A 57,671-nucleotide genomic window follows, 5' to 3' on the forward strand; every position below is an offset into this window, starting at 1 on the left:
ACGACGCGACCGACGAGCAGGCCCGCGCGAGCGGCCGAGTGGTGACGATGGTCGATGAGGCAACCGAGATCAGCGAGGAGACGAACGCGGAGACCGAAACCGTCGCTGCCGCGGCCGAAGAACAGACGGCGACGGTCTCGGAGGTCGCCACCGGCGCGCAGTCGCTGACCGAAATGGCCGACGACCTCCGAAACTCGCTCGACGCGTTCGACGTGACCGAGGAGATGCACGCGTCCGACGACACCTGGAGTGCCGATCGCGAGGCGACCGACGATCTCGGAGTCAGCGAGTCGCTGAACGAGTTCGAAGAGGCCGAGCCGACGGACTCGAGTGCCGGTGATCGTCCGTCCGAATCCGCGAAATCAGCGGACGACATCTCGAGCGAAGCGGAAGAAGACGCCTCGAGCGACGAACGGGACACCGACGGACCCGATATCGTTCTCAAACACGACGAGACCGACCTCGAGACCAGCGATTCGGCGGAGTAACCGGACCGCGGACGAATCGTCCGGCGGACGGACCACCATCCTTTTCTCGCTGTACTGGCATCGTTGCGACGATGGAGCGACCGGTGACCGAGGCCGACCTCACGTTCGAACACGTTCCCGAGACGGATCAGTCGTTCGAGAACGCACTGGCGAAAGCGCGCGGCCGCGACCGACTGACGGTCGACGACGCCATCGAGTTGTTGACCACGGGAACCGACATCCCGGGCATCGACCGACGGCGAAAAGAACAGGTGCTCGAGGCCGCCGATCGCCGCCGCGCGGACGTCGTTGGCGAGGAGGTCACGTTCGTCGCGAACCTGAACAACAACGTCACGACGGCCTGCAACGTCGGTTGTCTGTTCTGTAACTTCAAAGACGCAGCGCACACGTTCGAGACGGAGTACGCAGAGGAGAGCGGCCCCGAGACGGCGGGGTTTACCAAGACGCCCGAAGAGTCCCGTGAGATCGTCGAAGACGCCGTCTCACGCGGTATCTACGAGGTCACTTCGGTCTCCGGTCTCCACCCCGCGTTCGCACTGGACGAGGAGCACCTCGAGATTCTCGAGACACATCCGGAGCGAAAAGCGGTCAACTACAAGCCACCGGAACGGTACGTGACCGACCCCGGAACCTACGCCGAACAGCTGACCGCGATGAGCGTCGACGACGTTCACGTCCACTCGATGACGCCCGAGGAGGCCTACCACGCCCGACGCGGAACCGAGTGGTCCTACGAGGAGGTCTATGCGCGTCTCAGCGAAGCCGGCCTCGACACCGTCCCCGGAACCGCCGCCGAAATTCTTGTCGACGAGGTTCGAGACGTCATCTGTCCCGGAAAGATCGACACGGCCGGATGGCTCGAGGCGATGGAGGCCGCCGCAACCGTCGGACTCGGGTTGACCGCGACGATCATGTACGGTCACGTCGAGAACGAAGCCCACCGCGCGTTACACCTAAAGCGCGTCCGTGATCTCCAAGAGCGCGTCGGCGGAGCGATCACGGAGTTCGTTCCGCTCTCGTTCGTCCACCAGAACACGCCGCTTTACGAACACGACGTCGTCTCCGGCGGCGCGAGCACGGACGAAGACGAACTGCTGATCGCCGTCTCGAGGCTCTTTCTCGACAACGTCGACCACATCCAGTCGTCGTGGGTCAAATACGGCAACGAACAGGGACTGAAGATGCTGTCCTGTGGCGCGGACGACTTCATGGGAACGATCCTCTCGGAGGAGATCACCAAGCGTGCAGGCGGCGAGTACGGCGAGTTCCGTTCGGTAACGGACTACGTCGAGTTGATCTCTTCGATCGGACGCGTGCCGGTCGAACGCTCGACCGACTACGAGACGAGACGCGTCCTCGATCCGGAGGAGCCGCCGTTCGGTCCCGAACTCGGGCCACAGGCGAACGGAACACCCCTCTTGACGCGGGCAGAGCGGTCGGAGCGGGACGTCCTCGCGGACGACTAACCGTTCCGGCACACCGACGTCGCCACCGTCGCGGTCAGATCCCATACACCGTCGCGCTCAGGGCACATACACTGCCGCTACGAGGTGATTTCTTTCCGCGAATATAAATAATCGAGACCGTGTTCTCGACCAGAAAGTGCGGACCAACTACTTTTACCAGGCGTTCGAACGTCCGAACACATGACGCAGTATCCCCGCAGAACCCTCCTCGGTGGTATCGGCATGACGATCGCGGCGTCGGTTACGGCCGGTGTCGCTACCGCCGACGAGACGACGGCAGCCTCCACCGGACCCGAGTTCGATTCGGTGCTGTCGTTCCTTCCGGGAACCGTTGCGAGCGAGTCGATGATGCTTACGGTCACCGATCTCGAGCGACAGCTCGAGGCCAACGAACCCCACGATCCGGCTTCGCTCGGTGGCGGGTTCCAGATCCAACCGGATGACGTCTCGAAGACCGCGCTGGTCTACTCCCTCGGTGAAGACCTCTCTCGCCCGATCAAGGTCCTCACCGGCGATATCGACCTCGAGGGCGACGTCGAGGCGGAAGACAGTCACGCAGGTATCGACTACGAACGCTACGAAACCGACGAGGTAGTCGCCGCCGTTACCGACGACGTCGTCATCATCGCACCGGACACCCCAACCGTCGAGGACGCTCTCGAGGCGAACGCGGGCGAGACCGACCGACTTCTCGAGGCCGACTCCCGTCTCGAGGAAGGCCTCGAGACCTACGACGCTGCCGACGGTCTGACGGTCAGTCTCACGGACGAGTACTATCTTCCCGATAAGTACGACGACGTCGCCATCGAGTACGTCGTTCAGGCCATGACCGTCATCGATCCCGACACGATCGAGATGCGGTTTGGAATCCGATTCGAAGACGAAGACGACGTCACCGACGCGCTCATCGAATCGCTCACAGGCGAATACGCCTACGTCTCGACGAGAGAGGATCCCGAAGTCGAGGTCGACGGCTCGCTCGCGACGGTCACCGTCGAACGGGACCTCGAGGCCGAGCGAGCCATTCAGGAACACGACAGCCCGGGGTTCCTCCGCGTGGACCGCGATATCGACCTCGACGACGACTACCTCGAGATCGAGGTCGGTCGCGGCGATCCGACGCCGATCGAGGACCTCACGCTCGAGGTCGGTGACGAGGAGTACGACCGCGAAATCTGGGCCGACGGCCACGGAACGCTCGAGGAGGGCGATACGATCCGGATCGAGATGGACGACGTCGAGCCGAATCTCTCGCTTCACCTCTCACACGACCACGAACTCGGCTCGAGCGGAAGCGGGACGACGATCCTCGGAAACCTCCGGTTCGCGTTCGAGTACGACCACGACGAGGAGACGCTCTCGGTCGAGTACGAAGACGACTTCCCGCTCGACGGCGACGGCGTCTCGCTTGCGGTCTACGACCACGGCGACGCCGATTGGGTCAGGCCAGACGAGGACGAACCCGAACCCCGAACGACCGTCCAGCCGTGGGAGGACCAGACGGTGAGCCAGGGCGACGCACACACGCTCGAGGACGTCCATCCGGGCGACGAGATCGTCGTCGGCTGGAACGGCATCAGTCGTCGAGACGGGCTCCGTCAGTATCAGGTCAATCCCCCGGGTGTCGTCTCGTTCGAGTACGACTACGCGGCGAAGACCCTCTCGGCGACGCTCGAGCCGTCCGCCGAAGACGAAGGCGACGACCTGCAACCGGCGGCCGCGTACGAACTCCGAATCGACGAGGAGCCGACCGCGAGCCAGTGGGCCGACGAGGCCGAGTCCGTTCCTGCGGAGGGGACGACCGTCACGGTCGACGACGTCGAGATTGGAGTGCGCGCCACTGCGGTGTGGGGCGACGACGAGCTTCGCGTCGGCTCGACCCGGACGATGCCGTCGGTTCTGCTCGAGGCCACCGACGGCACGATCGAACACGTCGGCGGAGACGTTCTCGCTGGCTCCGATCTCGAGGCCGAGGTCTGGACGGAGTCCGATCGCGAGACGATCGATCTCGAAGACGAGATCGACGGCGAGTTCACGGAGGGCGACACGCTCGAGGTCGACGACGACGTCCAGAACCTGACGCTGGTCTACGACGACGAACACCGAATCGGCTGGGTGGACACGACGCGGGAGTGAGACGGTAGTCGCCGAATCGATTGTAGTCGTTGAAACTCCTCTCACCTCCGCTCCGTCGCTCGCGCCCGGTCGGACCGTTCGCTCTTGTTATATATTTCGACGTGAATATGGATGGATATAAATAGTGATATCCGATACGTGAACTTCGCGTGTGAAAACCCGGACGGAGAACGTTCTCTCGATGGAAGAGTGAGCGAAAAGCAAAAGAATACCGGACTGGGACCTCGCGCCCTTTACTTCGAAAGTCGAAGTGACGTCGATTAGTGTCGATTCGATCAGAACTCGCCTAACGCCGGCGATCAGATGTAGTCGATCGACGGCGGCAGCTCGAGTTTCATGCCTTTTCGCTCGCGAATCTCCATGATCTCTTCGCGCTGGAGCGAGTCGGCCATGACCTCGAAGCCGGCGTTTTCGGTGTTCCAGGAGGCCCGACCCTCGGTTGCAGAGCGGATATCGCTTGCGAAGCCGATCATCTCGCCGACGGGTGCGATACCCTCGACGACCATGAGGTCACCCTCCTGGTACATGTCGTCGACGCGGCCACGGCGGCCCTGAACCTCGCCGGATGCGGCACCCATGTGATCGTTGGGAACGTCGATCCGGACGTCCTGCATCGGCTCGAGCAACTTGATCCGTCCGTCGATCAGCGCCTTGTGGAGGGCGTTGCGGGTTGCCGGAATCACCTGTGCGGGACCGCGGTGGATCGTGTCCTCGTGGAGCCTCGCGTCGTGCAGGCGGATGAGGGTCCCCTGGACGGGCTCGTTCGCGAGCGGGCCGTTGTCGAGGGCGTCCTCGAAGCCCTCGATCACGAGTTCCATCGTCTCGTTTAAGTGCTGAATCCCCTTCGTATCGTCGATGAGGATGTTCGTCCCGTGAATGTGCTCGACTTCCTGGGAGTCGTCTTTGTCCATGCCGGCCTCCTGTAAGGCCTCACGACGTTCCTGCTCGGGCATGTCCATCGAGGCCTCGCCCATCTGGATCGTCTCGACGAGTTCGTTCGACATCGGCTCGATGGAGACGTAAAAGCGGTTGTGGCGGTTCGGCGAGATGCCCTCGATCTCGTCGCTCGGCCGCTGGGGCTGTTCGCGGAAGACGACGATCGGCTCGCCGGTGTTGACCGGAATGCCCTGGTTGGACTCGATACGCTGGGTGATGACCTCGAGGTGAAGCTCACCCTGTCCCGAGATGAGGTGCTCGCCGGTGTCCTCGTTGATCTCGATCTGGATCGTCGGATCCTCCTTTGAGACCTGTCGGAGCGTCTCGATGAGCTTCGGCAGATCGTCCATCGTCTGGGCTTCAACTGCCTTCGTGATGACCGGCTCGGAGATGTGTTCGATCGACTCGAACGGCGTCATCTCGACGCTCGAGACGGTCGAACCGGCGATGGCGTCGCGCAGACCGGTGACGGCCGCGATGTTCCCCGCGGGAACCTCGTCGACTTCCTCGCGCTCGCCGCCCATGTAGATCCCGACGGACTGGACGCGGTTCTTGCCCGCGGTCCCGGAGACGTACAGCTCCTGCCCCTTCTCGAGGGAGCCCGAGAAGACGCGGCCGGAGGCGATTTCGCCGGCGTGGGGGTCCATCGAGATGTCGGTGACCATGAAGACGACTTCGCCGTCCTCGTCGACGAGACGCATTCCTTTCGCGAGGTCGGACTCGGCGTCGCCGCGCCAGACCCGTGGAATACGTCGGGGCTGGGCGTCGACAGGGTTCGGGAAGTGCTCACAGACCATGTCGAGAACGACGTCCGAAAGCGGCGTCTTCTCGTGGAGCTCCTGGCGCTTGTCCGAACGCTCGAGCTCCATGATCTCTGCGAAGTCCATACCGGTGCGCTGCATCGACGGCATCGAGACGCCCCACTTGTACAGCGCGGAGCCGAAGCCGACGGTACCTTCCTCGACGGAGACGGTCCAGTCCTCGACGTCGTCCATGTCCTGGGTCATGCCACGAATGAGTTCGTTGACGTCGTGGATGACCGAGAGCAGCCGTTCCTGCATCTCCTCGGGACCCTCCTGAAGCTCGGAGATAAGGCGGTCGACCTTGTTGATGAACAGCGTCGGCTTGACGCCCTCTCGAAGCGCCTGTCGGAGCACCGTCTCCGTCTGGGGCATCGCCCCTTCGACGGCGTCGACGACGACAAGTGCACCGTCGACTGCACGCATCGCACGCGTCACGTCGCCACCGAAGTCGACGTGGCCGGGCGTGTCGATGAGGTTGATGAGGTGATTGGTGTCCTCGTACTCGTGAGTCATCGACACGTTCGCCGCGTCGATGGTGATTCCGCGTTCCTGTTCGTCCTCTTCCGTGTCCATTGCGAGCTGTTCGCCGGCAGTCTCATCGGAGATCATGCCTGCACCAGCCAACAGATTGTCAGAAAGCGTCGTTTTTCCGTGATCGACGTGAGCGGCGATGGCGATGTTCCGGATGTTCTCCGGTTCGTCCATCAGCCGTTCACACTCCTGGACGATCTTCTTGCGTCGGCCCATATACACCCAGTTACCGCCAGCGGGGTCAAAAGGGTAGTGTTTCGTCTTCGGCAGAATCCGACGCGTATCCCGGCCTGTGTGCGCGAATCTCAAGTTTACGTGAGTGAATACCACGCAACAAGTGGAAAAACGACCCCGTTACCGCCCCGATCTCTCGCACGGAAACCGGGCGTAAAAGACATACAGCAACAGCCCTTGGGACGTATACGCATGGATATACGAGTACAGGGCCCCGGTCCGACCGCCCCCTTCCTCAGCGCCCGAGACCTCTTCGAAACCGAACACGATCTCTCATTACCGGTCTACGTCCAGCTGCAAGACGACCCCGACGAGCGTACCTGGGCCGCCCACGACGACGATCGTCACGTCCTGAACATCTCGAGGCAGGCCGCCTCGAGTGCGATGGCTCGCGAACTCGCCCTCCACGAGTTCTCCCACATGGCCAGACACGAACAGGATCACCCGTCGCACACCCAGTCTCTCGAGGAAGTGCTCTACCTCGCGTTGGCTGGCAGGCGCGTCGAGCGGCGCAAGCTTTCACACTGTTACCAGATCGCAAATCACATGAAAGACATCTACGCCGACGATATCACGCTCTCGGTCGGCCCCGGCGAGAAACTCCTCGCGTTTCTCGAGTCGCGTCTCGCGATGGCGGTCGCAGACCGCCCCGAGACGCCGACTCGAGCGGGCCTCGAGCGACTCTCACCGAGCGCTGATCCCGAGATCACGGTCGTCAACGCGGCGTTCGCGCTCGCACTCGCTGAACGTCACGATCTCGTCGGTGACGATCATCGACTCTACGATCTCGCGCACGCGGCCGCGATGGATGCCCCCGACGTCGACTTCGAGGGGTTCAAACATCGATTCCGTGAACTCGGGCGCGAAACCGACTCGAGTACGTACCGACAGGTGCTCGTCGACGCGACTCGCGCGTACGTCGGCGGTGAGGGACTGGCCGCGGAGTGACGCCGTCGTGGCGTCGACTGGTGCGTTTCCCGTCCGGAGACGAACCGATCTCGTCCGAACGACGAGAGAAAAATCGACTCGAGCTAGCGTGCGGCCGCCGCAACGCGCTCTTTTTCTTCTTTCTGGCTGATCGCGTAGGTCTGGACGTCGTAGTTGGCCGCGCCCGTAAGCTGGGAGGCGATCGCCTCAGGAACGGAGGTCACGGACTTGAACGAGGCGTTCTGGACGCCTTCTGCGATGAATTTCAGCGACTGGTCGACTCGTCGCTGTGGAGCAACGTCGACGGCCTTCGGGACGGAGATGCCACCGTACTTCAGGCGGACGGTCTCCTCGCGCGGGGCCGCGTTCTCGACGGCGGTCACGAGCACCTGCACGGGGTTCTCCTCGGTGCGCTCGTGGATGATCTCGAACGACTCGCGGACGTTGTTGAGCGTCATCTGCTTTTTGCCCGTGTTCTCTTCGGTCTGCATGAGCCGGTTGATGAGCCGCTCGACGATGGAGATCTGGGACTTCTGGAACTGCTTGCTCGCGTGACGCCCGGCCGTGTGAGCGACCGGCGTCACCGAGATGTAGCGCTCCGTCGAGGGATCGTCGTATGCGATCTCGTCGATCTCCCAGGTGCCAAAGAGCTTCGCGCCGACGTCCGCGCCACCTGCGGGCGCGTCCGGGTCGGGTTGATCTTCTGCCGCCATGATTATCGCACCGGTTTCTCTGCGTTTCCGCGGACCAGTTCGAGCAGTGCAACGCCGTTGACTTTGTCGACCTTGTAGTTGACTCCGGAGAGGTCACCCATCGCACGACCCTTCGCCCCACCGATACCGGCGATGGTGACTTCGTCGTGTTCGTCGATGAACGAAATCGCGCCGTCGCCGGGACAGAACGCCGTCACCTGCTTGCCGTTTTTGATCAGCTGTACCCGAACACACTTTCGGATCGCTGAGTTGGGCTGTTTCGCCTCGATGCCGACCTTTTCCAGTACGATACCTCGAGCCTGTGGGGCTCCCTCGAGTGGATCGGACTTCTCGCGAAGACCCCGTGCGCGTCGCGCGTAGTCAGAGTCGGACCACCGCTGGTTCTGGCGGTCCTTCTTGAGCTTGCGCGCGGCGTATTTGCCGTTTGCCATGCAGGTCGCTATCCGGCGGAACCACTTAAGCGACCCGTTTCGGATCGCAACGTTACGCCTCGAGAGGACTCGACGTACCCCGCTCGAGGTATCTGAGCGTGTTTCGCTGACTCGGGTTATCGCCAGAGCGCGGGTTAGCGTCCCTCGGCGGGCGAGAGGTTTCCGTACGCCGGCCAACGGCTGCGCTGAACTGATCGACCGTCGTCTTCCTGCTGCTTCGAAAGCGCGTCGCGTGTGTGCGAACGAAAAATAGCCCCGTCAGATCAACTGCACGTCGTCGATCCCGAAGTGGCGCTCTGCGAGCGTGCGTGCAGCGTCGATCGTCCAGCCGTTGGAGCCGATCGCCACTCCTCGATCTTCCTCCGCCACCTCGACGTAGGCGACGATATCGTCGTTCTCGCTCAGGGTGACGTTGTAGACCGCCGCCGGTGCCAGCGCGTTCGCGACGAACTCCGACGCGTTGTCGGCGTCTTCGACCAGCCGGACCGGTGCATCGACTTGCTCTTCGTAGCGTTGAATCGTCCGTCCGCCGGGACCGATCGCCTCGCCCATCTGTCCGCTCGAGACCACGACGATCAGCCGGTCGCCGCCGTCCTCACGGCGTTCCTCGAGCAGGCAGTCGACACCGTTCGCGCCGGTGACGTCCTCGAACAGCGCGAGGTGCCGGCGCGCGTCGTCGTCGAGGGTAACGCCCATCGATCAGTCTGCCTGTCGCCCGCCGGTCGTCGACCCCATCCGGAGTTCGACATCGCCGGTGCCGAGCTTGATCGGCTTGCCGACGATGACGTTCTCGGTGACGCCGTGCAGTTCGTCGATTTCGCCGTGGATCGCGGCGTTGAGCAGGTGGTTGACCGTCACCTCGAACGCCGCACGCGCGAGGACGGACTCCTTCGAACCCGAAATGCCGTGGCGGCCGATCGATTCGATTTCGCCGCGGTTGGTCATGATGTCCGCGACCAGCATCAGGTGACGAACGTTGACGTCGTCGAGACCCTGCTCTGCGAGCGTGTTGTTCGTCTCCTCGATGATCGCCTCGCGGGCGGCCTCGATGCCGAGATTGCGGTGGATCTCGTGGATGTTGTTACACGTCGTTCGTGAGGCGTCGACGCCCTCGATCTCGAGGACGTCTCCAAACGCCGATCCCTCGGTGTAGAGGACGAACTCCTCGCTTCCGTCGTCTCCGTCCGAAGGGGTACCCGCCTCGCGCTCCTCGCGGCGGATAACGACTCGAGAAACCTCTTCGATCCCTTTGAACGTGATGTCGCGAAGCTCCTCGACTAACTGGAGCAGGTCGCGATAGGAGGGTTCTTCGGGGCCGAACTGAACTTCGGTTCCGTTCTGGACCGTACTGACGCCGAGGTTGTCCTCGATGATCTCAGCGACCTCCTCGGGCGTGATCATTCGCTCTTCGAGGGTGTCCTGGTTGAGCGAGATCTGGACGCGCATGTCCGCGACGTTCGTCGAGACGTCACCCAGCGCGAGGATTTTGGTCGCCTCGATGTTCCAGACGACCTCGTGTGCGTTCTCGCGTTCGGTCGCGTACTCGTCCTCGAGGTGGACGGTCATCATCGGCGTATCAGGGGTTTTCCGGGCGTCGACCAGCTCGATCAACCGGGGCAGCCCCTGGGTTACGTCGATCTCCGCGACTCCCGCGTAGTGGAACGTGTTCATCGTCAGCTGCGTCCCGGGCTCACCGATCGACTGTGCCGAGACCGTCCCGACGGGGTCGAGGGGTTCGACTCGGGTATCGACGTAGCGGTCTTCGACCGCATTCGCCAGGTTATCGGCGTCCTCGACGGTGGCTTCGGGACGGCTCTCGAGTTCCGCGTAGACCTCGTCTTTGAGGCGTCGAGGGAGGTCGGCGTTCTCGACGATAGCGATCGTGTCGTCGTCGACATCGAAGTCGACCTCAGTCATCCGAGGTCACCTCCATTTCCTCGGTAAGGCGATTGTCGGCGTGCTCCGAGAGGTTCGTCACCTGCCGTTTTCTGCCGGTGAACTCGCGTTTCTCATCCTCGGAGTCGAACTCCGAATCGAGAACGCGGTCAGCGATCGTCGCGACGTCGATCGTGTTGTCGTCGCCCGACGAGACTTTGACCGGAGAGGTCCCGTCTTCACCGAACTCGAACTGAACGATGGTATCGCTCGTGTCCCGAACGGTGCCGTCGTACTGGGCTTCGAGTTCGGACAGCGCGTTGATCAACCGTCGCTGGAGGTAACCCGACTTCGACGTTCGGACTGCCGTATCGACCAGCCCCTCACGGCCACCCATCGCGTGGAAGAAGAACTCCCGCGGAGTGAGACCGCTGGTGTAGGAGTTCTCGACGAAGCCGTGTGCTTCCGCCGAGAGATCGTTGGGCTGGTAGTGTGACAGCGTCCGGTCCTCGTAGCCGCGGTTGATGCGTTCGCCCCGCACTGCCTGCTGGCCGACACAGCCGGCCATCTGGGTCAGGTTTAGCATCGAGCCACGAGCACCTGAGGAGGCCATGACTACCGCCGGGTTGTCCTCGGTGAAGTGCTCGTCGGCGATGTTCCCCGCGTTATCACGCGCACGCGAGAGCGTTTGCATGATCTTCATCTCGAGCGTTTCGTCGACCGTTCGCCCGGGCAGGGATTCGAGTTCGCCCCGTTCGTAGGCCTCGATCAGCTCTTCGACGCGATCGTTTGCGTCCTCGATCGTCTCGTTGATCCGATCCTGGGCTTCCCCCGGAATCGTCTCGTCGTCGATTCCGATCGAGAATCCGAAGTGCATGATCGCCCGCATCGCGAGCGTCGAGATTTCGTTGATGAAGATCCGCGATCGCGTGTTACCGTATTGTTTGGTGATCCGGTCGACGATCTCGCCGCCGAACTCACCGACTTCGTCCTCCGCGATAGTTCCCTCGAGGAGCTGTCCGTCCTCGATGACAACCTCGTCGCCAACGGTTCCGGTGAACTCGAGATCGAGGTCGTCGGGTAGCAACTCGGAGAAGACGTCGTAGCCGGTCCAGAACGGTACATCCTCGTCGTCGATACCGCTCGGTTCGGGCAACTCGTCGATCCGGGTCGCACGCAAGAGGTCGAGCGCCTGCGTCTCGTTGAATCGCGGGTTGTCGTGGGTGAGCAGGTAGGTTCCGGAGATGTGGTCCTGAATCGCGCCGATAATATTCTCACCGAAACGCGGACTCAGGATCTGTTCTTGGACCCGCATGAGCACGCGTGCTTCGGCACGAGCCTCCTCGTTCTGGAGGGCGTGCATGTTCATCTCGTCGCCGTCGAAGTCGGCGTTGTACGGGGGACAGACGACGGTGTTCAGCCGGAACGTCTTGTACGGCATGACGACCACTTCGTGGGCCATGATCGACATCCGGTGAAGCGACGGCTGCCGGTTGAAGATGACGATGTCACCGTCGACGAGGTGGCGATTAACCTCCCAGCCGGCTTCGACTTTCTCTGCGAGCTGTTCGCAGTTCTTTTCGGTCACCTTCAGTCGGCGGCCATCGGGTCTCCGGACGTAGTTCGCACCGGGATGTCCCTCCGGACCGTTCGAGACGTAGCGCTGGGCTTCTTCGACGTTTCGTTCGGTGACGTTCATCGTCTGCGTCATCTCCGTGGCGACGCGATCCGGGACGCCGACTTCGTTCAGCGAGAGCGTCGGGTCCGGCGAGATGACGGTCCGGGCCGAGAAGTTGACACGCTTTCCGGACAGCGAGCCTCGGAATCGACCCTCTTTGCCCTTGAGCCGCTGAGAGAGCGTCTTGAGGGGGCGGCCCGATCGGTGACGAGCCGGTGGGGTTCCCGAAATCTCGTTGTCCATGAACGTGGTGACGTGGTACTGGAGCAACTCCCAGAGGTCCTCGATGATCAGCTGGGGCGCACCAGCCTCACGGTTCTCCATGAACCGCTGGTTGATCCGGATGATGTCGACGAGTTTGTGGGTGAGATCGTCCTCGGATCGCTGGCCGTTGTCGAGCGTGATCGACGGTCGCGCGGTGACCGGCGGAACCGGCAAGACGGTCAGGATCATCCACTCCGGTCGAGAGCGTTCGGGATTGATACCAAGCACTTCGATGTCCTCGTCCGGAATCGCCTCGAACCAGTCCCGGATGTCCGAGGGCATCAGCTTGTTCGTGTCCTCTTCGGTGAGATCGATACCGAGCGCCTTCTCGATGGCCGACCGTTGGCTCTCGCGGGGCCGGAACGATCCCGAGAGGATCTCGTTGACCCGGGTGAGGTCGATATCGGTTTTCTCAGCGAGTTCGTCCGGTGAAGTTGGCTCGCCGTCCTCGCCGCCCTGCATCGCACCCGCGATTCGCTGGGAGTACTCGCTCGTCAGTACCTGCTGAACCTCGTAGTACGTCGTTGGCTTCTCGTGATCGATGTCGTACTGAATCTCGCCACAGAACGGACAGCGATCTTTCTTTCGAGCCTGCCGGATCGCGGCCTTCGTCACGTCGTTCAGATCGCGACCGAGCTTTCGAGACTCGTCGATGTCGTGGCGGAACTCCTCGCGTTCGTCCTCGGTAAGCAGCAGTTTCGAACACTCGCGACAGGTCCCCCGAAGGAGCCGGCGAATCAGTTTCGTAAAGCCGACGTGGATGACCGGTGCGGCGAGTTCGATGTGACCGAAGTGGCCGTTACACGAACCCGAATGTTTCCCGCAGGTTTTGCACTCGAGACCGGGGTCGATGACCCCGAGACGGGGATCCATCAGTCCCATGTCGATGGGGAACCCGTCGTCGTCGTAGGTGTCTGCGGTGATGATCTTCGTCGCGCTCATCTCCCGGTACTCCTCGGGCTCCATGAGCCCGAAGTTGATCGATCCGATGTCTTTTGGTGTACTGTTTTGCATGGTGGCTTAGACGGCGTCCTCCAGCTCCAGTCGCGGCGCGATACCGAGCGCTTTCATCTCGTCGAGCAAGAGTTTGAACGCGTAACTCATCTCGATTTCGTGAATGTCGGTCTCCTCTTCACAGTTCGGACAGTAGACGCGCCGTTGTTCGACGTTCTCGACCGCGCTCATTCCACACTGGCCACAGACGTGGATGAACTCGCGGTCGGATTCATCGAGCAGTCGTTCTTTCAGCGTCATCGCGGCCCCGTGGCCGATGAACACGTCCCGTTCCATCTCCCCGATACGAAGGCCACCCTCGCGGGCGCGTCCTTCCGTCGGCTGTCGGGTGAGCACCTGCACCGGCCCGCGCGAACGGGCGTGCAGTTTGTTCGAGACCATGTGATAGAGCTTCTGATAGAAGATGATCCCGACGAAGATCTCGGCCTCGATCTTCTCTCCCGTGACGCCCGAGTACATCGTCTCCTTGCCGGCCGAGTCGAACCCGTTGTCCTCGAGACCGTCGCGAAGTTCGTCTTCGTCCTCGCCCAAAAACGGCGTTCCGTCGACGCGGCGTCCCTCCATCGCGCCGAGTTTGCCGCCGATCATCTCGAGGATGTGCCCGACGGTCATCCGCGAGGGAAGCGCGTGTGGGTTGAGCACGAGGTCCGGCACCACGCCCTCCTCGGTAAACGGCATGTCCTCCTGTGGCGCGAGGTGACCGATGACCCCCTTCTGACCGTGTCGCGATGCGAACTTGTCCCCGAGTTCGGGGATCCGCTCGTCGCGCACCGAGACCTTCGAGAGCTTCGAGCCGTCCTCGCCTTCCATCAACGTGACGGTGTCGACGACGCCGGACTCGCCGGAGCGCATGGTGACGGAGGTCTCGCGTCGCTTCTGCGGTGAGAGACCGCCCATATCGTCGGGTTCCTCGAGGAACCGCGGCGGACTCGTCTTCCCGAGCAACACGGAGTTCTCGTCGACCGTCGTCTCCGGGTTGACGAGGCCGTCCTCGTCGAGGTGGCTGTACGCTTCCTCACCGCGTGCGCCGCGAACGTCCTGGGAGGGGATCTCGAAGCGATCTTCCTGTCCACCCGGATACCGGCGCTCTTCGCCTTCGTAGGTTCGGAAGAAGTGCGAACGAGCGAGCGCGCGCTCGACGGACGCCTTGTTCATGACGAGGGCGTCCTCGATGTTGAACCCTTCGTAGCTCATCACGGCGACGACGAAGTTCTGTGCAGCGGGCCGGTCGTCGAAGCCGATCTGCTCGGTCGTCTGGGTCTTGACCATCGAAAGCTGCGGGTAGTGCAACAGGTGCTGGCGCGTATCCGGCCGAATGCGGTAGTTGGCCGAGGGAAGTCCAAGCGACTGTTTGACCATCCCCGCCCCCATCGTAATTCGGGGGCTCGCGTTGTGCTCGGGGTACGGAATCATCCCCGCACCGATGCCGAAGATGAGCTGTGGATCGATCTCGAGGTGAGTGTGCTCGTCGGTGAGGTCGTCCTCGTCGACGGCCACGTAGATGTCCTCTTCTTCCTCGGCATCGATGAACTCGATGTACCCGTGAGAGACGAGGTCCTCGAACTCGAGGTCGTCGTTCCGGAGCGCTTCGATCTCGCCCTCGGTGATCCGTGGCTCCCCGTCCTCGACGACGAGCAGCGGCCGCCGTGCGCGGCCCGCATCGGCGTTGACGATCACTTCGCGAGTGCGGTCTTTCACGGAGACGTTGACCATCTCGGAGATGTCCCCGATGCGTCGCGCTTCGCGGATCTGTTCTGCGAGTTCGTTCGGATCGGGATGGGTCCCCACCAGCGACCCGTTGACGTAGACTTTGGCTTCTCGTTGTTGGCTGCTCATGGTTGATTAGTCGTCCGCCGGCGACGTCGATCGCTCGATACCTTCGAGGCCAGGAATGCCCTGGACACCCATCGACGCCAGTTCGCGTTTGAGTTGCTGTTCGTCCTCGACGTTCTGTGAGAGCTCCATCGCCTGGGCGAAATTCTTCACCAGCCCACAGTTCGGCCCCTCGGGCGTCTCCGACGGACAGATACGTCCCCACTGCGTCGCGTGAAGGTCCCGCGCCTCGAAGTGGGGCTGCGAGCGCGACAGCGGACTCCTGAGACGACGGAGGTGTGAAAGCACCCCCATGAAGTCGGTTCGGTCGACCAGTTGGGAGACGCCCGAACGACCGCCGACCCAGTTCCCCGTCGCGATCGGATGCTCGAGGCGTTCGGTCAGGACGTCGGAACGAACGACCGTCGAGACCGACAGCGTTCGATTTCGCATGTTCGCTCGCTCGAGTTGATACTTCACGTCGCGTGCGAGCTTGTTCAGCGCCGTTCGGAAGAGGTCTTTCATCAGGTCGCCGGAGACCTTCAGGCGCTTGTTGGCGTAGTGGTCCTTGTCGTCGGACTCGCGACGCTCGAGTGCGAGTTCGAAACAGGCCTCCGCCATCCGACAGAGGTAGTGTGCCTTGTTGATTCGGACATCCTCCTCCTCGACGCCGTCCTCGTGAAGGTGCGGAAGGAGATAGCGGTCGATGACGTAGTTCGCCCGCTTGAGCTGGTAGTTTTTCCCCTGCCCGGAGGCGACGCGCTTGCCGAGCGTTTCGATCGCTTCCTCTTCGGTTTGAACCTCGGCCTCCTCGAGATTCTCGAGCATGTACTTGACGACCTCGGGATCGTTCGAGACCTTGTGGACGATCTCCTCGTCGGACTCGAGACCGAGCGCGCGCACGAGCGTCACGAAATTGATGCTTCCGGAGACGGAGGGGAACGAAACCTCGAGCAGGCCGTCGCGGGTTCGTTCACAGAGAACGAGTGCGCGATAGCCGCGACGCTGCGAGAAGGTCTTTGCGACCTGAATCTCGTCGCCGTATTTCGTGTCGTACTCCGCGAGGATCTTGTTCGGTGCGAGATCCTCGGAGGTCATCAATACTCGCTCGGAGCCGTTGACGATGAAGTAGCCCCCGGGATCGGCGGGATCCTCTCCGATTTCGATCAGTTCTTCGTCCGAAAAGCCGGCGATGTTACACTTCTCCGAGCCGACCATGACCGGCATCCGGCCGATCTTCGTCTCCGTGGAGTCGACGACCCGCTGGTCGCCCTCTTCACCCTTGACGATGGACATCTCCATGAACACGGGTGCGGAGTAGGTGATGTTTCGCAGTCGGGCTTCCTGTGGATACAACAGCTCTTCTGAGCCGTCCGCCTCTCGAACGCGCGGGGTGACGACGCGAACGTCGCCCAGTTCGACGTGGACCGGCTCCTCGCCCTCTTTGTCCCCGATGTCGGTATCGATCGTCTCCTTTTCGTCGACGACCTCTTGCATTCCTCGGTTGAGAAACGCGTTGAACGAGCGGTAGTGATGTTCTGCGAGCCGTTCCTTCGAGAAGTATTCGCGTGAAATGTCTCGTCGTTTGTCTCGGTCGAGTTCAATTGCCATTTATTCCACCACGAGTCGGTACACAATTGCCTGGTCGGTTGTCCGCGAGTTTCGAACGATTTTGATGACGTCACCGGCCTCCGCGTCGTCGGGCAGAGCGGAGTCGGTGCGCTTGATCTTCGGAAGGTCTGTACGGTCGATGTCGTACTCCGTGAGCACCCCCTCGAGGACGTCCTCCTCGAGAACGGTGTGCTCCGGAACGAGTTCGTGTTGGCTTACGTCTACCATGTGTTGGTGTGAGTGTCGATGTGCGTCCTGGCTACCGGGAGAGAAGTGGCTGTCACGAGATACTACAGAACGATAGCGGAGGCATGCATTTAACCGTTTCTAACTCGACTGAGAAGCGAGGCTAACCGACCGGGCGACCCTGACCGGAAGTTCCGATCACACGTCACACTACGCCGACTATCGGTTAAATCCCTTGTGGGTCATGTCAGTATTTGTCATAGATTCGGCTCGAGAGGGCGCTATCGTGGCTCGATTCCCCGTACCACACGGGGACCGATTGGAAAGCCTTAATACTCCAACCGGGAAACGTCCGGTTGCAAGCCCGGATGGTGTAGTGGCCCATCATACAACCCTGTCACGGTTGTGACGCGGGTTCAAATCCCGCTCCGGGCGCTTTCTGTTGACGCCGATTCGTGAGCGAGAAGCGTTGCTTTCGCGAACGACCCGGCGAGCACCGCCTCGCGGTGCACGCCGACCACGAGGGGGACACGGGAACGAGCGTGTTCGACCGATAACCCGGCCACCGCGTGACAGATCAGAGCAAAACCCTTAAGAGTCAGACCCGGCAACCTCGAGTCGCGAGCCCGGATGGTGTAGTGGCCCATCATACAACCCTGTCACGGTTGTGACGCGGGTTCAAATCCCGCTCCGGGCGTTTTACGGTTTTAATCCCACGAGCGACGGGCCTGTCTCGATGTGAGTACCTTCGAAATCGAAGAACGCCGGTCAGGGGTTTGACTGACGCCGATTCGTGAGTCGTGAGCGAAGAGCACCCCGACGAGCGAACGTACCGGCAAAACGCCGAGGGATGTGAATCAGAACAGAGCGTCGCGTGGGCGGATCGATCGGAACGGGCGCTCCTTCATACGGATTACTGTAACGATTTACCGGCGCACCCGCGACCCGGGCGGCGGGTGCGTCGGAAATGATTTACAGTAAACCGTATCAGAGCAGTTCCGCCAGCAGGACGGCTGCCAATCCGAAGTAGATCAGGAGGGCAGTAACGTCCTTGATCGTAGTGATCAGCGGGTCGGAGGCCGCCGCCGGATCGAACCCGAGTTTGTTCATGACCCACGGAATAACGTAGCCCACGACCGATGCGACGACACAGACCGAGACGAGCCCGACGAAGACGACGGTCGCCAGTTCGAAGGCGTACGGCTCGTCGATCTGCCAGAAGTAGGCGGCACTGGCACCGATTCCGCCGATGATCAATCCGATAAGCAGACCGATCAGGCCCTCGCGGGCGAAGTACTTCATCGCGTTACGGTCGTCGATCTGTCCGAGTGCGAGCCCGCGGACGAAGATCGTCGACGCTTGCGTTCCCACGTTCCCGCCCATATCCATGATTACCGGAACGAAGAAGGCAAGCGCGACGACCGCTTCGAGCGTATCCTCGTAGGCTTCTATCACACCGCCAGCGAGTAACCCACCCGCGAGCGCGACGATCAGCCAGGGGAGTCGAAGCCGCAAGATGCGCGGGATCGATGACTCGAGGATCGCTGAACTTCGAGACTGCTCGATGTCCGCGAACGAAAACCCTGCGCTCTTTAAGATGTCTTCGGTGGCTTCTTCCTCGACGACCTCGAGCATGTCGTCAGTTCGGAGAACACCGACAAGAAAGCCGTCGGCGTCGACGACCGGCAGCGCGGGGAAGTCCCGCTCTGCCATGTCGTCGGCGGCGTGCTCCGGGTCGGCATCGGCGCTGATCGTGACGAGATCGGTCATCATGTGATCCTCGACGACGTCGTCTTCGGGAGCGTTGAGTAGTTCCCGAAGGGACATGACGCCGACGAGTCGACCCGCGTTGTCGGTCGCGTAGAGATAATAGACGGTCGTTTCTTCGGTGATGGGGTCGAAGTCACGGAACTCGTCGATTGCGTGCCCGATGAACGTTTCCTGGGTGACCGCAACGTATTCGTCGTCCGTGATTTCAGCGACGCGATCCGCGTGAAACTCGAGGTTCGAACTAGCAACCTCCATACGTTTCACCCCGGCTGTGCGAGCGGATAACCGCTACAAACTCGGCTTCTCGTGGATCGGGATCAGCGCCCTCGAGGCACTGGCCGGGCCCGTGACTTCTCTCGTTGATCGGGGTATCGATACCGAATTGGCTGCTACGATTCGTATCTGGCATACACCAGTACGGTTTAGAGGGTACTAAAAGAGTTCTTTGTCTCGAATATTAATATGGTATTCAGAAACACGACACGCCAACGCATCCCACGTATCCGACCGGAACGGTCCTCATCGAGACGGTCTTCTTCCGGTCAGTTCTGTGCAATCGCATACTAGTAGCGCTTTCACCGGTGACCGGGCAGGATAATCCGTCTACTTGCCGCCGTCACGGGACGGACGGAAAAAGCATTCACTCGTCGCCAGCCGGTCGGCTCACTCGTCGAGAACGCCACCGACCGCGCCGGCGATCGCGCTCTCTACGGCCATCACGAACGAGACGACGACGGCGACGACGAAGATGCCGAGGCCGGCGACACCGGTGAGGAGGCCGCCAGCGGGACCGCCGACCCAGCCGATGAGTCCGACGGCGACGGCGATGAGAAAGCCGCCGACGAGGCCGCCGAACGCGCCGGCGAGCAAGCCGTGCCAGAAGCCGCGTCCGAGTCCGCCGCCGGCGAGGTAGCCGGCGACGAAGCCGCCGACCAGTCCCGCCGCGAGTTGGCCGACGACGGGGAGCGTGAGTCCGACGATACCGAGGACGACTATGACGACGAATCCGATGATTACTGCGCGCCAGTCGGTCATACTCGAGGGAAGCCACGCCAAGTCATAAACGCTTGGCTAGCCGTCCGCGGATAGTCGGCGGGATATCGAACGACCTTTTACCACCGCGGCCCCTACAATCTGCTATGATTTTCGAAGACCTTCCGACGACGCCCACGTCGGAAGAGCTGATCGACAAGGCGTTCTCACGGGCGGCACGGGCCGGTCGATCCAAAGGCGGCCTCGATGCCCAGCAGTCGATGCTCCAGACGGCGGCGAACATCATCTCGGACAACTTAGAGAACGTGGTGACGGCCTGGCCGGACTTCGAGTACGAAGACGACGTCCATCCGTTCTATTACGAACTCGCGGACGCGATTTTGGACGTCCCCGACCGACGCTCGGAGGGGGAAACAGACGCGGATGCGCCCGGCGGAGTCGACGAACTTCGCCAGAGCCTCTCGGAGGTGATGTGGGCCAGCCGCAAGGCTCGCGAGATCCACGACGAGTACCAGTCGAAGCTCAGAAAAACCGACGTCGACACGGCACGAAAGCACCGAAAGCAGGCCTTCGCACGGCTGGCAGACATCGTCGAGCAGGTCGACGACGAGCTGTTGTACATCAACAAGGCTCGAAACGACCTGCGCGACCTGCCGGATATCGATCCCGACGAGCCGACGATCGTCGTCGCCGGCTATCCGAACGTCGGCAAGTCGTCGCTGGTCAACGACGTGACGAACGCCCGCGGCGAGACCGCGGCGTATCCGTTCACGACCAGGGGTATCGGCGTCGGTCACTTCGAAGGAGCGGACCTGTCCGCCGAATCGGAGCGGACCGAACGGTCCGCAATGGACGATCACATCCGCCACCAGATCGTCGACACGCCCGGGTTACTCGATCGCCCACCGAAGGAACGAAACGAGGTCGAGGCTCAGGCGGTCAGCGCTATCGAACACCTCGCTGATTGTATGCTCGTCATCCTCGATCCCAGCGCCGAGTGTGGCTACCCACTCGAGTCACAACTCGAGCTTCGGGACGCGATCCAGGCCCAGTTCGAAGAGGTTCCGGTTCTAACGGTGGCGAACAAGGTCGACCGGTCGGAGGTCTGGAACGACGAGCTGGTCGAGGAGATGGACGCCGACTACCGAATGAGCGTCGAAACCGGCGAGAACGTCGACCGCGTGCTCGTGGCGGCCGTCGAGGCGATCGACCACGAACCGCAGTTACCGTTCGAGGAGTGATGGTCGTGTCCCCACGTCGCCGTCTGGGAGGACCACAACCGAGACGGAACGCGAGCCTGGCGCGGCGCGAGCCATGAACAGCCCCGGAATCCTCTGGATGGTCCAGACGGCGGCCGGTCTGTCGATGGCGGGGCCGATGTTCGTCGTCGGTTTCGAGTTTCTTCGAGGGGGTCGAACCGTCGCCGGTGTCGGGTTCTTCGCACTGGGCGTCGTGGCGCTTTACTTTCCGACCTACCTCCTCAACCGGATCGGAGGCCCGCGGGCCTGGATCCGTCGACGGCTCGGTCGATCCGGATCCGACGCGGACGATACCGACGAGGAGGGGGCGACTACCGAGGTCGATCGATCGGAATCGAGCCCGCTGGATCGGCTCCGGCGGCGGTGAAGAACGGAACCTGCGACTCGAGCGTTCGAGGCGTCGAGTGTGAATCTTCACCGCTGCTGAACGCCCTCGAAGACCCGGCTACGCGAGTCCGTCTCCCGGCTGTCGTTCGAGGGATCGACGCTATCGTTCGACCAGGCCGACGTACCGTATTTCGACGCCGACGGGATCGTCGGCGTGTTGATTGATCCGCTCGTGGAGCGTATCAGCGAGTTCCGGCGGTGATTCGCCCGGAGGTCCGCCGATCGTTACCACGACCCGTTCGGGCCCGATGAACGGGTAGTCCTGATCCATGACGACCTCGAACTCGAGCAGTTGGTACTGGGCGAACTCCTCCTCGTCGAGGACGAGTTCGACTTCGCCACGGGCGTTCTCCTCGAACGTCGACGTGACGAACGAGGAGTAGGTGATCGCGCCGAGGAAGACGGCGAAGACGAGGACGATCACGACGAGGCCGACGACCCGACGCCGAACCCGTTCTTCGGTTTCTCCGTGCGTAAACAGGTTTTCGGGCCGATACCCGGCGTACCACAGCGTCAGCAACCCGGCGAGGTTGACCGAGAGGACGTTGACCAGCACGAGCGCCGTCGATCCGATCGCGGCTGACGGTTGACCCCAGGCGATAGCGATTCCGGCGGCGGCGGCGGGGGGAATCAACGCGGCCGCGATCATGACGCCGACGAGTGCCACGGACGTCCCAGTCGCGATACTGATGATCCCCGCAACACCAGCACCGAGAGCAACCGCAAGCGAGAGTAAATCGGGTGCCAGACGCTCGGATATTTCGTCTACCTCTCCGATGGCGAGGCCAGGAGGGACGACGTTCGTTATCCGCACCATCCAGGCGAAGACCGCGGCGGCTGCGATCGCGAGAACGACGCCGAGGATCTGATAGAGGACGCTCTCGACGAACAGATCCTCGTCGTTGATCACGGTTCCGACGCCGGCCCCGAGTGCCGGTCCGATCAACGGTGCGATTACCATCGATCCGACGACTACCGCCGGCGAATCGAGGAGGAGCCCGGCGGTCGCGACGACCGCGCTGATGATCGTCATGATCGAATACACCGCAAACGTCGGCGTCAGCGATTCGGCTTCTGCCTGAAGCTCCTGTCTCGAGATCCGATCGGATTCGACGTCGCCGTTATCGTACTCTTCGCGTAACGCTTCGAACCGGCGGGAAACGACAGTTTCCGCGTCTACGACGACCGTGTAGGCGTCTTCGTCGATACCCGCGTCTTGCAACTCGTCGAGAACCCCCTCGACCGCCTGCGAGGGGAGCGGGAAGTAGACGACCGCCGTGTACTCCCGATTGCTGTTCTCGTCAGTGACGACGTAATCGACCCCTCGTTCGTCGAGCGCCTCGAGGATGGTCTCGCGTTTCCCCGTCGGCACCGTCAGCTGTACGAGCCGCACATCGACCCCTGAGACGCCCGGGGAACATAACTTCCGACCATCTCCCGCCGCGCTCGGCCGGTTGCTGGGATCGCGGCGTTCACTTCGATCTCCGCTGGTCGATTCGTAGTCCCGAAGGCATTCCGAGGATTCTGCGAGCGTCACCGGTCGTCGTCGGTCTATCGCGTCGGGACGTCAGCTATATCCTCGAGACGAACCAACGACGCCCATGTTCGATACGCGTCCCGACCGCGAGGCCGAGGTCGTTCTCGTCGGTCGCTCGAACGTCGGCAAGTCGACGCTCATGCGCGAAGTGACCGGCCACAGCTTCGATACCGGTGGTAGTCCGGGCGTCACGCGCGAGCCGAACCACTACGACTGGGCTCCCGAGGACTTCGTCCTCACGGATCTGCCCGGATTCGGCTTCATGAGCGGTGTCCACGAGGACCGTCGCGAGGAGATCAAGACGAACATCGTGAGATATCTCGAGGAGTACGCAGAGAACGTTCTCGTCGCGATTCTCGTCGTCGACGGCAAGAGCGCCGTCGACATCATCGACCGCCACTCCGGGCCAGACGAAATCCCCTACGACGTCGAGATGTTCCACTTTTTGCGAGAACTCGGCGTCCCGACCGTCGTCGCGGTCAACAAGATGGATAAGGTCGACGATCGCGACGAGCGCCTCGACGAACTGTGCGATCGACTGGGCCTTTACCCGCCGTGGAAGCAGTGGCAGGAGGTTATCGCACCCATCACGGCGAAGTCGGGGCGAATCGAGCCGCTGAACGAAGCCGTTCGCGAACACCTCCACGAGCACCAGCGAGACGACCTGTTCAAGTTCTTCTAGATTCGGCCGTACTCGGATGAGGCGAGGTGGTGAGGCTGGTAAGGGTGATGAGGCTGGCGAGGCTGGTAAGGGTGATGAGGCTGGCGAGGCTGGTGGAGGTGGAGATCCAGCCCTCCAGAGCAAAACGCGGTTCCGATCTCGAAAAGCGACGGCTGTGCGATCGGATACTGTTTCGCCGTACGGATCGAAATCGACGGCGGCTCGGAGTGAAATCCTCGTCACAAGGGGCTCGGAGGGGGTAACTCTTCGTCACGGCCGCCGTCCTACGGTATTCGTCGGGCCGGTTTCGGTCTGTCGTTTTCGTTCGCTGACGACCGTGGGCTTATGCGGTTCGATGCCGTTTCCGATCGTATGAGTGAGCGAGCCAGGAATGTCGACGGGACATTCTGGGACGACGCGAACGACTCCGAGTCCCACCAGCGCTGTCGAACGCTGCTGAACGCGATCGACGACGGGATCGTCGTTGTCGACGCCGACGGCGGGCCGACGTTCGCGAACGAGCGTGCCACGGACATCCTCGACTGTTCTCGAGACGAACTGTCGAGACTCGGCGTCGGCACCTCCCACTGGACCTTTTTCGACGAATCCGGCGAACCACTCGAGCAAGCGGAGATACCGTTCAACCGCGTCGTCGATCGTGAAAAACCGGTCTCCGAGCAGACCCTCGGCGTCCGAGGTTCCTCCGGCGAGCGCGTGTGGCTCTCGGTCAACGGCGCGCCACAGTGGGACCAAAACGACGAGTTCGACGGTGCCGTCTTCGTCTTCGAAGACGTTACCGATCAACGCGACGTCGAGAGCGAACTCGAGGAGATCCTCGGACGGGTGACCGACGCGTTCTACGCGCTCGACGAGGAGTTCCGGTTTACGCACGTCAACGAGCGCGCCGAGGAACTGATCGACTTCGAGGGCGAGGGCCTCGTCGGGAGGCATATCTGGGAGGCGTTCGAGTGGGCCGGCGACTCGGTGATCCGCGAGGAGTACGAACGGGCGATGGAAACACAGAACCCGACCTCGTTCGAGGTCTACTATCCCGAACCGCTCGACACCTGGTTCGAGATCCACGTCTATCCGTCGACGACCGGTCTATCCGTCTACTTCCGGGACGTAACCGACCGAAAGGAGCGCGAATCCGAACGCGCCGAACTACTGCGTGAGTTGCGTGAAAGCGAACAACGGCTACAGCTCGCACTCGAGGCGAGCGAGATGGGAACGTGGGAACTCGATTTGCAGACCAGAGAGTCGCCCGCCCGTTCGCCGCGACACGATCGAATTTTCGGCTACGAGGAGCCACTCGAGGGCTGGGATTTCGAGGCCTTTCTCGATCACGTTCACCCGGACGATCGCGAACGAGTGAAACGGCGCTTCGAGGAGGCCTTCGAGACGGGAACGTGGCAGTTCGAGTGCCGGATCCTCCGCGCCGACGGTGAGGAACGTGTAATCGCCGCACGGGGAGAGTTCACGGTCGACAGCGAGGGGGAGCCAGTTCGTGCAGCCGGGACGGTTCAGGACGTCACCGAGCGAGCGGAGCGCGAACAGGCGCTCGAGGAATCCGAACGTCGCTACCGCACCCTGGCGGAGTACTTCCCGAACGGACTCGTCACGCTGTTCGATCACGACCTCGAGTACACGCTGGCGGCCGGACTGGGGTTCGACCGGATTCCCGTCGAGCCCGACAGCCTCGAGGGGCGACAGTTCCACGACGTCTGGCCGGACGAAACCGCCGCCGAACTCGAACCCGCGTTTCAGGCGGCTCTCGAGGGCGAGGAAGCGTCGATCGAGCTCGAGTATGCAGGTCGGGAGTGGGTCCTTCACGCGGTGCCGATCACCGACGACGAGGGCGACGTCTTCGCCGGGATGACGATGGCCCAGGACATCACCGAACAGAAAGAGCGCGAGCAGTACCTGGAAAACGCAAAGGCGCAGCTCGAAGCCGCGACCGAAGCCGGCGCTGTCGGCACCTGGGAGTGGCACGTTCCGGAGGATAAGCTGATCGTCAGTGGCTCGCTTGCGAACGCGTTCGACGTCGATGCGGACGACGATCGCAGGGAAATGCCACTCGAACGATTCCTCTCGTCGATCCACGAGGAGGACAGAGACCGCGTCGCAGCACAGATCGAGGACGCCGTCGAACACTGCGGCGAGTACGAGGCCGAGTATCGCGTCCGGGACGACGACGAACTTCGGTGGGTCGTCGCTCGGGGCCACGTCAAGTGTGACGAAACCGGCACTGCACAGCGATTTCCCGGCGTCATGACGGATATTACGGAGCGCAAACGAGCCGAACTCGAGGCCGAAAAGCAGTCGCGGGAACTCGAGACGCTCTTTCAGGTGCTACCGGTGGGTGCGGTGGTCGCGAACGAAGACGGGTCGCTGCTCAGAGCGAACGACACCGCAAGGGAGATCTGGGGTAGTGACGCCTTCGACGTAGCGTCGATCGAGGAGTACGACAAGTTCTCTGCGGTCTGGGCCGACTCCGGTGAGCCGGTCGAACGCGAAGACTGGACGATGTACCAGGTGCTCCAGGGTGAGGAGGTCCAGGAGCCGAACATCTACGAAATCAGCACGTTCGACGACCGACAACGGATCATCATGGAACACGGAAAGCCGGTCCGAGACGTACGCGGGGACGTTCACCGCGCCGTCGTGACGCTCACCGACATCACCGAACGCCGAGCGTACCGGCGCAAACTCGAGGAGTCGAACGAACGCCTCGAGCAGTTCGCCTACGCCGCGTCCCACGATTTACAGGAGCCGCTCCGGATGGTTACGAGTTACCTCCAGCTTATCGAGAACAGATACGCCGACGCACTCGACGACGACGGCGAGGAGTTCATCGAGTTCGCCGTCGACGGCGCAACGCGCATGCAGAAGATGATCGACGGGCTCCTCGAGTACGCTCGCGTTGACACGCGAGGAAATCCGTTCGAACCGGTCGAGCTGAACGCGATTCTCGAGGACGTTCTCGAGGATCTGCGGGTGCAGATCGACGAGGCCGACGCCGAGATCAGGGCCGACGATCTTCCTCGCGTCGACGGCGACGCCAGTCAGCTTCGCCAGGTGTTCCAGAACCTCCTACAGAACGCGATCGAGTACAGCGGTGACGAACCGCCACGGGTCGAGATCGCCGCCGAGCGCACCGGTGATCGCTGGACGGTTTCGATCCGTGATGAGGGAATCGGGATCGATCCGGACGAGACGGAGCGCATCTTCGAGGTGTTTCAGCGGCTACAGTCGACCGAGGAGAGCGAGGGTACCGGAATCGGTCTCGCGCTCTGTCAGCGAATCGTCGAACGACACGGCGGCGATATCTGGGTCGACTCAGAACCCGGAGAGGGTGCGACGGTTTCGTTTACGCTGTCGGCCGACGCGTGAGACGGATCGCTGTACCGGTTTGCCGGCGGGACCGCAGACGGCTCGCGGTTGTGCCGGTGCCGATGTACAACGGGTCGACTGGTGGGGACTATACCGGTCACACGCGAGATGCTATCGGTATCGAGAGCCCAGCCTGTCAGGTCCGGTGCAGCTGTCGTTCATCGTCCACGTATAAGGAGTCGAGGATGAACTCGTCGATGGCGCTGCGCGCCTCTTCGGGGGCGTCCCCGTGGCCGAGGGATATCTTCCGAGCGCGGGCAGCGTGGATGACGTCAGTGATGAGTTGTCCCATCCGTTCGGCATCGACCGTGCGGAAAGTTCCCTCTTCCATCCCTGCCTCGACAACCGTGACGATGCTGTCGCGCATCCCCTCATAGTGGCTGTTAAAGATCGCACGGTGCTGCTCGTCGTTCTGGGCGTGGGAGTACAGTTCGTGGAAAACTTTCATGCGGTCCCAGTGACCGAACTCGTCGAACTCCGGTCCGAACAGACACTGGTCGATGCGGGCCGCGAGTTCCGACCGTGGGTCGGCGTCGTCGTCCACGTCGACGCTACCCTCGTACTGGCCGATAATGTGCTCCAGAAATGACGAAAGGAGGTCGTACTTGCCGTCGAAGTGGTAATGAATTACCTGCCGAGTCATCTCCATTTCTTCACCGATGTCTCGCATTCTGAGGTCCGCGTACCCGTGCTTGCTAATGGCACGGAACGTCGCCTCCATGATTACCTCCTCGGTATCTTTGGAGGTTACCTTCTCCTCGGCGTCGCTCATGTGTTCACCTCGTCGCGTGGACCATATAAATTCGCGGCCGAATCGACCGGCAGCCACCGATCCTTTACCGAGCGGTAAACTTTTAATCTTCTGGTCAGATTCTATACTTGCGCATGACACAGCGACTCATACGGAACGGGACCGTCGTCTCGCTCGACCCAGACATCGGGCAGCTCGAAGAGGCAGACGTTCTCATCGACGACGGGGAGATCGTCGAGATTGGCCACGGTCTGACGGCGTCGAACGCAAGAGAGATCGACGCGTCCGGGCAGATCGTCCTGCCGGGATTCGTTGACTCGCACATTCATCTCGCACAGACACAGGTCAGAGGCATCGCCGGTGACTGGTCGCTCATGGGTGAATACTTCGAGCACATGCTCGGCAACATCACCGGACTCTACCAGCCCGAAGACATGTACCTCGGCGGGCTCTTCGGCGCGCTGGAGAAGCTCCACACCGGGACGACCACGGCTCTGGACTGGTCGTACCCTAACTCGCTCGAACACGCCGAACGGGCCGTCGATGCGCTTCAGGATAGTGGACTACGAGCGGTATACACCTACGGGCCACCGGGTGATGACGCGGCGAAATGGTGGTTCGAAAGCGACGTCGGTCTCCCCGACCAGCACATCCGCGAGCTCTACGCTGAGAAGATCAGCGACGACGACCTGCTCAGCCTGGCGCTTGGACTTCGAGGGCCGGATTTCTGTACCGACGAGACCGCCCGAACCGATCTGGAACTGGCGCGAGATCTAGGGGCGCTCTCGACGATCCACATGGGCGCCGCGCTGTGGCCCTCCTCAGTCTACAGCGAGGATTACCAGGGTTTCGGCTGCATCCAGGACATGCTCGGTCCCGACGTGAACGTCGCCCACGGGAACCACTTCACCCAGGAGGACATCGACTACGCCGTCGAGCAAGGCGTTTCGTTCTCCTCCAGTCCGGAAGTCGAGATGCAGATGGGGCACGGCATTCCCGTCACCGAAAAGGTGATAAACGCCGGCGGGCGGCCCGCGTGGGGCGTCGACGTCTGCTCGAATATCAGCGGCGACATGGGCAGTCAGATGCGGATCGGCATGCAGGTCCAGCGAATGTTCGACAACCAGAAGATTCTGGAGGGCAACGAGGAGGTCACCGAGGTGAGCGTCTCCTGCCGTGATACGCTGGAGATGGCGACCATCGAGGGCGCTCGAGCCCTCGGTCTCGAAGACGAGATTGGAACCTTGACGCCGGGCAAACGCGCGGACATCATCACCGTCGAGCAGAACGACTTCCTGACGGCCCCCTCGCACTCACCGATCCAGACGGCGGTGTTCCAGTCGTACCCCTCGAACATCAACACGGTGCTGGTCGACGGCGAGGTCGTCAAACGAGACGGCGAACTGACCAGTTCCCTCGTCGAAGAGGAGTTCGACCGCTTCGTCGAGTCCGGCCGCCAGCTCGTCGACGAAGCGGGGCTGGAGCTGTAACCGGAACCGACTATTTCACAGCGTTTCATCACACTCACAGATGCGACTCGGACAGTACACCACGACGGACGACGCACAGCCCTGGGTTGGCGTAACAACGGCCGACGGCGAGATCGTCAACCTCTCCGAGACCGGTGCCGAGACCGGCATCGCCATCCCACGAGCAACCAGCGATCTGCTCGGGCAGTGGAACTGGCAGCGTAAAGTGGAGCTGGTCGTCGAGTACGCCGAGGAGACCGGAATCGGATGCTACGACGCTCCCGAGCTCGACCAGTACGCTCCCGTTCACGACCCCGAGAAGGTGGTCTGCGTCGGGCTCAACTACCGCGACCACGCTGAGGAGGGGGGCAACCCCATCCCGGACGAGCCCGTTCTGTTCTCGAAGTTCCCGACGAGTGTCACAGGTCCCGAGAGCACCATCACCTGGGACCCCGACCTCACTCAGAAGGTCGACTACGAGGCCGAACTGGTCGTCGTCATCGGAGAGGAGACCCGCCGGGTCGACGAGGACGAGGCGCTGGACCACGTCGCCGGCTACACGATCGGCAACGACGTCTCGGCGCGGGACCTCCAGCACGGCGACGGTCAGTGGGTCCGCGGCAAGAGCCTCGATTCGTTTGCCCCTACGGGACCGGAACTGGTGACCGCCGACGCGGTCGACGCTCCTCACGATCTCGATATCTACGCGGAGGTCAACGGCCAGCGTCTGCAGGACTCCTCGACGTCGAACTTCATCTTCGGCGTCGACGAACTCGTCTCGTTCTGCAGCCAGGCGTTCACGCTCGAGCCGGGGGATCTCATCTTCACAGGGACGCCACCGGGCGTCGGCGTTTACCGCGAGCCGCCGGTCCTCCTGGAGGAGCGCGACGAGGTTACGGTCGGGATCGGGGAACTGGGCGAGCTGACCAACGGCTGTGCGTATCTGTAGGAACTGTCGAGGAGTTCACCCGGCGATTCCGTTCTTAGACTTTCGACGTCCTTACGAAACCCGGACCCAATGAGAGTGGGGCTCGAGAACGCTCCCGTCAGATTTCGAACCGCACAGACACCGAAGGAGGATCGGCAGTATCAGGTTCCGAGCCCGAACACTTCACGGGGGTTCTCGTAGACGACCCGACGGATGTCGTCGACGTCGATACCGTAGCGGTAGAGCTCGAAGATGGCCCGCTTTAGCGCGAAGGGGTCGGTCCGGAGGACGTTCGCGCAGTCGGTGTCGACCATGATGCGGTCGGGGCCGTACTCGTCGATGACGTTAGCGACGTCAGCGGCGTCGACGCCGACGAGCCAGGAGTGGCCGATGGTGTAGCTTAGATAGCACTCCGTCTCCGCCATCAGATACTCGGTGTTGTTGCCGTCGGCGTGGGAGGCGACGACCCGCTCGTCGGCCAGGCCGGCGTCACGCGCCGCCTGGACGTCCAGCGTGACCGCTTCCAGCTGCGGATTCTCGACGTCGAGCACCGGCTCCGCGCCGAGGTCGGCGTTCTTCTCGTAGCCGGGGGCGCCCAGCCCCGGACGGTAGGACCGCTTGGAGTCGGTGGTGGTGTTTGGGGTGTGCAGGATGACCGGGATGTCGTGTTCGTTTGCCAGTTCCATCTGCGCCTGGGTGATGGCCCGCTGTTCGTCGACGTCCCACGCCTCGACGTGCTGGGATGGCGTAACGCCAGTCTCGCCGACGGCGACGACATCGTCCAGTTCGCAGTAGGCGTCCATGGCGTCGATCAGTTCGTCGGGGTCTTCGATGCGGACGCCGGTATGGATGCCCAGGCCCAGGGCGGCCTCGAAGAAGTGGTTGCGCTCGATGGCCGCGCGTCGATTGACGGCGTCGTCCCACAGGTAGCGGACGTCCTCGGCCTGGACCGGCTTGTAGGGGGTCCAGTGGTAGCCCGAGGAGACCATCACCATCCCCTCACAGCCCGCCAGCGCGTACCGCTCGCGGTCCTCCCAGGAGAGGGTGTGCGCGTGGTTGTGGATGTCGATCCAGGGAAGGTTCAGCAACTCCCGCGGCAGGTCGGGTTCGTCCTCGAGGTGCGCTGCGTCGGTCGGTCGTTTCGTCGGATAGTTGGACGTCATGGTTGTGGGCTGGAAGCTTTTGGATCGGCACGCGACGACACGTGCGGCGCAGTGCCGCCGACCCTGAGTGAACCATGGGTTTTACAGGTTGGTAAAACTTTATTATGCGTCCGATTCTCATACGGGCGTATGACGCTACTCGTCGGCACGGACGAGGGTCTGTACCGGGCCGAAGGCGTTCCGTTCGACCGGAGCGAACTCGAGAAGATACTGGACCGTGTGATGGTCACAGCAGTCGAGACGTGGGAGCACACCGGGGGCGTGTTCGCCGCCAACGTCAACCGCATCGAAGCAATCCGAACAGCGATCGACATCATCCACCACAATCACTAACATGACTGATAGGGCAGCATCGAACTCGGACTCACCGTCAATGCCCGGCCGACTCCTGTATAGCGGTATCCTCGCCATCATGGCCATCGATGGTTTTCGGAACAACGACAAGCGCGTCGAGGTCGCACGCGAGAGCGGCGTTCCAACGCCGGAAATAATGGTCCCGTTCGTGACGGGGTTGCTCCTCGTGGCCAACCTCGGTATCTTGCTCTGGAAGTATCCCCGTGCCTCCGCCGCCGCGATCGTCGTGTTCTTCCTGAGCACGACGCCGGTCATCCACGACTTCTGGACGATGGAGGGAAAAGAGCGGCAGGCGAACAAGATCAACTTCCAGAAGAACGTCGCTCTGCTCGGTTGCGCGCTATTGCTTTTCAACGAAGCCGGCACGGACACCGACCAGCCGTGACCGACTGGTCGTTCCGCGGTCACAAGAGAGTGTGAAGGTGGTGATGATTCCCACGCCTGGCGATCGATTCGGACAACGAACCCAAACGCGATGAGAAACCGACGTTCGAGCGAGAGGGGGGCCTGCTACTCCTCTTCGTCCTCGCGGATCCAGAACTCCATGACGAGGGGAATGAGCGAACCGAGGAGCAACAGCATCAACCCGAATCCCCAGACGAGTTCGTTCTCGGCCATCGTACCGTAACTGACGACGGGGAGGACGAGGAGGATCAGGACGAACGCGATCCCGTCGATGGTAATCGGTTCGGCGGGAAGGTTCATCCGCCACCTCCCAGGAAGACGAACCCGCTCACCAGCACGGTGAGTGCCCCGACCATGAGGGTCACGATCACGACCCAGGGGAGAGTGATCCGCAGGATGTCACCCTCTTTCCCCGGAATGCCGACGGTTCCCGTACCGAGTACGACGTTCGACGGCGAAATGGCGTTCCCGACCGCACCGCCCGTCATCTGGCTGGCGAGTACCGACCACTGGGGCAGATCCAGCTCGTCGGCGGTCCCGTCCTGTAGCGGTGAGAACATGATGTTCGACGCGGTGTTGCTGCCGGTGATGAACGCCCCAAGGACGCCGATGCTGCTCGAGGCGAACAGGTATGCGGTGGGCGGAAGAACCGCCGCGATACCGAGTGCCAGGACGGCTATCTGGCCGGTTTCGACCATGACGATCGCCATGATGATCAACAGGATGATCGATAGCGAGGCCGGGATCGCGTTCTCTTTCACGCCGTCGAAAATCGTGCCTTCCTCCTCGACGTGTGGGGACGTCTCCATGACGCTCCGCCACTCGTCGTAGTATCCACGGCTCCTGAACAGGGCGTAACCGAAGAGGACGCCCACCAGGATAATCGATCCGGGATGCGTGAGGATCGCGAACGGTTCGTAGGGATCCTCGGCGTCCTGCTCGAGGTAGCCGGTTTCGATCGCCGGGAACGAGAATCCGACTTCGAACTGGGCGAGCGACTCTTCGACCGGCGGGAACGCGACCACGAGCGCGATCACGAGGAGGACGCCGTACGGGAGAAACGCCTCGACGAGGCCCATGACGGGGTCCGGTTCCTCCTCCTCATGTTCGTCCGCTGTCGGCTCGCCCCCATCCGTCGCCACGTCTCGAGACATCGACTCCTCCATCGCCGGTCGCTCGAACGGATCGTGTTGTTGATCGTACCGCTTCCACCGCGAGAGGGGGTACAAGACGACGAGTGCGGCTGAAGCGGCGAGAAAGCCCGAGAGAAATGGACTGTAGATCGCCACTGCCATCAATCCGACCCACTGTACCGCACCGACGACGAGGATCATCGGGAGCCCGTGTCGAACGCCGTTCCACCGCCCGTACAGCCAGGCGATGGCGATCCCGCCGGCGAGGATCGGGACGACGTGAATAATCGCCGTCTGGAGCGCAGTCTCGACCGGAGCCTCGAACGGTGCGACGGAATCGGCGGCGAACCATCCGACGGCCAGCGTTCCGAAGTTGTTGTTCCACGCGTGTCCGATCAGCGGGATCGCGACGGCGTAGATCGGCCGAACGCCGAGTGCGAGCAACAGCGGCGCGACGATGGCGATCGGAGCACCGAATCCCACGACCCCCTGGAGAAACGAGGCGAACAGCCAGCCGAATGCGAGAACGAGGAAGAGATCGTTACTACTGAACCGTTGTATTCTGACCCTGAGGGTGTAGAGGGCACCGGCACGCTCCGTTACGAGGTACATCAGGACCGCCGGCCAGACGACGTACAAGACGAAAACGGCGTCCCAGACACCCTTTCCGACCGCGACGGCGTATGCGAACGGCGGTGCCTGAAAGACTGTAAGAGCGATGGCGGATGCGCCGAACATGCCCATAACAGCGGCCGTGTGAGCCGACCAGCGGTACCGAACCAGCAAAACGAGCAGGATCAGGATCGGGACGCTGGCGACGACCCAGTGGAAGAGATCGACGGGAAGAGCGTCGACCACGTCTACGTCACCTCGGAGAGTGAGTTCGTGACCATTGTGGATTAGTATCCGAGTGCCGAGCCGTCGCCTCGCGGATCAGCACCGCCCTCGAGCCACCCTCGCTCGCGATCGATGCGGATCGCCTGGGCGTGGCCCATGTTGTCGTCCCAGTCCGTGAGGACCCTCGTCGGTTGTCCGCGCAGACGCAGCCCGCGAACGACCTCGTCGGAGATACGCCCCTCGAGTGAGAGGTCGCGACTTTCGGTCCCCCACGTACGGCCCATGAGCCACCTCGGGGCCTCGATGGCCTGCTGGACGTCGTATCCGAAATCGACGAGGCGCGTCACCATCGCCGCGTGCGTCTGCGGTTGGCCTTCGCCGCCCATCGTCCCATAGAGCAGGTACGGGTCGTCGTCCCGGGTCAGCATCGCGGGAATGAGGGTGTGAAACGTCCGCTTTTCGGGCTCGAGGCGGTTCGGGTGGCTCTCGTCCAGCGAGAAGAACGAGCCCCTGTTTTGCATGATGATACCCGTATCGCCGCCGACGACGCCGCTCCCGAAGTCGTGATAGATCGACTGGATCACCGAGACGGCGAGCCCGTCCTCGTCGACGGCACAGAAATAGACCGTATCGCCGCCCGGATCGCTCGCGCGGTCGGCGTCCCCGTCGAACGTGATTCCGGGATCGACCGCCCCCATCTCGAGAGCGCTGTCGGCCTCGATTAGGTCCCGTCGGTCGTCCGCGTACCCCTTCGAGGTCAACTCGTCGACGGGGACGTCGACGAAGTCCGGATCGGTCAGCCACTCGTCGCGGTCGGCGAAGGCCACCTTGACGGCCTCCGCGAGGTGGTGATAGTACTCGACCGTCCCGTCACCCCAGCTTTCGACGTCGTAGTCTTCGAGGAGGTTGAGAACCTGGAGAGCCGCGAACCCCTGCGTGTTCGGCGGGAACTCGTAGGCGGTGTATCCGCGGTACGTGGTCGTAATGGGCTCTACCCACTCCGCTTCGAACTCCGCGAAGTCGTCGGCGAGGAGCGGAGAGCCACGGTCGTTCAGGTCCGCACAGATTCGCTCGGCGATCTCCCCGTCGTAGAACCCGTCTCTCGCCCCCCGTTCGGAGATGGTCTCGAGCGAATCAGCGAGATCGGGTTGTTCGATTCGATCGCCGACCCCCGGGACGGAGCCGTCGGGGAGAAAAATGTCGCCGGACGAGGGATACTCCTCGAAGACCGGAACGTCCTCGACGATCCAGTCCGCCACCGAACGGCTGACTGGCATCCCCTCCTCGGCGTACTCGATCGCCGGTTCGAAGAGCCGTGACCAGGCAAGCGAGCCGAAAGAGTCGTGAGCCTCGCGCCACCCGTCGACCGCGCCCGGAACGGTCAGCGCGCTCTCCAGACCGCGTTCCGGGATCGTGTCCCGCCCCCGGTCACGGTAAAACGCTCGAGTGGCTTCGCGTCCGGTCGGCCCGCTCGCGTTCAGCGCGCGGACCTCGTCGTCGTCGGGAGCGTGGATCAGCCAGAAGCCATCACCGCCGAGTCCCGCCATGTGTGGGTAGACGACACAGAGCACGGCGTTCGCCGCGATCGCCGCATCGACCGCGCTTCCGCCCTCCTCGAGCGTCGTGATGCCAGCCTGACTCGCCAGGTGATGAGACGTCGCGATCATTCCGTTCTCCGCCCGCGTCGGCGGTCGGCCGGTACGCGGCCCGCTGTATTCGGACATGTCGCTAGCGCCAGTACACGGGTTAATAAACAATATACATCGAATAATAGAAACTCTCTACACGATAGGGGTTCGTACGAGGTCGGTACGACGGCGATTATTCACTTCGTGCCTGCCACTCCCATCACTGTCCATCTCAGAAGCGGCGTACGGGTGAAAGTCCGTAACTGTCCGTCCAGAGCGCGGTATACGTACTGGTGTCGGTGACTATCGTAGTCTCTGAACATCACTACACGTCTCGTCGCGCGACTGCTGTGCGGTCAGTGTGTCGAGAGTTGCAGTTGCGTCAGAACTGGTTTGAACGATGCTCGAGGGGGGAGGGCGACGCGTCGTCATCGATCACGCCACGTTTCGAGTTCGCGCAACTCCTCGACGATATCCTCGAGTTCGTCGACCTCGAGCGATCCGGTTTCGGTGACGAGTTCGGTGACGCACTCTGCGGGCGTCACGTCGAAAGTCGGGTTCGCGACGTCGACCGACGGATTGCCGTCGTAAACCGCGGCTCGGTCGCCGGACTCGAGGTTCACGGTGGTCCGCGTCGAGAGTTTGTCGGCTGCGGCGACGACCGTCACGGGGACGTTCTCGCGAGCGGCAGCGATCGAAACCGCTCGCGTTCCGGTCTTGTTCACTACGGCACCGTCGGGTCGGACGGTGTCGGCCCCGACGACGACGCGATCGACGGCCTCGGTCGCGAGGACGTGGGCCGCGGCCGCGTCGGTGTGAACCGTCACTGAACAGTCGAGGACCGAATCGCTCGCCAGCGTTTCCGCGACGCCAACACCCTCACGTCCCGGCCGGGATTCGGAGACGAAGACGCGGGACGGCGACCCCTCGCGGAGCGCATCGAGAACGGTTCCCGATCGCGAAAGCGTCAGCACGGTCCCGTCGATGCGTTCGCCGCCGTTGACCGCGGCGTCCTCGTCGGCCGCGGCGGCGCGCTCGATCCCCGAGATTGCGGACTCGAGAACGGCCGCTCCACCGGGAGGGTGGTCATCCGTTCGATCCGCATCTGCCATCGCCCGATTCACTCGATTCCGGAGGACGGCCATCGAGGGCCGGGTCTCGAGCACTCGGCCGGCGAGTTCAGCGAGTTCGTTCCATTCGGCGTCGGAGCGCGTTTCGGCTCCGTCCGATTCGTGTGTGTTCCGTTCGGATCCGTCCGGTTCGCCCTCGGCCCGTTCTGCGACGAGTACGCCCGCTCGATCCCGCACGACCTCGAGCGCCCGGAGCGAGAGAAACGCCGCGCCGTGTTCGTCGTCGGCCGCGACGGAGCGGGCGGTCGGCGCGACGCGTTCGTAGGCCGTCCACAGTTTCGGCACGGTTTCGCGGCCGTCGGACGGATCGACGGTCGCCGTCGGGGAACGCCACTCGAAGGCGTCGTGTTCGTCGCTCAGTTTGACCTCGCGCGTGTCGCAGTCGAACAGGAAGGGACGAACGATCCGCTCGCGGTCGAGATCCGGGTCTTCGAACTCGACTGGACGTCCCGATCGCACCAGCGAAACGCCGTCCTCGAGGCCGGTTTTCTCGCGAATTTCGGTTCGAACCCGTTCGTCCGGCCGTCCCTCCGCGAAGCCGGAGACGCCGTCCCACCGGCCGACGTGACTACCGACAGCGTCGCTCCGACGTACCAACAGGATCTCTCCACGGTTTCTTACGAACGCAGTGACGACGTGGCTCGGTTCCGATCCGTCGTCTCTCGTCGAGTCGGTCATACCGGATGGACGGTGTCGTGCGGTGAATAATTTCCGTCGGAGACCTGAACGGTTTAACCCGACCGGCCCGAAACCCGACGTATCGATGGGACGCGAGGAACTGACAGCAGACGCGAACGAAACGCCGGTTCGTCCGGATTCGAACGGTGCCCGGATCGGCGTCGACGTCGGTGGCACGTTCACCGACGTGGCACTCTCCGTCGAAGACCGGCTCGTGACGGCGAAGGTCCCGACGACTGCCGACCAGCACGTCGGCGTCCTCGAGGGTATCGCCAAGGCCTGTGCGAAGGCGGACATCGAGCCGGGGGAGATCGACGAGTTCGCCCACGCGATGACCGTCTCGGTCAACGCGCTGCTCGAGCGGAGGGGTGCGACGACCGCCCTCGTCACGACCGCGGGGTTCCGTGACGTCCTCGAGATCGGCCGACAGGATCGACCGAGTCTGTACGATCTCGAGGCGGAGAAGCCGACGCCGCTCGTACCCCGGACGCGTCGATTCGAGATCGACGAGCGGACGACGCCGGACGGCATCGAACGAGCGGTCGATCCCGAGGAAGTACGCCAGCTTGCGGATACTCTGTGCGAGCGTGACGTCGAGGCGGTCGCGGTCTGTCTGCTTCACTCCTACAGCGATCCCGAAAACGAGACGACCGTCGCGAAGACGCTCCGTTCGGAGCTCGAGGTTCCGGTCTCGGTCTCACACGAGGTTCTCGCGGAGTTTCGCGAGTTCGAGCGGACGTCGACGACGGCGGTCGATGCCTACGTTCGACCGGCGATCGACAGCTACGTTGGACGGCTGGTCGAGGAGGCCGAGAACGAGGGAATTCCGGCCCCGCGAATCATGCAGGCCAACGGCGGCATCGCCAGCCCCCAGACGGTTCGCGATCGGGCGGTTACGACGACGCTGTCGGGACCGGCTGCGGGCGTCGTCGGCGCGACGGCGGCCGCGGACGATTCGACGGCCGCGGGTCTCGTCACGTTCGACATGGGCGGAACCTCGAGCGACGTGAGTCTCGTCCGGGACGGCCGAGTCGAGCGGACGACCGACGCCGACATCGACGGACTGCCGATCCGCACGCCGATGGTCGACGTAAACACCGTCGGTGCGGGCGGCGGCTCGATCGCCTGGGTCGACGCCGGCGGCGCGCTTCGAGTCGGACCGCGGTCGGCGGGTGCGGATCCCGGCCCGGCCTGTTACGGTCGCGGCGGGACCGAACCAACAGTGACCGACGCCAACGTCGTTCTGGGTTACATCGGCTCCGAGACCGCCCTCGGCGGCGAACTGTCCCTCGACGTCGAGGCGGCCCACGAGGCGCTCGAGGGACTGGCCGAGGAGGCGGACCTCGACGGCGCACTCGAGGCGGCTCACGGCGTCTACCGCGTCGCGAACGCGACGATGACACGAACGATTCGGTCGATCACGGTCGAACGAGGCCACGATCCGCGTGGATTCGCGCTCGTGGCATTCGGCGGAGCGGGACCGATGCACGCCGGGGCTCTCGCCGCTGCGCTCGATATCGATCAGGTCGTCGTTCCACGTCCCGGCGGCGTGCTTTCGGCGTTCGGTCTGCTCGCCGCCGACGAGAGCACGGACGCGGCCAGAACCGTCGGCATCGATCTCGAAACGGAGCCCGAAGCCGGGGCGACGCTCGAGGCGGACGCGCTCGAAGAGATCGGAGGGGTCTACGACGACCTCGTCGCGGACGCCCTCGGTGACGTCTCGGAGTCCGATCGCGTCCGCCTCGAGCGTGGCGCTGACTGTCGGTACACCGGCCAGAGCTTCGAGTTGACCGTTCCCGTCGACGATAGCTTCGACGCCGAGGTCGTCGCCGAACGCTTCCACGACGCCCACGAGCGGACGTACGGCTACACGATGGACGAGCCGATCGAGATCGTCACGCTCCGGGCGACGGCGACTGTTCCGCGGACGGATCCGAGCATCCGACACGACGGGCGAGGCGATGCGCTCGTCGGCTCTCGTGAGGTACACTTCTCCGAGACGGGCGCGTGGGAGACGACGGTCTACGATCGGGACGCCCTCGAGTCGGGTGCGACGTTATCCGGACCGGCGATCCTCGAACAGGACGAGTGCACGACGGTCGTTCCGCCACAGTGGGACGGCGAGGTCGGAACGGACGGGACGCTCCGGCTGACCCGGACGGGGGATGACTGAACCATGACACACAATTCGAACGACGACGCGAACGACGACGGTGAAACCTGCCGGTCGAGCGATTCAGAGACGGACGATCCGGACATCGATCCGGTGACGCTCGAGGTGCTTCGCAACCAGCTGGAGGGGGTCGCAGAGGAGATGGGACAGACGCTGATCCGCGGTGCGTACTCACCGAACATCAAAGAGCGTCGGGACTGTTCGACGGCGCTGTTCGACGCCGAGGGACGGACGATCGCACAGGCCGAGCACATCCCGGTCCACCTGGGAGCGATGCCCGCGGCGGTCGAGGCCGTTCGCGAGCGAAACCCCAATCCCGGCGACGTCTTCGTGCTCAATGACCCCTTTACCGGGGGAACGCACCTTCCCGACGTGACTCTGGTTTCGCCCCTCGCACCCGGGTCAGGCCGCGGGAGCGAGGATAAGCCCGATGAGGACGGTCACCGATCCGAACCCGACAGCGGCGAGAACGGTCGGGTCGGGAGTGACGACGAGAACGACGACTGTCGAACCGAAAGTGACGACGACATCGTGGGATATGCCGTCTCTCGAGCCCACCACGCGGACGTCGGCGGGTCGTCACCCGGCAGTATGCCTGCGGACTCGAGGGAGATCTATCAGGAGGGACTTCGCATCCCGCCGACCCGCCTCGTCGCGGCGGGCGACGTCAGAGAGGACGTCCGATCGCTCGTGCTCGCGAACGTGCGGAATCCGGGCGAGCGTCGCGCCGATCTCAGAGCCCAGCTCGCCGCGAACGAGCGCGCCGAGACCAGGCTCGGGGCGCTGTTCGACGAACACGGACGCGAGACCGTACTGGCTGGCTTCGACGACGTGATCGAGTACTCCCGCGCGCGCCTGGAAACCGAGATCGAGACGCTTCCGGACGGCACGTTCGAGGCGACGGACGTCCTCGAGGGCGACGGCGTCGTCGACGAAGACATCGAGATCAGCGTGGCGGTGACCATCGACGGACCGACGATCGACGTCGATTTCGCCGGCACGGCAGAACAGCTCGCGGGCAACCTCAACGCACCGATGGCAGTCGCTCGGAGTGCGGTCTACTTCGTCGTCCGCTGTGTTACCGATCCGGAAATCCCGCCGAACCACGGCTGTTACGTGCCCGTCAGCGTCCACGCACCCGACGGGTCGCTCCTGAACCCGAACTCCCCGGCAGCGGTCGTCGGGGGGAACGTCGAGACCAGCCAGCGGGTGACGGACGTGGTTTTCACCGCCCTCGCGTCGGCGGTTCCGGATCGCGTCCCCGCACAGGGCCAGGGAACGATGAACAACCTGACGATCGGCGGACGGGGCAGTTCCTTTACCTACTACGAGACCATCGGCGGCGGATTCGGTGCCCGCTCGGACCGCGAGGGCATGGACGGCGTTCAGGTCGGGATGACGAACACGCTCAACACCCCGATCGAGTCGCTCGAGACCGAGTACCCGCTTCGGGTCGACCGGTACGCGCTCCGACCGGACAGCGGTGGCCGTGGCACGCATCGGGGTGGTCTCGGCCTCGAGCGGACGCTCACCGTCGAAGCCGACGCGACGGTGTCCGTCCTCACCGAGCGGCGACGCCACGGGCCGAAAGGAGTCGCCGGCGGGGAGGACGGCGCACCCGGCGAGAACCTGATCGATGGCGAGGTCGTCCCCGCGAAGACGACCGTCGACGTCGAGACGGGAACGACGGTGACGATCCGGACACCCGGTGGCGGCGGCCACGGCGATCCCGACGATTCACGCGCGACAGACGATCGCTCCGAGTGAGCGGGTCGTCGATCCGAGTAAGATCGCCGTGCGCTCCGCGTCACTCTCGAGTGAAATCAACCGGTCGGCGGACGTCAGTTTCGCCACACTCGCGGGACGGACGAGTACGGCGGTACATCGTGCGTAGCCGGGTACTCGGTACAACAGCCCGCGTACGCTCACGCGAACACCCGTACGCTGACCTCGTCCGCATCGTCTTCGGTGACGACTCGAGCGGGAAACCGTTCGTCTTTCTCGGTGGGATAGGTCTCGAAACCGAGTCTCACTCGAGCGGTTTCGTTCGGATCGACGACTACCGTTCGCGCGTCGACCACGGTCGGATCGTGTCCCACGACGAGTTCGAGTTCCCGCGTTTCGGCCGTCGATCCGGTGTTCACGACGGCTGCAGCTACCTCGAGTACGTCCCCGGCGGCGACCGGGTCGTTCGTGTCGTGGATCGTAACCTCGACTGTTCCGCGACGGTCGACCCGCTCGAACTGCCAGCTCGGATCGGGTTCCGTGACGGTTCCGTCCCGGCAGACGACCCACGGGACGAGAGTACAGGTGTGACACCCGACGGTCGAAAGACGTGCCGTATCCCGTCGATCCTCGAGATCCGAAACGCCGAGTATGCTGTCCGACTGGGTGAGCCACCAGATGACGCGATCGAGCGCCCCGTCGGGAACGGTCGCCTCGAGCTCGAACTCGACGTCTGCCGGATCGTCGCGAGCGACTTCGATGACTTGGTCGGTTGGGCGACTGGTTTCGATCGCGGGAGCGCGCGTTCCGTCGGCGGTCACATCGATCGTCCACCGCGCTCCGTAGGTTCCCGCTTCGGCGTCCGGGAGAACCGCCGCCGTCACCTCGTGTGTGCCCGGCGAGTCGAACGCGTATCGAAAGAAGTGAGCGCCACGCTCGTCGTAGTACGCCGGCTGCCAGGTATCGACGGCCGTATCTCCGATCTGTTCGCCGTCGAGCCACCAGATCGTCCGCTGTCCGTCCCCAGGGTCGACGGCTCCCGCTTCGAAGAGGACGGACGTTCCCGGTTCGACGGAGAGGTCCGCCCCGGGACGTGCGTTCGCGAGCGTCGACGCACCCTCGACGCGAACGGTACGTTCGTCCGTCGCACCGTCGGCGTCGACGCGGACCGGAAACTCGTCGCTTTCCGGGACCGGATAGGTGTTGAACCCCATCCTCATCGGTTCCCTCGTTTCCCCCGCGTCGATCGTCGTCTCGACGGTACTGACGCGTTCGCGGTCGTGACCGACGATCAGCTCGACGGTCGTCCGAACGGCCGTCGAACCGGTGTTTTCGACTACGGGAGTCACCTCGAGGTACTCGCCGGCGGCGACCGGGGCGTTGGTCTCGCTGATCCGAACCTCGAGAGTCGACTCGGCCGACGCGGACGCACTCGAGCCGTCGTCCGAATCGGTCGAGTGCCCACCGTCCGCCCGCCATCGTTTCGTCGAAAGCAGTACGCTCCCCGCCGAGACACCCGTAAGGAGCCGACGTCGAGTCGGTCGTTCCATACCCGAAAAATCCGTAGTCGCGCTAAAAACGGCCAGCACCGTTTCGGTCGAAATCAGCCGTTTCGATCGCGGTCGGTCTCGGGTATCCGTCGGGATCGGCGCGTATTCCGACACTACCCTCGCGCTGCCGTCTCGAGCGCACCCTCAGATACTCCCGTCGAGCTGTCGTCCCGAACACTGCTCTCTAGCTGTCGCGTCGAGTCGGCCGCAGAACGACGAATGCTAGGGCGCGTCGTCATCGTCCGGATTCATCGCCGCCCCGAGGCCGCCGTCGTAGGCCTCCCGGTTTTCGATCTCCCGGATGCGCTGTTCGAGTCGGGTCTCGAGAGCCGCTCGGCGTTCCTCGTCGACGTCGGGATCGCTTTCTCGGTCGCGCAGATCCGCACGAGCGGTCCGTAACAGGGAAACGGCCTCTTGCGCTTCGAGGTCGCGGGCGCGGCTGAGGCGACGTTCGATCTCCTCGAGCATGGATTCGGTCACGTCGGTCAGTTCGGTCGCCAGGGTGTTCAACGGGATGCCGGAAGGTGCGACGATCGGTTCGCTGTGATGGCGACCCATCGCTGTGCTCGGATCGATCTCACCTATCCCTGCGGTGTAGCGTTCCTTGCCGATCGATGCGTCCCTGGCAGTCGATGTACTCCAGACGAGCGGTGCATCGCTTCGTCGATGGAATCTCTCGAGCGCAGCAGCCATGAGGGGCGCGGTCGTCGTGACAGTATGGACACCCCTGCCGTCATCGCTCATCGCGGCTACGCCGGCGTGGCACCGGAGAACACGATCGGTGCTGCCGTCCGTGCGGCCGAGCGGTCCGAGACGTCGATGATCGAGATCGACGTCCAGCCGGCCGAGTGCGGGACGCCGGTCGTCATCCACGACGAGCGCCTCGAGGGGGCGCGGGACGGGCGGCCGTTGACGGACGCGACAGGGCTCGTTCGGGACGCGTCGCGTTCGAAACTCGCGGAGACGCGAGTACTCGGAACGCGAGAGTCGGTGCCGACGCTCGCGTCGCTTCTCGAGGCGGTTCCGGCGACGGTCGGCCTCAACGTCGAACTGAAGAACCCGGGAACGGCTTCGCTTCGCTTTTCCGAGTCGCTCCCTCAGGACGAGCGAGACGGGAGACGCGAGTGCTGGCGACCGTTCGTCGAGCGGGTCGTCTCCGACTGCCACGGCTTCGGCGGCGAGGTTCTCTTCTCGTCGTTCTGTGAAGGTGCGATCGCGGCCGTTCGAGACGTCGATCCAAAGTACGCCGTTGCGCCGCTCATCTGGGACGATCTCGAGGCCGGTCTCGAGATCGCTCGACGCTACGACTGCGAGGCGATTCATCCGCCCCGAAACGCGATCACTGGATCGGCCCTGGCGACCACGAAGTACGCCGGTTTTCCGCCGGACGAGCCGGCAATCGACGTTCTCGAGATCGCCCACGACGAAGGGCGGGCGGTCAACGTCTGGACGATCGAAACCTGGCACGGGTTCGCCGACCTCGCGGCCGCCGGCGTCGACGGCATCATCGCGGACTATCCCGGTCTCGGGACGTTCTCGCGGGATGATCGTGATTCCTGAGAAGTCGTCGGTATCCATGAGAAGTCGCGATCAGACGGCGGTGGTCGGCTACTCCACCGCGTTCGAATCCACGTCATTCTCGGAGTGCGATTCACACTCGACGTCAGACGTACTCGAGGCGGTGAACCCGAGCTTCGATCTGAGTGCCGGGCTCACCTTCCCCTGTAGATCGAGTTTCGAGTTCGGTCGAGACACCCTCGCACCGACGACCAGCGCGCACGCCTGGCCCACGAGCGAAGCCGTTGCGAGTGCCGGATCGCTTCGGTGTGGATCCAACGACTCGAGGAGCCCACCGAGGACGTTCAGCGACCCGCCGACGAAGAGTAGGCCCACCATTCCGAAGACGACGAGCGACGTCCAGCCGAGTTGCCCCCTCTCGACTCCGAGCCACTCGAGACCGCCGTAGAACGCGAGCCAGACGGCGGTGACGCCACACCCGAGCAGGTACAGGGAGGCAGCGAACGATGGGAGTTCGACGATCAGAGCGAGTGCGTACGCGGTCGGAAGGAATCCGACCGGGAGATAACACACCGACAGCCAAGCGAAGTCACTACCACCCGTCGGATCGGCACGGATCCGTCGGTAGCCGTCGCGCTCGAGCCAAATCGTTCCGACCGTCGCCGCGGCGAGGACGCAGAGCCAGAGTCCCTCCTCGGGGATGCCAACGTCGGAAACCGGCGTCCAGTCCGTTGCCCTCCCGAGGGCGACCGCGTTCGCGCTGAACCAGGTGAGTCCGACGAAGACACCGACCGCTGTCCCGACTTCGGCGAGCATCGATGCTACCGTCGTTCGAAGCGTTCGAAGCGTCTTCGTCACGGCCAGAACTCTCGTATTACTATCACACAGCAGTCATGGAAACAAATAGGTGTCGGATGCGCCGATCTCCCGTCTCGTGTTTCCTGTCCCGTGTTCCTCGTCCAGCGATCACACGTCTGGCGGCTCTCGAGGCGAAAGATTCTCGGTCGCCGGTCCCTCGAGAAGTTCGCCATCCGGGTCGAACCGCGAGCCGTGACAGGGACAGTCCCAGCTACACTCGGCGTCGTTCCACTCGACCAGACAGTACATGTGCGGACAGACGGCGGACGTCGCGTAGAGCGTTCCGTCATCGTCCCGCGCGCAGGCGACCGGCGTTCCACGGTGTCGGAACACGCGGCCCTCGCCCGTCTCGAGCGTCGAGAGATCCGGAGAGAGCATCGTCCGAAGCCACTCGGTCGCGAACTCGCTCGCGGCGTCGGCGTTTTCCGTGACCGTCGAGGCGAGCGACGCCGTCGGCGTCAGTCGTAGCGGATCGAACAGACCGGCCGCAGCCGGCCGTTCTCCATCGATCAACTCGGCAAGCAGACGGCCGGCGGCGACGCCGTTGGTCATTCCCCAGCCGCGAAAGCCGGTCGCGACGAACACGTTCTCGGTTCCCGGCCCGGCCCGACCGATGAGCGGAACCCTGTCCGCCGTCTGGTAGTCCTGCGTCGACCATCGGTAGTCGACCGACGTGATCGGAAACCGCTCGCGCGCCCAGCGAAGCAGCCGCCGGTAGCGCTCTTCGGTCGATCCCCCCTGTCCCGTCTTGTGGTTCTCTCCGCCGACGAGCAACAGTTCACCGTCGTCATCGCGGTGCGTGCGCACCGATCGGTAGTTGTCTCCCGGGCGGTAATACATCCCATCGGGAGGTCGCCCGTCCATCCGGAGGCCGAGGACGTACGAGCGCCTGGGATGCATCCGCGCGAAGTAGCCCGCCCGATCGAGGATCGGAAAGCCGGTCGCGAGAACGACCCGCCGCGCCGTGAGGGCCGCTCGGTCGAGGCGAACGCGACAGGGCGAGCCGGGCTCGAGATCCGTAACGCGGGTGTTCTCGAGGACTGCTGCACCCTCGTCGGCGCGAAGCTCGGCCGTGATTCCGAGGAGGTATTTCCGCGGGTGGAACCAGGCCTGCTCGTCGAACCGGACGCCCGCCTGGGCGCGCTCGAACGGCGGCACCGAGGTAACCGACGTCGCGGACAGCCCCGCCCCTGTCGCAGCGTCGGCCTCGCGTTCCATCTCGTCGCGTTCGTTACCGTAGAGATACGAGGGCTGTCGTTCGAATCCACAATCGATCTCCAGCGCCTCGATCCGTTCCTCGACGGTGTCGATCGCCGCCTCCTGGACGGCCGCGTACCGGCTTGCTGTACGTCTCCCGAACTCCCGGCGGAGGTGATCGTAGATGAGCCCGTGCTGACTGGTGAGTTTCGCCGTCGACTTCCCGGTGACGCCAGTCGCGACGCGATCGCGCTCGAGAACCGCGACCGTCAGTCCGCGCTCGCGTAACTCGATCGCCGTCGAGAGCCCGGCGATTCCCGCGCCGACGATCGCGACATCGACTGACCGATCTCCCTCGAGCGGACCGCGAGACGGCGGCCCGTCACAGTTGTCCTCCGATCGACCGTCACCGTCTCCACAGGGACCGTCTCTCGTCTCGCCGGTCTCGCGCGTGCTCGCCAGCCAGGGTGAAGTCGACTCACCGGGGAGATCATCGGGGCAACGAAATTCGGACATCGAACGTCCGGTCGTACGTCAGCGCCGGGCAAAAAACGGATGGGCGACGATGCAGGCTCGCAGGTCGACGCTCACTCGAGGACGCCGGGTAGCTCGTTGATCGACTCGAGAACCATCGACGCGCCGTCCTCGTCGAACGTTCGTCGGCCGTCGACACCGGTAAGCCCGCCGGTCAGGACGCCGACGCCGTGATACGTTCGGTCCGGATCCGCTTCGTCCGCATTGGCCGCCGTCCGCACGTCGTCCAGGGTGTCCCCGACGAAGACGACGGTGTGGGCGTCGAAGCGTTCTGCGAGCGTCGTCAACGCCTTCGGGTGTGGCTTTCCTTCCTCCCAGTCGTCCATCGTAAACCGGTGGTCGAGCGGAAGGGTCGCCTCGAGACCCACCTGTTCGAGGGCGATCCCTGCCTCGTTCTCGGGACGGCCGGTCAGAATTCCGACGTCGTAGCGTTCTGTGAGACGTTCCCGGGTCGATTCTTCGAGCAAGACCGGCTCGTCGTGGATAAATCCGCGCGTCTGGAGTTCGGGCTCGCCGCCTTCGATGGTGCGGTACAGATCGGTCCCGAGATACAGCTGTTGGAAGACGTCTCGAAGGTGCTCGCGATCCCATCGATCGTGGACGCGCTGGTTCGCGCGGGCACCGATCGCGTCGCGAACGACGGCCTCGGCCGCGGCGACTCCCCCGCCTTCCGCGGCGATTCGATCGGTGTACTCGTCGATCGACTCGTCGTAGCCTTCGCTGGTCGCGATAACGTAGAGCGCGGCCGCGTCGGTCAGCAGCCAGTCGTTGTTGAACCCGCCCGCGTTCTTGAACTGTTGGATGTCTTCTTTGCGGATCGTTCGGTCGTAGACGCGCTCGATCGACTCGAGGATCGCCCGCCGGTAGGAGTCCGCGACGTCGACGAGTACGCCGTCCACGTCGAGCACAACGGCATCAGCGTTCATACGTCACTGCAGGACCTGGACGTGATAAAGGCGGTCGGTTTCGGTTTTCCGGGGCACGGTCGCTGTATCGATTTCCCTGCACAACCTCGATGACCTACGGTTGCACCGATAAATCGTTCCAACAGGCCGTATCAATCGTCGAGAACGGCCTGTGAGTCGTCTCTCGGACGGTAGTCTAGTTCGAGCATCGTTTCTGCGAGCGAGAGAAACCTCTCTGCGTTATCGGAGATGGCGTGGGCGGTCAGGGGTGATCTCTCGAGGGTGTGGGTCGCCGCGGCTTCGATAACCCGCCGGCAGTCCTCGGGACTGAGCCACATCGCCCGGGCGTACCGTTCGCCGGCACCGTCGCGTTCTGTACACTCGGATCTCAGCTCTTTTCGGCTGAGTAACCAGCCGATCCGCAGGTTGACCACGTCCAGTCCGTGTCGCTTCGCGTAGTACGACCCCATCGCTTCCCCGAAGACCTTGGTAACGCCGTAGTAGGTGTCCGGATCCGGCGGATCGGCCGGTCGGACGACCGCCGGCGTCCCCACCGTCGACTCCGGTCGGACCGGCGAGGAAGTGTTCCCCATGTTGACCGCGTGGTTCGAACTCGCAAAGACCACCCGCTCGAGGTCGTTTTCCAGGGCGCTCGCGTAGACGTTGTAGAGACCTTCGACGTTCGGTCCTGACACCGCGTCCCACTTCGCGCGGGGATCGGGGTTGGCAGCCAGATGTATGACGACATCCTGACCCTCGAGTGCCTCGAGAACGGCGTCGCGCTCTGCGATCTCGATCGGCGTCGTCTCGAGGTCGTCCGTCTCGCTGTGAGAAAAGAGCGTCAGATCGTGATCGTCCGATGATAGCGCCTCGATGGCTTCCCGTCCGACGGATCCGGATGCACCGGTGATCGCGATGTCGGTCATACGGTTGATGACAGCGACCGGATGGAAATAGGTCGGGCCGGCGCGTTCCGGCCGTAATCGCCGGATTCGCGGACGGCGTCGTTACGGAGAATCAGAAAAAAGCCTCGCGTTCACTTCGGAGAGGACGTCAAAGCAGTTCCGGAAGCGCGGTCAGGGAGTCGATGTCGTGTTGTGGTTCCGTCGGCGGATCGGCTGCGAGGCGGTGGTCGCGTCGGACGAACGCGACGTCGACCCCGGCCGCCTCGGATGCCACCACGTCGACGGGGCTATCACCGACGTAGAGGGGGTCCGTCGCGCCCAGGTCGTCGATCGCTCGCTCGAGGTAGTACGGAGCCGGCTTCTTTCGTTCGATTCCTTCGAGGGTTGGCTCCCGGCCGTACCAGACTTCGAACCCGTCGAGTTCACAGTGTTCGAGGATATTAGCGATCGTCCGGTGTTGGTTGTTGCTCACGATCGCCGTCGGGACGTCGATGGAGTCGACGGCTTCGACGTCGTCGTATCGCCGTTTTCGTCCGGTGAGGATCTCCTCGAGCTGGGCCTCGACCGCCGCTCGTTCGCGTGCCGTCCAGAGGGTCGCCGGATCGACCTCGTGGCCGGCGGCGATCCGCCGGAGTTCGGAGAGGGTCGGTCCCAGAAGTGTTTCGACGTGCTCCCGTGGTGGATCCGCCACGCCGACGTCATCGAAGGCGCTCGCGATCGCTGCGAGCAGCACGTCCCGGTCGGTCGGCGTCGTCAACACGCCGTCGTTGTCGAAGACGACCGCGTCGTAGTTCGTTCCCATTGATCTCGAGACCGTCTACGCACCCGGGGGTTTTCGACGTTGCGTCATTCGTTTCTACCGACGGCGCTCCGACCGCCGCCGACCGTCCGGCGCTTGGCCCACCCTGAAGTTCAAATACTGACGCGCGGCCAGAGTCGACGATGTACGACGACACCAGTCCCGGCAATCCGTCGAGAGCCGGCGGACCCGACCGCATGCGAGGAGGTGCCTCCGGTGGGGCATAGAGCGCTCGTGGCCTACCGCCGCGCCGACCGACTCTTCGATCTTCGGTACAGCCACTGGGGCGGTCAGAATCTATCGCTTGCCGCGGAGATCAGTGCCGAATCACCGCTCGCGAACGGTGCGATCGGAGCCGACGTCCTGGGCGATTCGATCGCTCGCGAACGGATCCTCCCGGATTTTCTCGACCCGTGCGTCCACGAAATGCTTTATTTCGTCGTTCCGGACCGCGAGTACGCCGTGACCGCCTACCGGGTCTGCTGGCTCGAGTGGGGCGACGGTCGCGACCAGGGCCGCGGTGCGATCGTCGAGACTGCCGTCGATGACGACCGCGACGTCAGGACCTGGTTTCTAGCGACCAAGACGACGCTCGCTGACGTCGTCGAAATGGGGGCGCTTTCCCGTCGGGCCGCTCAGGCGTACCTCGAGTCCCGGATCTGTGAGAACGACGGGATCGTATACACCTACGGCGACCCCCTCGAGACCGATTCGGAGTACACGCCGAGGCCGGACTCATGGCTCGAGGACGATAGTCAGCGGTGCGGGAGAAACGACGAGAACCGGTGAGCGATCTCGAGTTGGTCACTCGTTCCAGCGGGCGTCCGCGAGCGTTCGCTGGACGACCTCGTGTCCGACGGCCGAAGCGAGCGTCTCGAAGCCGACGCGCTCGCTTCGGTCGGAGGCGTTCGCGACCAGCCGCGAGACGATGAACTCCGGTGTCGATCGGCCGACGGTATCGAATCGCGGCTGATAGTCGACCAGCAACTCGAGGTCCGGACTCAGCCCCTCTGCGAAAATACCGTCGACGCGCGCCTGCGGCGGCAGCGGCTCTAGATCGTCCGCGAGATGGGTGACGAACACGCCGAGTGCGTCCCGGTCGACCGAGAGGGTGACCAGTCCGTGCAACAGGTCGGCCGCGCTCCCCGGTTCGGTGATCGCCTCGAACTCGTCGACGAGCATGAGCGTTCGTCCGCCCGACGACAGCGGCGGGACGATCGAGCGCAACGTCGACTCGAGGACGCCGGCGTTGAAACTCGCGTGGCGACGGTGGAAGACCAGCGAGTCGACGGGCGTCACCTCGGCTCGCTCGGCGGGTACCGGAAGTCCCATCGACGCGAGCAAGACGACCTGACAGAGCGTCTCGAGGAGCGTCGTCTTTCCGCCGCTGTTCGCACCGGTCAGGACGGCGATCCGTTCGTCGCCGGGCTCGTGGTCCTCGAGTCCGGAACCTTCGAGCCCGCGATCACCGAGCGCGTACGTTACCGGCTGAACGTTCGCTTCGTCTCGAGCGACGAGCGAGAGGTTTCGAGCACCGACGACGGAGACGGTGGCACGCTCGTCACCGTCCCCGCCGACGAACGTTGGCCGCGTACAGTCGTACTCGAGTGCAAACCGCGCGAGTGAGAGCTGAAGGGCGATCTCGTCGACCGCATCGACCGCTCGGTCGACGTCGGTGCGTGACTCCTCGAGTCTTCCTCGAACGTCCTCGGCAACGGCCGTCTCGCGCTCGTCGATCGACTCCGCGAGCTCACTTCGGAGCGATCGCAACGTTCCGCCGACGAAATCGGTAGCGTCGGCCGCGTCGGTCACCATCGCTGCCCGGACTGCCTCGGCCGTGGCCCCGGTTTCGGACAGCAGGCGATCCTCGAAGGACTCACGGAACTGAGTCACGTCGCGAACGCCGTCCGAACGGAGGTCGTCGATCAGTTCGAGAGCGTTCGCGTCCATGTCCTCGACGGCACCGAGTGCGTCCCGGAGACGATCGAGCTCGTCGTCGGTACCGTCGCGAATCCGTTTCCGATCCCCGTCGAGTGCTGCGAGAGCCTCCGCGGCATCCTCGAGCCGATCTCGATCGAGGTCCGCGATCGCCGCGAACGGCCCCGGATCGACGTCGGCCTCGAGCAGCGCCAGGGCGGCTTCGACCGCCGCGCGTTCGCTCCCGTCGCGTTCGTCGTAGCGCTCGTAGGCCTCGAGAACCGCCGTTCGATCGTCTTCGGGAAGCTCGCTCCAGGCGTCGCGGGCGGCGAGAACGTTCTCGAGGCGCTCGATCATCGCGTCGCGGCTGGTCAACGGCGTGAGGACGCGGATCCGATCGGCCGCGCGCCGTGTCACGGCGTGGTCGACCGCCAGGTCGAGGAGTTCCTTGTACGCAGCGCGCGCGTCGCTCGTCGCGAGCGTTTCCATTCCGTCGCCGCCGATTGCTCGCCTGAGGATACGGGTCGCCCGTCCCCGCGGGAGCCCGGCGTCGGAGAGCGCGCGGACGTCGCCGTTCTCGATCGCCTGAACCGCGCGCTCTCGTCCCAGCTCGTCGATCAGCGCCTCCCGCGTCTTCGGGCCGACCCCCCAGTACTCCTCGAGTCGCATGTACGTGGGATTCGGGTCAAAACTCTTGAACACTGTCATCGATCGGCACGAGCCGTCGATCTCACAGCCGTGAGCGAACAGACGGTCCCGCTGGGCCGGTCTCTCGTCCGTCGACAGAGGGGGACCGTTCTCGAGTCGAATCGGTTATGTATTCACGATCGTGGATAGGAGTGGCGAACGCGGGCGGGATTGAGAGCACAAACACGGGGATTTTTATCGTCTCGAAGCCCTATCCATCTCCATGACTGATGGGCGGGGCGAGACTCCCCGGCGAACAGGAATGACCGAAAAGTGTGGCGTCGTCGGCGTCTCACTGGACGGTCGGGACGCGGCACGACCGTTGTACTACGCACTCTATGCGCTCCAGCATCGCGGCCAGGAATCCGCCGGTATCATCACGCACGACGGGTTCCAACAGCACAGCCACGTGGAGATGGGGCTCGTGGGAGAGGTGTTCGACGAGTCCGACCTCGACGTGCTCAACGGGACGGCTGGAATCGGTCACGTCCGGTACCCGACCGCGGGGTCGGTCGATTCCTCCTGTGCACAGCCGTTTTCCGTTTCGTTCAAAAGCGGCTCGCTCGGACTGAGTCACAACGGAAATCTCGTCAACGCAGACGAGATCAGAGACGAACTCGCCGGCGTCGGCCACGCCTTTACCAGCGACGGCGACACCGAAGTGATCGCCCACGATCTCGCGCGCAACTTACTCGAGGAGGACCTCGTCCGCGCGGTCAAGCACACGATGGGGCGGATTCACGGCTCCTACGCGCTGACGATCAGCCACGACGACACCGTTCTCGGCGTGCGCGATCCGCAGGGGAATCGGCCGCTCTGTCTCGGTAAACTCGAAGACGGCTACATCCTCGCGTCCGAATCGGCGGCGATCGACACGCTGGACGGCGATCTCGTCCGCGACGTCAGACCAGGGGAACTCATCGTCCTCGAGAAGGACGGGCAGGGGTACGATTCGTATCAACTTGTCGAGAACGACAATACGGCCCACTGCTTCTTCGAACACGTCTACTTCGCGCGACCGGACAGCGTGATCGACGAGACGCTGGTCTACGAGGCCCGTCGGAATCTGGGACGACGGCTCTGGGAGGAAAGCGGCGTCGAGACGGACGTCGTCATGCCAGTTCCCGACTCCGGGCGCGCGTTCGCGTCGGGCTATGCCGATGCGGCGAGCGAGACGACCGCAGACGGCGAGATGCGAGAGGAGGACGACGACGGCGTCGAGTTCGCTGAGGGGTTGATGAAAAACCGGTACGTCGGCCGAACGTTCATCATGCCGACTCAGGACGAACGCGAGCGGGCGGTGCGGCTAAAACTGAACCCGATCAAATCGACCGTCGAGGGAAAAACCGTTACGCTCATCGACGACTCGATCGTCCGCGGAACGACCTCGACGCAGCTCGTCCAGTTGCTCAAAGACTGCGGTGCGGCCGAAGTTCACATGCGGATCGGTGCCCCGGAGATCGTGGCCCCGTGTTACATGGGGATCGACATGGCCACTCGCGAGGAGTTGATCGCTTCGGACAAGACCGTCGATCAGATCCGAACCGCAATCGACGCGGAGAGCCTCGCGTACCTCTCGACGGACTCCGTTGCGGACGTGCTGGGGAAGGATCGGATCGACCTCTGTCTCGGGTGCGTGACCGGTAACTACCCGTACGAGATCGACGGCGAAGAGACCGACCGCGACGTGACGCGACCGGAGCTCGGAGATCAGCCGATGTACGCCGACGATTGAACGCGGCAAAAGACCTATCGCCCCGACGGACATCCTCTCGGATATGGACGACGGCATTGCCATCGACTTCGGTGAGGACGGGCTCGTGCCCGCCGTCGCACAGGACGCCGAGACGGGCGACGTGTTGATGCTCGCGTACGTCTCCCCCGAGGCGTTCGAGCGAACCCGCGAGACCGGCCGAGCGCACTACTACTCCCGGAGCCGCGACGAACTCTGGGAGAAAGGAACGACTAGCGGTCATATTCAGAACGTCGAGGAGGTTCGGGTCGACTGCGACGCCGATACGCTGCTCTATCTGGTCGACCAGGAAGGAGGCGCGTGTCACACCGGTTACCGATCGTGTTTCTACCGGACGGTCGAGGGCGAAACCGTCGGTGAACGGGTGTTCGACCCCGAGGCAGTCTACGAATCCGGTGATTAGCCCAGGATGAGTGAACACGCCCTCCGAGCCGACGAGCGATCGCCGCTCGAGCGCCTCGAAGCTGCCCGCGAGTGCTTCGAAGAGGCCGATCGCCGGATCGACGAACACGGCGGCGACGCGGTTGCCGACGCGTCCGAGGCCTACCGAAACGCGACGGATCTGCTCGATTCGTACGTCGACCGCGCAACCGGAACCGGCCGGGAGAACTTCACGGCCTACATCCAACTCGAGGGACAGTTCGCCTCGCTGGTCGACGGATTGCCCGACGATCTTCGGGGGCGCGACGCGTTCGAGGACGCCCTCGACGCGATCGACAAACGTCGACTGAGCGAATCGGACTTCGAGACGGCCCACGCTGCACTCGAGCCCGCGTCACGGTACGTCGAACTCATCGACGAGCGCGAATCGGCACGCGAGGCCCTCGCCGAGGCCAGAAAGGTCGCGAGCAAACGCCGACGAACGATCGACGACGAGATCGACGAGCGCGAGCGTCTGCTCGAGCTGGCGACGGCCGATCTGGATGCTCCGGTCGAACGGCTTCGGAAACCGATCGATCGCTACAACGAGCGCGTTCTCGAGGCGTTTACCGAGTACCGTCTCGAGACGTCCGCTCGCGAGGTCTTCTCCGTGCTCGAACGGAGCGCGTGGTACCCTTTCGTCGACTTCGAGCGGCCGCCCGACGATCTGCGGGCGTACGTCGAGGAGAGTTCCGACGGCGAGTATACGATCCCCGAACTCCTCGAGTACGCCGGCTACTCCCGATCGAAACTCTCACACTACGTCGAGGACGCGGACGTTCTCAAGCGACGAGTCGCGACCCAACAGACGTATCTGGATGACATCGACGGCGAGCCGCTGACGATCGCGTGGCCGCCAGCGCCGACCGGTGTCCTCCGACGACGGACGCGGGAGCGACGCCCGTTCGTCGAACGCGTGGCAGACGAAGAGACGGTCGCGTTGCTCCGGGAAATCCGATTGCTCACCGCAGATCCCGACTACGACCGCCTTCAGACGGCGGCAAAAGCGGTGGCCAAACTGACGCCCGACGAACGCGACCGGCTGGCATCCGGCCGCGTCGAAGACGAGCTCAAGGCCCTGCGGACCGAACGCGACGACCTCGCGACGGCCCTCGAGATCGACGATCCCGTGTAGTACAGTTTCGTTCGCACCAACGGTACCGTCCCATTCGTACCACCAGTGGTACCGTCCGTACTCGCACCAGTGGTACCGCCCCGCTCGAACCAACGGGAGGCTGCGAGCCGAGCCGATCTACCCCACCGAACGTCGCTCGAGCGCTGGACGCTGTCGTTCGTGCGAACGCCACAGGACTTTCGTCGCTTGCACCCCTTCGTTCGTTCGTGACTCGCCACCTTCTCGTTCCGATGGACGATTCCGATCCCGCACGGGCGGCACTCCGACACGCGCTGACGACGTTTCCGGGAGCCGAGGTGACGGTCGTCCACGCCGTCGACGATCTCGAGGCGGGCTACGGCGGCGATCCGGGGATGGGGGATGTTTCTTCCTCCTCCGATCCCGAGTTTTTCGACGACGTTCGAGCGGCCGCGGCGGAACACGATGCGTCGGTCGAGCCGACGGTTCTGCGCGGAACGGCCGCAACGGCGATCCTCGAGTACGCCGACGAGGCCGACGTCGACCAGATCGTCATCGGCAGCGACGGACGGGCCGGCGTCTCACGAGTGCTCCTCGGAAGCGTCGCGGAGGCGGTCACGCGCCGGTCGTCCGTCCCGGTAACGATCGTCCCCTGACGGACGAATCACGGGGATTATTTACCGGTCGGACGAACCGCCGGTTATGGACGACCGGGCCGGAACGACGCTGCACACCGGTCTGTTGATCTCGACGACTGCCGTGATCGCGTGGCTCTTCGGTCTCCCGATGCTGTTCCCGAGTCTCGGCCCGTCGGCGTTCGTCCTCGCGCTGTTTCAGGACAGCGAGGCAACGTCGACCCGACGGGTCGTCGGCGGCCACGCGATCGGCGTCGTCGCCGGCCTGCTCGCGTACCACCTGCTCGCGGCCGGCATTTCGATGACGGCGACGACGGCACCCGGCTCGCTCGAGGGACTTCGTCTCGCCGCCAGCGGCGTCCTCGCGACGACGCTGACGGCGGGTGGGATGCTCGCGACCGACACTCGTCATCCACCCGCCTGTGCGACTACCCTCATCGTCTCGCTTGGATTACTCACGACGGTACTCGAGGGAGTGATGATCGTTCTCGCTGTCGTCGTGTTGGTCTCCACTCACCGGGTGCTGCTGGCGAGCGAGCGAATCGGTCCGCGCTACGGGAAGCGCCTCCGGTCGTGATCGACTCGGTCGGTTCACTCCGACCGACGATATCCGGTTTCGTCGGCGGTTTCGATCTCCTCTCCGGGAATCTGTTGCTGGAGCACGAACGGTCCGAAGTCCGCTGCCGTGCGGCGAGCGATGGTGGCGATTCGCAGAACGTACGCGAGCAGGACCGCGAACGGGCTGAACAGGGCGGTAATCGTCGTACTCACCACGATCGCGTAGACGATCGGGTTCAGCTCCAGCGCCAGAAGGTTTCCGTACGCGACGATGACGAACGCACCCCCGAGTAGCGTCGGAAATCCGACGTACAACAGGATCTTCGAAAGATCCGCGAGTTCCTGTTGCATGTGGACCGTCTTGAAGTACTGACGGGCGACGTGGATGTCGCGCAGGAGTTCCTCGAGACGATCCAGCTGGTTTTCGGCGGCGTCAGAGAGGTCGTGTCGGTGGCGAGATCGGATGCGTCGAACACTCTGGAGCTGCCAGGGGTCGTTGTAGTGGACGATGACCGCGATCACGGTGAACGTCCCGAAGCTCGCCCCCTCGAGCCTTTCGATCGCGTCGACGTCACGTGGTGTCGTCGTCGACACGTAGTCGTCGATCGCTTCCCGTAGCGCAACGGGTGCGTCCCGACAGACGTTCCACAATCCCAGCGCCGTCCGTCGCTTGGATTCGATCAGGACGCGGAGGAAAGCCGAGGGTTCGACCGGACTCGGCCGATATCCGGTGTGATCCTCGATACCATACCGGTATTCGCGGGTCTCTTCGAGTCGCTCTATGAACACGCCCGTGGTTCCGAACTCCTCGGAGAGGATGAGTTGATTGATCGCGAGGACGACGGTGATGAACGGGAGCATGC

The 57,671-nt window shown here is 63.5% G+C and carries 47 protein-coding genes, 2 tRNA genes and 1 pseudogene (1 of these 50 running past the window's edge); 23 read left to right on the forward strand and 27 right to left on the reverse strand.

The window, feature by feature from the left end; all coding sequences use genetic code 11:
- From EA462_RS00005 to EA462_RS00015, 3 genes and pseudogenes are all read left to right on the forward strand, one after another.
- Positions 1–488, forward strand: a pseudogene (locus EA462_RS00005) (methyl-accepting chemotaxis protein); the annotation flags it as partial.
- A 71-nt stretch (positions 489–559) separates the two neighbouring features.
- Positions 560–1,954 carry a 7,8-didemethyl-8-hydroxy-5-deazariboflavin synthase subunit CofH gene (gene cofH, locus EA462_RS00010; protein WP_124176533.1) on the forward strand — a complete coding sequence of 465 codons (1,395 nt, stop codon included), beginning with the start codon at positions 560–562 and terminating at the stop codon, positions 1,952–1,954.
- Positions 1,955–2,134: 180 nt separating this feature from the next.
- Positions 2,135–4,090, forward strand: coding sequence for a hypothetical protein (locus EA462_RS00015; protein WP_124176534.1), 1,956 nt, complete (start codon positions 2,135–2,137; stop codon positions 4,088–4,090).
- Between the two features lie 299 nt (positions 4,091–4,389).
- Here the strand turns inward: EA462_RS00015 and EA462_RS00020 are convergent, their stop codons facing one another.
- Complete coding sequence (locus EA462_RS00020) at positions 4,390–6,576, reverse strand: elongation factor EF-2 (RefSeq protein WP_124176535.1); 2,187 nt, start codon at positions 6,574–6,576, stop codon at positions 4,390–4,392.
- A 210-nt stretch (positions 6,577–6,786) separates the two neighbouring features.
- Between EA462_RS00020 and EA462_RS00025 the strand changes: the two genes are divergently transcribed.
- Entirely contained in the window at positions 6,787–7,542 is a 756-nt protein-coding gene (locus EA462_RS00025; protein ID WP_124176536.1) for a DUF5781 family protein, read from the forward strand.
- Between the two features lie 83 nt (positions 7,543–7,625).
- Here the strand turns inward: EA462_RS00025 and EA462_RS00030 are convergent, their stop codons facing one another.
- From EA462_RS00030 to EA462_RS00065, 8 genes are all read right to left on the reverse strand, one after another.
- On the reverse strand, positions 7,626–8,234 hold the full coding sequence (locus EA462_RS00030; protein WP_124176537.1) for a 30S ribosomal protein S7: 609 nt from the start codon (positions 8,232–8,234) through the stop codon (positions 7,626–7,628).
- Positions 8,235–8,236: 2 nt separating this feature from the next.
- A complete protein-coding gene (locus tag EA462_RS00035; protein ID WP_086887596.1) occupies positions 8,237–8,665 on the reverse strand; it encodes a 30S ribosomal protein S12 in 429 nt (142 codons plus the stop codon).
- Between the two features lie 258 nt (positions 8,666–8,923).
- Positions 8,924–9,361 (reverse strand): NusA-like transcription termination signal-binding factor, encoded by a 438-nt coding sequence (locus EA462_RS00040; RefSeq protein ID WP_124176538.1) that lies wholly within the window; start codon positions 9,359–9,361, stop codon positions 8,924–8,926.
- Positions 9,362–9,364: 3 nt separating this feature from the next.
- Positions 9,365–10,582: a DNA-directed RNA polymerase subunit A'' gene (gene rpoA2, locus EA462_RS00045; protein WP_124176539.1), complete on the reverse strand. Its 1,218-nt coding sequence runs from the start codon at positions 10,580–10,582 to the stop codon at positions 9,365–9,367.
- Positions 10,575–13,496 (reverse strand): DNA-directed RNA polymerase subunit A', encoded by a 2,922-nt coding sequence (locus EA462_RS00050; protein WP_124176540.1) that lies wholly within the window; start codon positions 13,494–13,496, stop codon positions 10,575–10,577. The genes rpoA2 and EA462_RS00050 overlap by 8 nt, the downstream gene beginning before the upstream one ends.
- A gap of 6 nt (positions 13,497–13,502) precedes the next feature.
- Positions 13,503–15,332 (reverse strand): DNA-directed RNA polymerase subunit B, encoded by a 1,830-nt coding sequence (gene rpoB / locus EA462_RS00055; protein ID WP_124176541.1) that lies wholly within the window; start codon positions 15,330–15,332, stop codon positions 13,503–13,505.
- A 6-nt stretch (positions 15,333–15,338) separates the two neighbouring features.
- Positions 15,339–16,919 carry a DNA-directed RNA polymerase subunit B'' gene (locus tag EA462_RS00060; protein ID WP_124176542.1) on the reverse strand — a complete coding sequence of 527 codons (1,581 nt, stop codon included), beginning with the start codon at positions 16,917–16,919 and terminating at the stop codon, positions 15,339–15,341.
- The gene (locus EA462_RS00065; protein ID WP_124176543.1) at positions 16,920–17,147 is read right to left on the reverse strand and encodes a DNA-directed RNA polymerase subunit H; all 228 of its coding nucleotides are present in this window, start codon (positions 17,145–17,147) and stop codon (positions 16,920–16,922) included.
- A 320-nt stretch (positions 17,148–17,467) separates the two neighbouring features.
- Here EA462_RS00065 and EA462_RS00070 point away from each other — a divergent pair.
- Positions 17,468–17,540 (forward strand) — tRNA-Asp (locus EA462_RS00070).
- A gap of 189 nt (positions 17,541–17,729) precedes the next feature.
- A tRNA-Asp gene (locus EA462_RS00075) sits at positions 17,730–17,802 on the forward strand.
- A 290-nt stretch (positions 17,803–18,092) separates the two neighbouring features.
- Here the strand turns inward: EA462_RS00075 and mgtE are convergent.
- Positions 18,093–19,130 (reverse strand): magnesium transporter, encoded by a 1,038-nt coding sequence (mgtE, locus tag EA462_RS00080; RefSeq protein ID WP_124176544.1) that lies wholly within the window; start codon positions 19,128–19,130, stop codon positions 18,093–18,095.
- 408 nt (positions 19,131–19,538) lie between these two features.
- Complete coding sequence (locus tag EA462_RS00085; protein ID WP_124176545.1) at positions 19,539–19,910, reverse strand: DUF5518 domain-containing protein; 372 nt, start codon at positions 19,908–19,910, stop codon at positions 19,539–19,541.
- A 104-nt stretch (positions 19,911–20,014) separates the two neighbouring features.
- Between EA462_RS00085 and EA462_RS00090 the strand changes: the two genes are divergently transcribed.
- Positions 20,015–21,109, forward strand: a complete 1,095-nt coding sequence (locus EA462_RS00090) for an NOG1 family protein (RefSeq protein ID WP_124176546.1) — start codon at positions 20,015–20,017, stop codon at positions 21,107–21,109.
- Positions 21,110–21,182: 73 nt separating this feature from the next.
- Positions 21,183–21,494 (forward strand): DUF7533 family protein, encoded by a 312-nt coding sequence (locus EA462_RS00095; protein ID WP_124176547.1) that lies wholly within the window; start codon positions 21,183–21,185, stop codon positions 21,492–21,494.
- A gap of 120 nt (positions 21,495–21,614) precedes the next feature.
- Here EA462_RS00095 and EA462_RS00100 read toward each other — a convergent pair whose 3' ends face one another.
- Entirely contained in the window at positions 21,615–22,907 is a 1,293-nt protein-coding gene (locus EA462_RS00100; RefSeq protein ID WP_124176548.1) for a TIGR00341 family protein, read from the reverse strand.
- A gap of 208 nt (positions 22,908–23,115) precedes the next feature.
- On the opposite strand from EA462_RS00100, the gene engB reads away from it, so the two are divergent.
- Together engB and EA462_RS00110 are read left to right on the forward strand one after the other, a co-directional pair.
- Positions 23,116–23,733 (forward strand): GTP-binding protein EngB, encoded by a 618-nt coding sequence (engB, locus tag EA462_RS00105; RefSeq protein WP_124176549.1) that lies wholly within the window; start codon positions 23,116–23,118, stop codon positions 23,731–23,733.
- Positions 23,734–24,084: 351 nt separating this feature from the next.
- A complete protein-coding gene (locus EA462_RS00110) occupies positions 24,085–27,105 on the forward strand; it encodes a PAS domain-containing sensor histidine kinase (RefSeq protein ID WP_124176550.1) in 3,021 nt (1,006 codons plus the stop codon).
- Between the two features lie 136 nt (positions 27,106–27,241).
- Here EA462_RS00110 and EA462_RS00115 read toward each other — a convergent pair whose 3' ends face one another.
- Positions 27,242–27,877 (reverse strand): TetR/AcrR family transcriptional regulator, encoded by a 636-nt coding sequence (locus tag EA462_RS00115; protein WP_124176551.1) that lies wholly within the window; start codon positions 27,875–27,877, stop codon positions 27,242–27,244.
- A gap of 113 nt (positions 27,878–27,990) precedes the next feature.
- Here EA462_RS00115 and EA462_RS00120 point away from each other — a divergent pair, with 113 nt between their 5' ends.
- A complete protein-coding gene (locus tag EA462_RS00120) occupies positions 27,991–29,346 on the forward strand; it encodes an amidohydrolase family protein (protein ID WP_124176552.1) in 1,356 nt (451 codons plus the stop codon).
- 40 nt (positions 29,347–29,386) lie between these two features.
- Positions 29,387–30,274, forward strand: coding sequence for a fumarylacetoacetate hydrolase family protein (locus tag EA462_RS00125; RefSeq protein ID WP_124176553.1), 888 nt, complete (start codon positions 29,387–29,389; stop codon positions 30,272–30,274).
- A 140-nt stretch (positions 30,275–30,414) separates the two neighbouring features.
- On the opposite strand, the gene EA462_RS00130 is transcribed toward EA462_RS00125, so the two are convergent.
- Positions 30,415–31,416 (reverse strand): TatD family hydrolase, encoded by a 1,002-nt coding sequence (locus EA462_RS00130; RefSeq protein ID WP_124176554.1) that lies wholly within the window; start codon positions 31,414–31,416, stop codon positions 30,415–30,417.
- Between the two features lie 129 nt (positions 31,417–31,545).
- Here EA462_RS00130 and EA462_RS00135 point away from each other — a divergent pair, with 129 nt between their 5' ends.
- A complete protein-coding gene (locus EA462_RS00135) occupies positions 31,546–31,749 on the forward strand; it encodes a hypothetical protein (protein ID WP_124176555.1) in 204 nt (67 codons plus the stop codon).
- Between the two features lies 1 nt (position 31,750).
- Positions 31,751–32,155 (forward strand): DoxX family protein, encoded by a 405-nt coding sequence (locus tag EA462_RS00140; protein ID WP_124176556.1) that lies wholly within the window; start codon positions 31,751–31,753, stop codon positions 32,153–32,155.
- A gap of 125 nt (positions 32,156–32,280) precedes the next feature.
- On the opposite strand, the gene EA462_RS00145 is transcribed toward EA462_RS00140, so the two are convergent.
- The 4 genes from EA462_RS00145 to EA462_RS00160 form a co-directional block, all read right to left on the reverse strand.
- Complete coding sequence (locus EA462_RS00145; RefSeq protein ID WP_124176557.1) at positions 32,281–32,475, reverse strand: hypothetical protein; 195 nt, start codon at positions 32,473–32,475, stop codon at positions 32,281–32,283.
- Complete coding sequence (locus EA462_RS00150; RefSeq protein ID WP_124176558.1) at positions 32,472–34,166, reverse strand: L-lactate permease; 1,695 nt, start codon at positions 34,164–34,166, stop codon at positions 32,472–32,474. Before EA462_RS00150 ends, EA462_RS00145 begins: the two co-directional genes overlap by 4 nt.
- Positions 34,167–34,207: 41 nt before the next feature.
- Positions 34,208–35,869, reverse strand: a complete 1,662-nt coding sequence (gene ggt / locus EA462_RS00155) for a gamma-glutamyltransferase (protein ID WP_124176559.1) — start codon at positions 35,867–35,869, stop codon at positions 34,208–34,210.
- A gap of 332 nt (positions 35,870–36,201) precedes the next feature.
- Positions 36,202–37,581, reverse strand: a complete 1,380-nt coding sequence (locus EA462_RS00160; protein WP_124176560.1) for an initiation factor 2B — start codon at positions 37,579–37,581, stop codon at positions 36,202–36,204.
- 85 nt (positions 37,582–37,666) lie between these two features.
- Here EA462_RS00160 and EA462_RS00165 point away from each other — a divergent pair, with 85 nt between their 5' ends.
- Positions 37,667–39,754 carry a hydantoinase/oxoprolinase family protein gene (locus EA462_RS00165; protein WP_124176561.1) on the forward strand — a complete coding sequence of 696 codons (2,088 nt, stop codon included), beginning with the start codon at positions 37,667–37,669 and terminating at the stop codon, positions 39,752–39,754.
- Positions 39,755–39,757: 3 nt separating this feature from the next.
- The gene (locus EA462_RS00170; protein ID WP_124176562.1) at positions 39,758–41,521 is read left to right on the forward strand and encodes a hydantoinase B/oxoprolinase family protein; all 1,764 of its coding nucleotides are present in this window, start codon (positions 39,758–39,760) and stop codon (positions 41,519–41,521) included.
- A gap of 158 nt (positions 41,522–41,679) precedes the next feature.
- On the opposite strand, the gene EA462_RS00175 is transcribed toward EA462_RS00170, so the two are convergent.
- Complete coding sequence (locus EA462_RS00175; protein WP_124176563.1) at positions 41,680–43,029, reverse strand: hypothetical protein; 1,350 nt, start codon at positions 43,027–43,029, stop codon at positions 41,680–41,682.
- A 222-nt stretch (positions 43,030–43,251) separates the two neighbouring features.
- On the reverse strand, positions 43,252–43,509 hold the full coding sequence (locus EA462_RS00180) for a hypothetical protein (RefSeq protein WP_124177165.1): 258 nt from the start codon (positions 43,507–43,509) through the stop codon (positions 43,252–43,254).
- A gap of 237 nt (positions 43,510–43,746) precedes the next feature.
- On the opposite strand from EA462_RS00180, the gene EA462_RS00185 reads away from it, so the two are divergent.
- On the forward strand, positions 43,747–44,589 hold the full coding sequence (locus EA462_RS00185; protein WP_124176564.1) for a glycerophosphodiester phosphodiesterase: 843 nt from the start codon (positions 43,747–43,749) through the stop codon (positions 44,587–44,589).
- A 48-nt stretch (positions 44,590–44,637) separates the two neighbouring features.
- On the opposite strand, the gene EA462_RS00190 is transcribed toward EA462_RS00185, so the two are convergent.
- The 5 genes from EA462_RS00190 to EA462_RS00210 all read right to left on the reverse strand — a co-directional run bounded on the left by EA462_RS00190 (position 44,638) and on the right by EA462_RS00210 (position 49,748).
- Positions 44,638–45,405 (reverse strand): hypothetical protein, encoded by a 768-nt coding sequence (locus EA462_RS00190; protein ID WP_124176565.1) that lies wholly within the window; start codon positions 45,403–45,405, stop codon positions 44,638–44,640.
- Positions 45,406–45,513: 108 nt separating this feature from the next.
- The gene (locus EA462_RS00195) at positions 45,514–47,118 is read right to left on the reverse strand and encodes an FAD-dependent oxidoreductase (protein ID WP_124176566.1); all 1,605 of its coding nucleotides are present in this window, start codon (positions 47,116–47,118) and stop codon (positions 45,514–45,516) included.
- Between the two features lie 71 nt (positions 47,119–47,189).
- Positions 47,190–48,062 (reverse strand): TIGR01548 family HAD-type hydrolase, encoded by an 873-nt coding sequence (locus EA462_RS00200; RefSeq protein ID WP_124176567.1) that lies wholly within the window; start codon positions 48,060–48,062, stop codon positions 47,190–47,192.
- Between the two features lie 131 nt (positions 48,063–48,193).
- The gene (locus EA462_RS00205) at positions 48,194–48,967 is read right to left on the reverse strand and encodes an NAD-dependent epimerase/dehydratase family protein (RefSeq protein WP_124176568.1); all 774 of its coding nucleotides are present in this window, start codon (positions 48,965–48,967) and stop codon (positions 48,194–48,196) included.
- 127 nt (positions 48,968–49,094) lie between these two features.
- The gene (locus tag EA462_RS00210; protein WP_124176569.1) at positions 49,095–49,748 is read right to left on the reverse strand and encodes an HAD family hydrolase; all 654 of its coding nucleotides are present in this window, start codon (positions 49,746–49,748) and stop codon (positions 49,095–49,097) included.
- A gap of 213 nt (positions 49,749–49,961) precedes the next feature.
- On the opposite strand from EA462_RS00210, the gene EA462_RS00215 reads away from it, so the two are divergent.
- Positions 49,962–50,534, forward strand: a complete 573-nt coding sequence (locus EA462_RS00215; RefSeq protein WP_124176570.1) for a DUF6735 family protein — start codon at positions 49,962–49,964, stop codon at positions 50,532–50,534.
- Between the two features lie 15 nt (positions 50,535–50,549).
- On the opposite strand, the gene EA462_RS00220 is transcribed toward EA462_RS00215, so the two are convergent.
- Positions 50,550–52,331, reverse strand: a complete 1,782-nt coding sequence (locus EA462_RS00220; protein WP_124176571.1) for a MutS-related protein — start codon at positions 52,329–52,331, stop codon at positions 50,550–50,552.
- 280 nt (positions 52,332–52,611) lie between these two features.
- Here EA462_RS00220 and purF point away from each other — a divergent pair, with 280 nt between their 5' ends.
- The 5 genes from purF to EA462_RS00245 all read left to right on the forward strand — a co-directional run bounded on the left by purF (position 52,612) and on the right by EA462_RS00245 (position 56,827).
- Positions 52,612–54,084, forward strand: a complete 1,473-nt coding sequence (gene purF / locus EA462_RS00225; protein WP_124177166.1) for an amidophosphoribosyltransferase — start codon at positions 52,612–52,614, stop codon at positions 54,082–54,084.
- Between the two features lie 43 nt (positions 54,085–54,127).
- The gene (gene hisI / locus EA462_RS00230) at positions 54,128–54,505 is read left to right on the forward strand and encodes a phosphoribosyl-AMP cyclohydrolase (protein ID WP_124176572.1); all 378 of its coding nucleotides are present in this window, start codon (positions 54,128–54,130) and stop codon (positions 54,503–54,505) included.
- Positions 54,506–54,511: 6 nt separating this feature from the next.
- Complete coding sequence (locus tag EA462_RS00235) at positions 54,512–55,657, forward strand: DUF7118 family protein (protein ID WP_124176573.1); 1,146 nt, start codon at positions 54,512–54,514, stop codon at positions 55,655–55,657.
- Between the two features lie 206 nt (positions 55,658–55,863).
- Positions 55,864–56,271: a universal stress protein gene (locus EA462_RS00240; RefSeq protein ID WP_124176574.1), complete on the forward strand. Its 408-nt coding sequence runs from the start codon at positions 55,864–55,866 to the stop codon at positions 56,269–56,271.
- 46 nt (positions 56,272–56,317) lie between these two features.
- Positions 56,318–56,827: an HPP family protein gene (locus EA462_RS00245; RefSeq protein ID WP_124176575.1), complete on the forward strand. Its 510-nt coding sequence runs from the start codon at positions 56,318–56,320 to the stop codon at positions 56,825–56,827.
- Positions 56,828–56,841: 14 nt separating this feature from the next.
- Here the strand turns inward: EA462_RS00245 and EA462_RS00250 are convergent, their stop codons facing one another.
- Positions 56,842–57,671: the 3' portion of a hypothetical protein gene (locus tag EA462_RS00250; RefSeq protein WP_124176576.1), read on the reverse strand. Its footprint extends 244 nt past the window's final position; 830 of the gene's 1,074 nt are visible here — the last part of the coding sequence; its start codon lies beyond the right edge, outside the window; the stop codon is at positions 56,842–56,844.

The organism is Natrarchaeobius halalkaliphilus, from assembly GCF_003841485.1.
GTDB lineage: Archaea > Halobacteriota > Halobacteria > Halobacteriales > Natrialbaceae > Natrarchaeobius > Natrarchaeobius halalkaliphilus.

Excerpts from the sequence above, each read along its gene's own strand:
- cofH (WP_124176533.1), top strand. The coding sequence starts at position 560 with ATGGAGCGACCGGTGACCGAGGCCGACCTCACGTTCGAACACGTTCCC.
- EA462_RS00015 (WP_124176534.1), top strand. The coding sequence starts at position 2,135 with ATGACGCAGTATCCCCGCAGAACCCTCCTCGGTGGTATCGGCATGACG.
- EA462_RS00020 (WP_124176535.1), bottom strand. The coding sequence starts at position 6,576 with ATGGGCCGACGCAAGAAGATCGTCCAGGAGTGTGAACGGCTGATGGAC.
- EA462_RS00025 (WP_124176536.1), top strand. The coding sequence starts at position 6,787 with ATGGATATACGAGTACAGGGCCCCGGTCCGACCGCCCCCTTCCTCAGC.
- EA462_RS00030 (WP_124176537.1), bottom strand. The coding sequence starts at position 8,234 with ATGGCGGCAGAAGATCAACCCGACCCGGACGCGCCCGCAGGTGGCGCG.
- EA462_RS00035 (WP_086887596.1), bottom strand. The coding sequence starts at position 8,665 with ATGGCAAACGGCAAATACGCCGCGCGCAAGCTCAAGAAGGACCGCCAG.
- EA462_RS00040 (WP_124176538.1), bottom strand. The coding sequence starts at position 9,361 with ATGGGCGTTACCCTCGACGACGACGCGCGCCGGCACCTCGCGCTGTTC.
- rpoA2 (WP_124176539.1), bottom strand. The coding sequence starts at position 10,582 with ATGACTGAGGTCGACTTCGATGTCGACGACGACACGATCGCTATCGTC.
- EA462_RS00050 (WP_124176540.1), bottom strand. The coding sequence starts at position 13,496 with ATGCAAAACAGTACACCAAAAGACATCGGATCGATCAACTTCGGGCTC.
- rpoB (WP_124176541.1), bottom strand. The coding sequence starts at position 15,332 with ATGAGCAGCCAACAACGAGAAGCCAAAGTCTACGTCAACGGGTCGCTG.
- EA462_RS00060 (WP_124176542.1), bottom strand. The coding sequence starts at position 16,919 with ATGGCAATTGAACTCGACCGAGACAAACGACGAGACATTTCACGCGAA.
- EA462_RS00065 (WP_124176543.1), bottom strand. The coding sequence starts at position 17,147 with ATGGTAGACGTAAGCCAACACGAACTCGTTCCGGAGCACACCGTTCTC.
- mgtE (WP_124176544.1), bottom strand. The coding sequence starts at position 19,130 with ATGGAGGTTGCTAGTTCGAACCTCGAGTTTCACGCGGATCGCGTCGCT.
- EA462_RS00085 (WP_124176545.1), bottom strand. The coding sequence starts at position 19,910 with ATGACCGACTGGCGCGCAGTAATCATCGGATTCGTCGTCATAGTCGTC.
- EA462_RS00090 (WP_124176546.1), top strand. The coding sequence starts at position 20,015 with ATGATTTTCGAAGACCTTCCGACGACGCCCACGTCGGAAGAGCTGATC.
- EA462_RS00095 (WP_124176547.1), top strand. The coding sequence starts at position 21,183 with ATGAACAGCCCCGGAATCCTCTGGATGGTCCAGACGGCGGCCGGTCTG.
- engB (WP_124176549.1), top strand. The coding sequence starts at position 23,116 with ATGTTCGATACGCGTCCCGACCGCGAGGCCGAGGTCGTTCTCGTCGGT.
- EA462_RS00110 (WP_124176550.1), top strand. The coding sequence starts at position 24,085 with ATGAGTGAGCGAGCCAGGAATGTCGACGGGACATTCTGGGACGACGCG.
- EA462_RS00115 (WP_124176551.1), bottom strand. The coding sequence starts at position 27,877 with ATGAGCGACGCCGAGGAGAAGGTAACCTCCAAAGATACCGAGGAGGTA.
- EA462_RS00120 (WP_124176552.1), top strand. The coding sequence starts at position 27,991 with ATGACACAGCGACTCATACGGAACGGGACCGTCGTCTCGCTCGACCCA.
- EA462_RS00125 (WP_124176553.1), top strand. The coding sequence starts at position 29,387 with ATGCGACTCGGACAGTACACCACGACGGACGACGCACAGCCCTGGGTT.
- EA462_RS00130 (WP_124176554.1), bottom strand. The coding sequence starts at position 31,416 with ATGACGTCCAACTATCCGACGAAACGACCGACCGACGCAGCGCACCTC.
- EA462_RS00135 (WP_124176555.1), top strand. The coding sequence starts at position 31,546 with ATGACGCTACTCGTCGGCACGGACGAGGGTCTGTACCGGGCCGAAGGC.
- EA462_RS00140 (WP_124176556.1), top strand. The coding sequence starts at position 31,751 with ATGACTGATAGGGCAGCATCGAACTCGGACTCACCGTCAATGCCCGGC.
- EA462_RS00145 (WP_124176557.1), bottom strand. The coding sequence starts at position 32,475 with ATGAACCTTCCCGCCGAACCGATTACCATCGACGGGATCGCGTTCGTC.
- ggt (WP_124176559.1), bottom strand. The coding sequence starts at position 35,869 with ATGTCCGAATACAGCGGGCCGCGTACCGGCCGACCGCCGACGCGGGCG.
- EA462_RS00160 (WP_124176560.1), bottom strand. The coding sequence starts at position 37,581 with ATGACCGACTCGACGAGAGACGACGGATCGGAACCGAGCCACGTCGTC.
- EA462_RS00165 (WP_124176561.1), top strand. The coding sequence starts at position 37,667 with ATGGGACGCGAGGAACTGACAGCAGACGCGAACGAAACGCCGGTTCGT.
- EA462_RS00170 (WP_124176562.1), top strand. The coding sequence starts at position 39,758 with ATGACACACAATTCGAACGACGACGCGAACGACGACGGTGAAACCTGC.
- EA462_RS00175 (WP_124176563.1), bottom strand. The coding sequence starts at position 43,029 with ATGGAACGACCGACTCGACGTCGGCTCCTTACGGGTGTCTCGGCGGGG.
- EA462_RS00185 (WP_124176564.1), top strand. The coding sequence starts at position 43,747 with ATGGACACCCCTGCCGTCATCGCTCATCGCGGCTACGCCGGCGTGGCA.
- EA462_RS00195 (WP_124176566.1), bottom strand. The coding sequence starts at position 47,118 with ATGTCCGAATTTCGTTGCCCCGATGATCTCCCCGGTGAGTCGACTTCA.
- EA462_RS00200 (WP_124176567.1), bottom strand. The coding sequence starts at position 48,062 with ATGAACGCTGATGCCGTTGTGCTCGACGTGGACGGCGTACTCGTCGAC.
- EA462_RS00205 (WP_124176568.1), bottom strand. The coding sequence starts at position 48,967 with ATGACCGACATCGCGATCACCGGTGCATCCGGATCCGTCGGACGGGAA.
- EA462_RS00210 (WP_124176569.1), bottom strand. The coding sequence starts at position 49,748 with ATGGGAACGAACTACGACGCGGTCGTCTTCGACAACGACGGCGTGTTG.
- EA462_RS00220 (WP_124176571.1), bottom strand. The coding sequence starts at position 52,331 with ATGCGACTCGAGGAGTACTGGGGGGTCGGCCCGAAGACGCGGGAGGCG.
- purF (WP_124177166.1), top strand. The coding sequence starts at position 52,612 with ATGACCGAAAAGTGTGGCGTCGTCGGCGTCTCACTGGACGGTCGGGAC.
- hisI (WP_124176572.1), top strand. The coding sequence starts at position 54,128 with ATGGACGACGGCATTGCCATCGACTTCGGTGAGGACGGGCTCGTGCCC.
- EA462_RS00235 (WP_124176573.1), top strand. The coding sequence starts at position 54,512 with ATGAGTGAACACGCCCTCCGAGCCGACGAGCGATCGCCGCTCGAGCGC.
- EA462_RS00245 (WP_124176575.1), top strand. The coding sequence starts at position 56,318 with ATGGACGACCGGGCCGGAACGACGCTGCACACCGGTCTGTTGATCTCG.